General features: G+C 42.9%; 53 protein-coding genes and 1 pseudogene (2 of these 54 running past the window's edge). 38 read left to right on the forward strand and 16 right to left on the reverse strand.

Annotated features, from left to right (window positions below):
- Together rpsG and fusA are read left to right on the forward strand one after the other, a co-directional pair.
- A protein-coding gene (rpsG, locus tag DDV21_RS01880; protein WP_116877509.1) for a 30S ribosomal protein S7 crosses the window boundary here: on the forward strand, positions 1–351 show its 3' portion. Its footprint begins 120 nt before the window's first position; 351 of the gene's 471 nt are visible here — the last part of the coding sequence; its start codon lies off the left edge, out of view; it ends in the stop codon at positions 349–351.
- A gap of 200 nt (positions 352–551) precedes the next feature.
- Positions 552–2,633: an elongation factor G gene (gene fusA, locus DDV21_RS01885; RefSeq protein WP_116877508.1), complete on the forward strand. Its 2,082-nt coding sequence runs from the start codon at positions 552–554 to the stop codon at positions 2,631–2,633.
- 171 nt (positions 2,634–2,804) lie between these two features.
- On the opposite strand, the pseudogene DDV21_RS01890 reads toward fusA, so the two are convergent.
- Positions 2,805–2,924 (reverse strand): annotated as a pseudogene (locus DDV21_RS01890) (IS3 family transposase); the annotation flags it as partial.
- Positions 2,925–3,500: 576 nt separating this feature from the next.
- Between DDV21_RS01890 and gap the strand changes: the two are divergent.
- From gap to DDV21_RS01925, 6 genes are all read left to right on the forward strand, one after another.
- Positions 3,501–4,514: a type I glyceraldehyde-3-phosphate dehydrogenase gene (gene gap, locus DDV21_RS01900; protein WP_116877506.1), complete on the forward strand. Its 1,014-nt coding sequence runs from the start codon at positions 3,501–3,503 to the stop codon at positions 4,512–4,514.
- A gap of 484 nt (positions 4,515–4,998) precedes the next feature.
- On the forward strand, positions 4,999–6,195 hold the full coding sequence (locus DDV21_RS01905) for a phosphoglycerate kinase (RefSeq protein WP_116877505.1): 1,197 nt from the start codon (positions 4,999–5,001) through the stop codon (positions 6,193–6,195).
- A 303-nt stretch (positions 6,196–6,498) separates the two neighbouring features.
- Complete coding sequence (locus tag DDV21_RS01910) at positions 6,499–6,978, forward strand: FUSC family protein (RefSeq protein WP_116877522.1); 480 nt, start codon at positions 6,499–6,501, stop codon at positions 6,976–6,978.
- A 100-nt stretch (positions 6,979–7,078) separates the two neighbouring features.
- Positions 7,079–7,438, forward strand: coding sequence for a MerR family transcriptional regulator (locus DDV21_RS01915; protein WP_116877504.1), 360 nt, complete (start codon positions 7,079–7,081; stop codon positions 7,436–7,438).
- Between the two features lie 51 nt (positions 7,439–7,489).
- Positions 7,490–8,836 (forward strand): type I glutamate--ammonia ligase, encoded by a 1,347-nt coding sequence (glnA, locus tag DDV21_RS01920; RefSeq protein WP_116877503.1) that lies wholly within the window; start codon positions 7,490–7,492, stop codon positions 8,834–8,836.
- Positions 8,837–9,072: 236 nt separating this feature from the next.
- Positions 9,073–9,732, forward strand: coding sequence for a CHAP domain-containing protein (locus DDV21_RS01925; protein WP_116877502.1), 660 nt, complete (start codon positions 9,073–9,075; stop codon positions 9,730–9,732).
- A 131-nt stretch (positions 9,733–9,863) separates the two neighbouring features.
- Here the strand turns inward: DDV21_RS01925 and rnjA are convergent, their stop codons facing one another.
- Together rnjA and DDV21_RS01935 are read right to left on the reverse strand one after the other, a co-directional pair.
- Positions 9,864–11,543 (reverse strand): ribonuclease J1, encoded by a 1,680-nt coding sequence (rnjA, locus tag DDV21_RS01930; RefSeq protein ID WP_116877501.1) that lies wholly within the window; start codon positions 11,541–11,543, stop codon positions 9,864–9,866.
- A 225-nt stretch (positions 11,544–11,768) separates the two neighbouring features.
- Positions 11,769–11,999: a DNA-dependent RNA polymerase subunit epsilon gene (locus DDV21_RS01935; protein WP_116877500.1), complete on the reverse strand. Its 231-nt coding sequence runs from the start codon at positions 11,997–11,999 to the stop codon at positions 11,769–11,771.
- Positions 12,000–12,349: 350 nt separating this feature from the next.
- Here DDV21_RS01935 and tsaB point away from each other — a divergent pair, with 350 nt between their 5' ends.
- From tsaB to DDV21_RS01960, 5 genes are all read left to right on the forward strand, one after another.
- The gene (tsaB, locus tag DDV21_RS01940; RefSeq protein ID WP_116877499.1) at positions 12,350–13,045 is read left to right on the forward strand and encodes a tRNA (adenosine(37)-N6)-threonylcarbamoyltransferase complex dimerization subunit type 1 TsaB; all 696 of its coding nucleotides are present in this window, start codon (positions 12,350–12,352) and stop codon (positions 13,043–13,045) included.
- Positions 13,046–13,471: a ribosomal protein S18-alanine N-acetyltransferase gene (gene rimI / locus DDV21_RS01945; protein ID WP_116877498.1), complete on the forward strand. Its 426-nt coding sequence runs from the start codon at positions 13,046–13,048 to the stop codon at positions 13,469–13,471.
- Positions 13,461–14,474 (forward strand): tRNA (adenosine(37)-N6)-threonylcarbamoyltransferase complex transferase subunit TsaD, encoded by a 1,014-nt coding sequence (tsaD, locus tag DDV21_RS01950; RefSeq protein WP_116877497.1) that lies wholly within the window; start codon positions 13,461–13,463, stop codon positions 14,472–14,474. Before rimI ends, tsaD begins: the two co-directional genes overlap by 11 nt.
- A gap of 228 nt (positions 14,475–14,702) precedes the next feature.
- The gene (locus DDV21_RS01955; RefSeq protein ID WP_116877496.1) at positions 14,703–15,401 is read left to right on the forward strand and encodes an AzlC family ABC transporter permease; all 699 of its coding nucleotides are present in this window, start codon (positions 14,703–14,705) and stop codon (positions 15,399–15,401) included.
- The gene (locus DDV21_RS01960; RefSeq protein WP_116877495.1) at positions 15,391–15,717 is read left to right on the forward strand and encodes an AzlD domain-containing protein; all 327 of its coding nucleotides are present in this window, start codon (positions 15,391–15,393) and stop codon (positions 15,715–15,717) included. Before DDV21_RS01955 ends, DDV21_RS01960 begins: the two co-directional genes overlap by 11 nt.
- Here DDV21_RS01960 and DDV21_RS01965 read toward each other — a convergent pair.
- A complete protein-coding gene (locus DDV21_RS01965; protein ID WP_116877494.1) occupies positions 15,706–16,107 on the reverse strand; it encodes a MarR family winged helix-turn-helix transcriptional regulator in 402 nt (133 codons plus the stop codon). The two genes, DDV21_RS01960 and DDV21_RS01965, sit on opposite strands and share 12 nt — an antisense overlap.
- A gap of 111 nt (positions 16,108–16,218) precedes the next feature.
- Here DDV21_RS01965 and DDV21_RS01970 point away from each other — a divergent pair, with 111 nt between their 5' ends.
- Positions 16,219–17,244, forward strand: a complete 1,026-nt coding sequence (locus DDV21_RS01970) for a threonine aldolase family protein (protein ID WP_116877493.1) — start codon at positions 16,219–16,221, stop codon at positions 17,242–17,244.
- Positions 17,245–17,342: 98 nt separating this feature from the next.
- On the opposite strand, the gene aao is transcribed toward DDV21_RS01970, so the two are convergent.
- Positions 17,343–18,554, reverse strand: a complete 1,212-nt coding sequence (aao, locus tag DDV21_RS01975; RefSeq protein ID WP_116877492.1) for an aminoacetone oxidase — start codon at positions 18,552–18,554, stop codon at positions 17,343–17,345.
- 165 nt (positions 18,555–18,719) lie between these two features.
- Here aao and ilvD point away from each other — a divergent pair, with 165 nt between their 5' ends.
- From ilvD to DDV21_RS01995, 3 genes are all read left to right on the forward strand, one after another.
- The gene (ilvD, locus tag DDV21_RS01980; protein ID WP_116877491.1) at positions 18,720–20,420 is read left to right on the forward strand and encodes a dihydroxy-acid dehydratase; all 1,701 of its coding nucleotides are present in this window, start codon (positions 18,720–18,722) and stop codon (positions 20,418–20,420) included.
- Between the two features lie 1,225 nt (positions 20,421–21,645).
- Positions 21,646–22,839 (forward strand): metallophosphoesterase family protein, encoded by a 1,194-nt coding sequence (locus DDV21_RS01990; protein WP_116877489.1) that lies wholly within the window; start codon positions 21,646–21,648, stop codon positions 22,837–22,839.
- Between the two features lies 1 nt (position 22,840).
- The gene (locus tag DDV21_RS01995) at positions 22,841–26,011 is read left to right on the forward strand and encodes an AAA family ATPase (RefSeq protein ID WP_116877488.1); all 3,171 of its coding nucleotides are present in this window, start codon (positions 22,841–22,843) and stop codon (positions 26,009–26,011) included.
- A 106-nt stretch (positions 26,012–26,117) separates the two neighbouring features.
- Here DDV21_RS01995 and DDV21_RS02000 read toward each other — a convergent pair whose 3' ends face one another.
- Positions 26,118–26,459, reverse strand: a complete 342-nt coding sequence (locus tag DDV21_RS02000; RefSeq protein WP_116877487.1) for a metal-sulfur cluster assembly factor — start codon at positions 26,457–26,459, stop codon at positions 26,118–26,120.
- Positions 26,460–26,611: 152 nt separating this feature from the next.
- On the opposite strand from DDV21_RS02000, the gene DDV21_RS02005 reads away from it, so the two are divergent.
- Complete coding sequence (locus DDV21_RS02005) at positions 26,612–27,127, forward strand: DUF536 domain-containing protein (RefSeq protein WP_116877486.1); 516 nt, start codon at positions 26,612–26,614, stop codon at positions 27,125–27,127.
- An 860-nt stretch (positions 27,128–27,987) separates the two neighbouring features.
- Here the strand turns inward: DDV21_RS02005 and DDV21_RS02015 are convergent.
- A complete protein-coding gene (locus DDV21_RS02015) occupies positions 27,988–28,683 on the reverse strand; it encodes a CPBP family glutamic-type intramembrane protease (RefSeq protein WP_116877484.1) in 696 nt (231 codons plus the stop codon).
- Positions 28,684–29,191: 508 nt separating this feature from the next.
- Here DDV21_RS02015 and DDV21_RS02020 point away from each other — a divergent pair.
- Both DDV21_RS02020 and DDV21_RS02025 read left to right on the forward strand, forming a co-directional pair.
- Positions 29,192–29,845 (forward strand): response regulator transcription factor, encoded by a 654-nt coding sequence (locus tag DDV21_RS02020; RefSeq protein WP_116877483.1) that lies wholly within the window; start codon positions 29,192–29,194, stop codon positions 29,843–29,845.
- Entirely contained in the window at positions 29,845–31,212 is a 1,368-nt protein-coding gene (locus DDV21_RS02025; RefSeq protein WP_116877482.1) for a sensor histidine kinase, read from the forward strand. Before DDV21_RS02020 ends, DDV21_RS02025 begins: the two co-directional genes overlap by 1 nt.
- 60 nt (positions 31,213–31,272) lie before the next feature.
- Here the strand turns inward: DDV21_RS02025 and DDV21_RS02030 are convergent, their stop codons facing one another.
- Complete coding sequence (locus DDV21_RS02030) at positions 31,273–31,572, reverse strand: YbaB/EbfC family nucleoid-associated protein (protein WP_116877481.1); 300 nt, start codon at positions 31,570–31,572, stop codon at positions 31,273–31,275.
- A gap of 285 nt (positions 31,573–31,857) precedes the next feature.
- Positions 31,858–32,784 (reverse strand): aldo/keto reductase, encoded by a 927-nt coding sequence (locus DDV21_RS02035; protein WP_116877479.1) that lies wholly within the window; start codon positions 32,782–32,784, stop codon positions 31,858–31,860.
- A 208-nt stretch (positions 32,785–32,992) separates the two neighbouring features.
- Here DDV21_RS02035 and DDV21_RS02040 point away from each other — a divergent pair, with 208 nt between their 5' ends.
- The 3 genes from DDV21_RS02040 to DDV21_RS02050 all read left to right on the forward strand — a co-directional run bounded on the left by DDV21_RS02040 (position 32,993) and on the right by DDV21_RS02050 (position 35,614).
- Complete coding sequence (locus tag DDV21_RS02040) at positions 32,993–34,111, forward strand: S-(hydroxymethyl)glutathione dehydrogenase/class III alcohol dehydrogenase (protein ID WP_116877478.1); 1,119 nt, start codon at positions 32,993–32,995, stop codon at positions 34,109–34,111.
- Positions 34,112–34,123: 12 nt separating this feature from the next.
- On the forward strand, positions 34,124–34,960 hold the full coding sequence (gene fghA, locus DDV21_RS02045; RefSeq protein ID WP_116877477.1) for an S-formylglutathione hydrolase: 837 nt from the start codon (positions 34,124–34,126) through the stop codon (positions 34,958–34,960).
- Between the two features lie 180 nt (positions 34,961–35,140).
- On the forward strand, positions 35,141–35,614 hold the full coding sequence (locus DDV21_RS02050; RefSeq protein WP_116877476.1) for a MerR family transcriptional regulator: 474 nt from the start codon (positions 35,141–35,143) through the stop codon (positions 35,612–35,614).
- A gap of 406 nt (positions 35,615–36,020) precedes the next feature.
- Here the strand turns inward: DDV21_RS02050 and DDV21_RS02055 are convergent, their stop codons facing one another.
- Positions 36,021–36,653 carry a GntR family transcriptional regulator gene (locus DDV21_RS02055; protein ID WP_116877475.1) on the reverse strand — a complete coding sequence of 211 codons (633 nt, stop codon included), beginning with the start codon at positions 36,651–36,653 and terminating at the stop codon, positions 36,021–36,023.
- A 510-nt stretch (positions 36,654–37,163) separates the two neighbouring features.
- Here DDV21_RS02055 and DDV21_RS02060 point away from each other — a divergent pair.
- The 7 genes from DDV21_RS02060 to DDV21_RS02090 all read left to right on the forward strand — a co-directional run bounded on the left by DDV21_RS02060 (position 37,164) and on the right by DDV21_RS02090 (position 40,252).
- The gene (locus DDV21_RS02060; RefSeq protein WP_116877474.1) at positions 37,164–37,403 is read left to right on the forward strand and encodes a GlsB/YeaQ/YmgE family stress response membrane protein; all 240 of its coding nucleotides are present in this window, start codon (positions 37,164–37,166) and stop codon (positions 37,401–37,403) included.
- 10 nt (positions 37,404–37,413) lie between these two features.
- Positions 37,414–37,989 (forward strand): alkaline shock response membrane anchor protein AmaP, encoded by a 576-nt coding sequence (amaP, locus tag DDV21_RS02065; RefSeq protein ID WP_116877473.1) that lies wholly within the window; start codon positions 37,414–37,416, stop codon positions 37,987–37,989.
- An 8-nt stretch (positions 37,990–37,997) separates the two neighbouring features.
- Positions 37,998–38,186, forward strand: coding sequence for a DUF2273 domain-containing protein (locus DDV21_RS02070; RefSeq protein WP_116877472.1), 189 nt, complete (start codon positions 37,998–38,000; stop codon positions 38,184–38,186).
- 7 nt (positions 38,187–38,193) lie between these two features.
- Entirely contained in the window at positions 38,194–38,700 is a 507-nt protein-coding gene (locus tag DDV21_RS02075) for an Asp23/Gls24 family envelope stress response protein (RefSeq protein ID WP_116877471.1), read from the forward strand.
- Positions 38,701–38,895: 195 nt separating this feature from the next.
- Entirely contained in the window at positions 38,896–39,087 is a 192-nt protein-coding gene (locus tag DDV21_RS02080) for a CsbD family protein (RefSeq protein WP_116877521.1), read from the forward strand.
- A 39-nt stretch (positions 39,088–39,126) separates the two neighbouring features.
- Positions 39,127–39,657, forward strand: coding sequence for an Asp23/Gls24 family envelope stress response protein (locus tag DDV21_RS02085; protein ID WP_116877470.1), 531 nt, complete (start codon positions 39,127–39,129; stop codon positions 39,655–39,657).
- A 232-nt stretch (positions 39,658–39,889) separates the two neighbouring features.
- Complete coding sequence (locus DDV21_RS02090; RefSeq protein WP_116877469.1) at positions 39,890–40,252, forward strand: hypothetical protein; 363 nt, start codon at positions 39,890–39,892, stop codon at positions 40,250–40,252.
- 186 nt (positions 40,253–40,438) lie between these two features.
- Here DDV21_RS02090 and DDV21_RS02095 read toward each other — a convergent pair whose 3' ends face one another.
- Entirely contained in the window at positions 40,439–41,212 is a 774-nt protein-coding gene (locus DDV21_RS02095) for a MurR/RpiR family transcriptional regulator (protein WP_116877468.1), read from the reverse strand.
- Between the two features lie 532 nt (positions 41,213–41,744).
- On the opposite strand from DDV21_RS02095, the gene pfkB reads away from it, so the two are divergent.
- The 4 genes from pfkB (at position 41,745) to DDV21_RS02115 (ending at position 45,971) form a co-directional block, all read left to right on the forward strand.
- Entirely contained in the window at positions 41,745–42,677 is a 933-nt protein-coding gene (gene pfkB / locus DDV21_RS02100; RefSeq protein WP_116877467.1) for a 1-phosphofructokinase, read from the forward strand.
- A 2-nt stretch (positions 42,678–42,679) separates the two neighbouring features.
- A complete protein-coding gene (locus DDV21_RS02105; RefSeq protein WP_116877466.1) occupies positions 42,680–44,086 on the forward strand; it encodes a PTS fructose transporter subunit IIC in 1,407 nt (468 codons plus the stop codon).
- 86 nt (positions 44,087–44,172) lie between these two features.
- On the forward strand, positions 44,173–45,156 hold the full coding sequence (lacD, locus tag DDV21_RS02110) for a tagatose-bisphosphate aldolase (protein WP_116877465.1): 984 nt from the start codon (positions 44,173–44,175) through the stop codon (positions 45,154–45,156).
- 338 nt (positions 45,157–45,494) lie between these two features.
- Positions 45,495–45,971: a hypothetical protein gene (locus DDV21_RS02115; protein ID WP_116877464.1), complete on the forward strand. Its 477-nt coding sequence runs from the start codon at positions 45,495–45,497 to the stop codon at positions 45,969–45,971.
- A gap of 126 nt (positions 45,972–46,097) precedes the next feature.
- On the opposite strand, the gene dinB is transcribed toward DDV21_RS02115, so the two are convergent.
- Positions 46,098–47,207, reverse strand: coding sequence for a DNA polymerase IV (gene dinB / locus DDV21_RS02120; protein WP_116877463.1), 1,110 nt, complete (start codon positions 47,205–47,207; stop codon positions 46,098–46,100).
- A gap of 452 nt (positions 47,208–47,659) precedes the next feature.
- Between dinB and pflB the strand changes: the two genes are divergently transcribed.
- The 3 genes from pflB (at position 47,660) to DDV21_RS02135 (ending at position 51,562) form a co-directional block, all read left to right on the forward strand.
- Entirely contained in the window at positions 47,660–49,987 is a 2,328-nt protein-coding gene (gene pflB / locus DDV21_RS02125) for a formate C-acetyltransferase (protein WP_116877462.1), read from the forward strand.
- A 255-nt stretch (positions 49,988–50,242) separates the two neighbouring features.
- Complete coding sequence (locus DDV21_RS02130; protein ID WP_116877461.1) at positions 50,243–50,680, forward strand: GNAT family N-acetyltransferase; 438 nt, start codon at positions 50,243–50,245, stop codon at positions 50,678–50,680.
- A gap of 192 nt (positions 50,681–50,872) precedes the next feature.
- Positions 50,873–51,562: a DUF975 family protein gene (locus tag DDV21_RS02135; protein ID WP_116877460.1), complete on the forward strand. Its 690-nt coding sequence runs from the start codon at positions 50,873–50,875 to the stop codon at positions 51,560–51,562.
- A 656-nt stretch (positions 51,563–52,218) separates the two neighbouring features.
- Here DDV21_RS02135 and DDV21_RS02140 read toward each other — a convergent pair.
- From DDV21_RS02140 to gla, 4 genes are all read right to left on the reverse strand, one after another.
- A complete protein-coding gene (locus DDV21_RS02140) occupies positions 52,219–52,833 on the reverse strand; it encodes a DUF1269 domain-containing protein (protein WP_116877459.1) in 615 nt (204 codons plus the stop codon).
- A 418-nt stretch (positions 52,834–53,251) separates the two neighbouring features.
- Positions 53,252–54,178, reverse strand: a complete 927-nt coding sequence (locus DDV21_RS02145; RefSeq protein WP_116877458.1) for a serine hydrolase domain-containing protein — start codon at positions 54,176–54,178, stop codon at positions 53,252–53,254.
- The gene (locus DDV21_RS02150; RefSeq protein WP_116877457.1) at positions 54,175–54,930 is read right to left on the reverse strand and encodes a CppA family protein; all 756 of its coding nucleotides are present in this window, start codon (positions 54,928–54,930) and stop codon (positions 54,175–54,177) included. The genes DDV21_RS02145 and DDV21_RS02150 overlap by 4 nt, the downstream gene beginning before the upstream one ends.
- 630 nt (positions 54,931–55,560) lie before the next feature.
- Positions 55,561–56,406 carry an aquaglyceroporin Gla gene (gene gla / locus DDV21_RS02155; RefSeq protein ID WP_116877456.1) on the reverse strand — a complete coding sequence of 282 codons (846 nt, stop codon included), beginning with the start codon at positions 56,404–56,406 and terminating at the stop codon, positions 55,561–55,563.
- A gap of 117 nt (positions 56,407–56,523) precedes the next feature.
- On the opposite strand from gla, the gene DDV21_RS02160 reads away from it, so the two are divergent.
- Positions 56,524–57,076, forward strand: partial view of a Xaa-Pro dipeptidyl-peptidase gene (locus DDV21_RS02160; RefSeq protein WP_116877455.1) — the 5' end (the start) only. The gene runs 1,742 nt beyond the window's last position; 553 of the gene's 2,295 nt are visible here — the first part of the coding sequence; the start codon lies at positions 56,524–56,526; its stop codon lies beyond the right edge, outside the window.

Here is a 57,076-nt window from a genome sequence, read left to right on the forward strand (position 1 = left end):
AGCATTGTTTACGGTGCCTTCGAACAGATTAAGGAAGCAACAGGAAATGATGCGCTGGAAGTTTTTGAAACAGCAATGGAAAATATTATGCCTGTACTTGAAGTCCGTGCCCGCCGTGTCGGAGGTTCTAACTATCAAGTGCCCGTTGAAGTACGTCCGGAACGCCGGACAACATTGGGTCTTCGCTGGCTGGTGACAATTTCCCGCGGACGCGGCGAACACACTATGCAAGACCGTTTGGCAAAAGAAATTATGGATGCGGCTAACAATACAGGAGCATCTGTCAAGAGACGCGAAGATACTCACCGTATGGCTGAAGCCAACCGTGCCTTTGCTCACTTCCGCTGGTAAGATTGAAACATCAGAGTTAAAAAAACAGAGGATAACTGTGCTGCAGGAGAACTTGCTTTTTCTCCGCCCTACTCTAAAAACACTGTGCTTAACTCTTATTTGAACAGCATAAATGACTTAGAACGGGTAGGTCCTGCCTATCCGTTCTTTCTAAATATGGTATAATAACAAAGTAAATAAATTTTATAGGAGAAAACCAAATGGCTCGCGAATTTTCACTTGAAAAAACTCGTAACATCGGTATCATGGCTCACGTCGATGCTGGTAAAACAACAACGACGGAACGTATTCTTTATTATACTGGTAAAATCCACAAAATTGGTGAAACACACGAAGGTGCTTCACAAATGGACTGGATGGAACAGGAACAAGAGCGTGGTATCACAATTACCTCAGCTGCGACAACTGCCCAATGGAACGGTCACCGCGTCAATATCATTGACACCCCAGGGCACGTGGACTTCACTATCGAAGTTCAGCGCTCTCTGCGTGTTTTGGATGGTGCTGTAACGGTGCTGGACTCGCAGTCAGGTGTTGAACCGCAGACTGAAACAGTATGGCGCCAGGCAACTGAATACGGCGTTCCGCGTATCGTATTTGCTAATAAAATGGATAAGATCGGTGCGGACTTCCTTTATTCTGTCAGCACCCTGCATGACCGTCTTCAGGCCAATGCTCATCCTATTCAGCTGCCAATCGGTGCTGAAGATGATTTCCGCGGTATCATTGACCTCATCAAAATGAAGGCCGAAATTTATACGAACGATCTTGGAACTGATATTTTGGAAGAAGATATCCCTGAAGAATATCTTGCTCAGGCTGAAGAATATCGGGAAAAGCTGATCGAAGCGGTCGCTGAAACAGATGAAGATCTGATGCTGAAGTATCTTGAAGGTGAGGACATTACAGAGGATGAGCTGAAAGCTGCTATCCGTAAAGCTACGATTAATGTGGAATTTTATCCGGTACTTTGCGGTTCTGCCTTTAAAAACAAGGGTGTACAGCTGATGCTTGATGCGGTTATCGATTATCTTCCAAGTCCGCTGGATATTCCTGCTATTAAAGGTGTTAATCCAGATACTGATGAAGAAGAAACACGTCCAGCTTCAGATGAAGAACCTTTTGCAGCTCTGGCTTTTAAAATTATGACAGACCCCTTTGTCGGCCGTCTGACCTTCTTCCGTGTCTACTCAGGTATCCTTGAAAGCGGTTCTTATGTATTGAACACAACCAAAGGCAAGCGTGAGCGTATCGGCCGTATCCTGCAGATGCATGCTAACAGCCGCGAAGAGATTCAAACTGTTTATGCCGGTGATATTGCAGCTGCGGTAGGTCTTAAAGAGACAACAACAGGTGATTCACTGACTGATGAAAAAGCTAAGGTTATCCTTGAATCAATTGAAGTACCGGAACCGGTTATCCAATTGATGGTTGAACCTAAATCCAAAGCCGATCAGGATAAAATGGGGATTGCTCTGCAAAAACTAGCTGAAGAAGACCCAACCTTCCGCGTTGAAACAAATCCTGAAACAGGTGAAACTGTCATTTCAGGTATGGGAGAACTGCATCTGGATGTCCTTGTTGACCGGATGAAACGTGAATTTAAAGTTGAGGCAAATGTAGGAGCACCTCAAGTATCTTACCGTGAAACCTTCCGTGCCTCTACTCAGGCTCACGGTTTCTTCAAACGCCAAACTGGTGGTAAAGGTCAATTTGGTGATGTTTGGATTGAGTTTACACCTAATGAGGAAGGCAAAGGCTTTGAATTTGAAAATGCCATTGTCGGTGGTGTTGTGCCGCGTGAATTTATTCCAGCGGTTGAAAAAGGACTTATTGAGTCAATGGCCAATGGTGTCCTTGCGGGCTATCCTATCGTTGATGTTAAGGCTAAACTTTATGATGGTTCATACCACGATGTCGACTCTTCAGAGACAGCCTTCAAGGTTGCGGCTTCACTGGCGCTCAGAGAAGCTGCAAAAACAGCACAGCCTGTTATTCTTGAGCCGATGATGCTTGTAACAATTACAGCACCTGAAGATAACCTCGGGGATGTTATGGGACATGTGACAGCCCGCCGCGGTCGTGTTGATGGTATGGAAGCACACGGTAACAGTCAAATTGTCCGTGCGTACGTCCCTCTTGCTGAAATGTTCGGCTATGCAACTGTGCTGCGGTCAGCGACACAGGGCCGCGGAACCTTTATGATGGTTTTTGACCACTACGAAGATGTTCCTAAAGCGGTTCAGGAAGACATTATTAAGAAAAACGGCGGTCATGAATAATTCAGTGACTGACTGTCTAGGCACCGTTTCGGTGCCTTTTTTGATAGGAAGCTGTTAGTAATCGTGCCTGTCTGCCCAATTTTTAGGACAATAGCTGTTTTTCAGAAAATTTTACTGAGGAGAAAAAGGCAGGAGACAAAATGTACTGGCCCCCAAAAGTTGGACAATTACTTATTGAAAGGATTTAGTTCTGTATTGAACAGGACTGAGTCCTTTTAGTTTTGTCTTAATGCGTTTATGGTTGTAGTAAAAGATGTACTCGGTAATCGCTTGTTCGAGCTCATCCAGTGAGTGGTTTAATCGGTCTCGTTTCAAGTCTGATGTTCGGTATCAGTGATTTGCCTGCTAAAATTGCATACCCTTCGCATTTTAATTCTGGTTTTCGGTTTGATTATAACGATGAATGTGCTCAACGGCTGGGCAGAACAGGAAACTTTCCTTCACCATGCTTTTAGCGTTTTTGTGCCATTTTTTGGGGTTTATCTGGTGGGTGTGGCTTTTTATCATTTATTTGACTCATCAAAAGGTCTCTCAAGTCAGCGAAAAATTAAAGAGCGCAAAAAAAAGCTGAACTAAGTCTGCCTTGATGATCTGCACTGATGAATAAGACGGAACAATGAGGCCTTGAACATTTCAATTAAAGAAGATTTGGCTTAGGGTTCAGCCAAGATAAGGCAGTCCGTGCTTGATAATGTAAAGCCCGGTATAAGCAGGCTGTTGAAAAAATCTTGCAAAAGATATTGAAAAGTTATATAATGGAAATGTTGAAAGGGCCTGTATTTTTTTACAAGTTATTCTTTTCACGATTGGCAGAGAGGCAACTCTCTAATTAATTTTTTTGATTTTCAATAAGGAGGAAATCACTATATGGTAGTTAAAGTTGGTATTAACGGTTTCGGTCGTATCGGACGTCTCGCTTTCCGTCGTATCCAAAACGTAGAAGGTGTTGAAGTGACTCGCATCAACGACCTTACAGATCCAAACATGCTTGCGCATTTGTTGAAATATGACACTACGCAAGGCCGTTTTGATGGTACAGTGGAAGTAAAAGAAGGCGGATTCGAAGTTAATGGTAAATTCGTTAAGGTTTCTGCTGAACGTGATCCAGAAGCAATTGACTGGGCAACTGATGGTGTTGAAATTGTCCTTGAAGCAACAGGTTTCTTTGCTAAGAAAGAAGCTGCAGAAAAACATTTGCATGCTAATGGCGGTGCTAAAAAAGTTGTTATCACTGCGCCAGGTGGAAACGATGTGAAGACAGTCGTTTTCAACACTAACCATGATATCCTTGATGGTACTGAAACAGTTATCTCCGGTGCATCATGTACAACAAACTGTCTTGCACCAATGGCTAAAGCTCTTCACGATAATTTTGGTATTCAAGAAGGTTTGATGACAACAATCCACGCTTACACCGGCGACCAAATGATTCTTGACGGACCTCACCGCGGCGGTGACCTTCGCCGTGCTCGTTCAGGAGCTAACAACATTGTGCCTAACTCAACAGGTGCTGCTAAAGCTATCGGTCTTGTTATTCCTGAATTGAACGGAAAACTTGACGGTGCTGCACAGCGTGTTCCTGTTCCAACTGGTTCTGTTACGGAATTGGTAGCTGTTCTTGACAAGAATGTAACAGCTGAAGAAGTTAACGCAGCTATGAAAGCAGCAGCTAATGAGTCATACGGCTATACTGAAGACCCAATCGTTTCTTCAGACATCGTAGGTATTTCATACGGTTCATTATTTGATGCAACTCAAACAAAAGTTCTTGATGTTGATGGTAAACAATTGGTTAAAGTTGTTTCATGGTATGACAATGAAATGTCTTATACATCACAGCTTGTTCGTACACTTGAGTACTTTGCAAAAATCGCTCAATAATAGACGGACATAATCAAAAAGAGGGGAAACCCTCTTTTTTTATATAAGAACAAAGGGCGATAAAAAAATCCGTATGAAAAGACGGTAAGCCAGCAATCTCTGATTTCGTAGGCGCACCCCTGCCAGAACGACTAGAAAGGTGCGGTCGGCTGTTAAGGCGACAAAGCTTTCAGTCGTTTACGGCTGACGGTAAGCCAGCAATCTCCGATTTCTCAGATGCCCTATAGTTTATGAGGTAAGAAAGCTGCTTTATCGGTCTGCCTTAGCAATGAACTGCTGTATCAAACGTTTAGCCCCTATCTTTTTGACTATGCCAGAAAGATTTTCTTCAACCGCAAACCATAGGCTCCCTCGCTCTCACAGTATTTAGGGTCAGTTCTGTTCGATTCAGTGCCTCTTGCAAAAAGACGCTTTGTTTTGCCTACCGTATTTAGAGAAATTATGATATAATTAGCGTGTAAAAAATTTTTAAGGAGTCTGATAAATGGCGAAATTAACTGTTAAAGATCTTGATTTAAAAGGGAAAAAAGTCCTTGTCCGTGTTGATTTTAACGTCCCTTTGAAAGACGGCGTTATCACTAACGACAATCGTATCTCAGCAGCTCTGCCGACAATTAAATATATTGTTGAACAGGGCGGCCGTGCTGTTCTCTTTTCACATTTGGGCCGTGTGAAAGAAGAGGCTGATAAAGAAGGTAAATCACTCGCTCCCGTAGCAAAAGACCTTTCAGAAAAACTTGGTCAGGAAGTTGTATTCCCAGGAGCAACCCGCGGCGAGAAACTGGAAGCAGCTATCAATGCTCTTGAAGATGGGCAGGTTCTTTTGGTTGAAAACACACGTTTTGAAGATGTTGATGGTAAGAAAGAATCCAAAAATGATCCTGAACTTGGCAAATACTGGGCTTCACTTGGCGATGGTATTTTTGTCAATGATGCCTTTGGGACAGCTCACCGTGCTCATGCCTCAAATGTTGGTATTTCAGCTAATGTCGAACAGGCGGCAGCCGGCTTCCTTTTGGAAAATGAAATTGCTTATATCCAAGAGGCTGTTGAAACCCCAGAACGCCCATTTGTAGCAATCTTAGGCGGTTCTAAGGTATCAGATAAAATCGGTGTCATTGAAAATCTGTTGGCAAAAGCAGACAAGGTGCTTATCGGCGGCGGTATGACTTATACTTTCTACAAAGCACAAGGCATTGAAATTGGTGATTCTTTGGTTGAAGAAGATAAGCTGGATATCGCTAAAGAATTGCTGGAAAAAGCGGAAGGCAAACTGATTCTGCCAGTTGACTCTAAAGAAGCCAATGCTTTTGCTGACTATACTGAAGTAAGAGATACGGAAGGTGAAGCAGTTGATGCCGGTTTCTTAGGGCTTGATATCGGTCCTAAGTCTATTGCTAAATTTGACGAAGAATTAACAGGTGCTAAAACAGTCGTTTGGAATGGTCCTATGGGTGTATTTGAAAACCCTGACTTCCAAGCGGGTACGATTGGTGTCATGGATGCTATTGTTAAACAGCCTGGAGTGAAGTCTATTATCGGCGGCGGAGACTCAGCCGCAGCTGCTATCAATTTAGGCCGTGCCGACAAGTTTTCTTGGATTTCTACCGGCGGCGGAGCTTCTATGGAACTTCTTGAAGGGAAGGTTCTTCCAGGACTCTCAGCACTTACAGAAAAGTAAGATTATCAGAAGATGAAGAGGAGTGGACAGACAGCTATGATTGCAGAGCAGTCGTCTGTCTATCTCTTCCTCTTTTTTTGCACAGCAAAGACGGTTAAGGAAATGAGCGCTGAATCAGAAACCAGCCTTTTCCCTTCCCTTTCTTTGCAGGTTTCTCTTGCTGTATTGTCAGTCTTGAGGATAAGCAGTCTGAAAAAAGGATTATCAAAAGACGTTTTCCATGATAAAATAGGAATAAATGGAAAAGAAGGGGTTATTGTGTTAAAAAAATACAGATTTGACCGGCACAAGTTTAAATTAGGCATGCGAACGCTAAAGACAGGGATTGCTGTTTTTTTGGTTTTGCTGCTTTTCTCCCTCCTTCATTGGGAAGGTATGCAAATCGCTGCTTTGACGGCAGTTTTCAGCCTGCGGGAGGATTTCGATAAAAGTGTCCATTTTGGAACGTCCCGTATTTTAGGCAACTCTATTGGAGGAGTGATGGCCTTGATTTTCTACTTTGTCAGTGACTGGTTTAATAACAGTTTTTGGGTTGTTCCTCTGTTAGTGCCCGTCCTGACAATGCTGACTATTATGTTTAATGTGGCTTTTGATAACAAGGCCGGTGTTATCGGCGGAGTAGCAGCTATGTTGATTATTACGCTGTCCATTCCTCAGGATGAAACAGTTCTCTATGTTTTTACCCGTGTCTTTGAAACATTTTGCGGTGTTTTTATTGCTATTTTAGTTAACGCTGATTTTGATAAGCTGCAGCAGTTTTTTCTTTCACATTTTAAAAAGTAAGTTTTTGAAAACTTGCTTTTTTTATGTTACAAAATATCACATTATAACTTGACAGTTCGTTTTATTAATCTTATAATAGACAGGTGAAGGGAGGTTTACCATGCAAGAAAAAGAACTGAGACGTTCCATGGCAGTTTTTCCCATCGGAACTGTTATGAAACTGACTGATTTGACTGCACGTCAGATTCGTTATTATGAAGATCAGGGTTTGCTTAGACCGGATCGCAGTTCAGGTAACCGCCGTCTTTATTCTTTAAATGATATGGATACGTTGCTTGAGATTAAAGATTTCTTAGATGAAGGTCTTAATATTGCGGCCATAAAAAAAGAATACGCTGATCGTAAGGATAAAGCACTGAAAAAGAAGAAGGCTTTAACTGATGCAGATGTGAGACGTATATTACATGATGAACTGCGCCGTCAGGGCGGCTTTTTCACCCCTTCCCATAATTTTCGTTAAATTTGCACTTAAAAAGTGCCTTAATTTTACTTTTACAAAGGAGACCATTTCATGGCAATCACAGTAGCTGACATCAAACGTGACATTCAAGAACAGAATGTTACCTTTATCCGTTTGATGTTTTCTGATATCTTGGGGACAATGAAAAATGTAGAATTCCCCGCGACTGAAGAGCAAATCGATAAGGTCTTGTCCAACAAAGCGATGTTTGATGGTTCATCAATTGAAGGGTTTGTACGTATTAATGAATCTGATATGTACCTTTATCCCGATCTTGATACGTGGACCGTTTTCCCTTGGGGGGATGAAAACGGCCGTGTCGGTGGTTTTATCTGTGATATCTATACAGCAGAGAATGAACCGTTTACCGGTGATCCCCGCGGCAATTTAAAAAAAGCTCTGCGCCATATGGAAGAACTGGGCTATAAATCCTTTAATTTAGGACCGGAGCCGGAATTTTTCCTTTTCAAAATGGATGAACAGGGAGTGCCTACCCTTGAAGTTAATGACAAGGGAGGGTATTTTGATTTAGCACCGACTGACTTAGCTGATAATACACGCCGTGAGATTGTCAATGTCTTAACTGAAATGGGCTTTGAAGTTGAGGCCAGTCACCATGAGGTAGCTGTCGGCCAGCATGAGATAGATTTCAAATATGCTGATGTTTTAAAAGCCTGCGATAATATTCAGATGTTTAAGCTGGTTGTCAAAACCATTGCCCGCAAACACGGTCTGTATGCGACCTTTATGGCAAAACCTAAATACGGCATTGCTGGTTCAGGGATGCACTGCAATATGTCACTTTTTAATAAAAACGGAGAGAACGCCTTTTATGATACGGCGGATCCCAGAGGCATGGATCTGTCTGAAGATGCCTACTATTTCTTGGGCGGTTTAATGAAACATGCTTACAGCTATACCGCTATCATGAATCCGACTGTTAATTCCTACAAGCGTTTGGTCCCGGGTTATGAAGCTCCGGTGTATATTGCTTGGGCAGGACGCAACCGCTCTCCGCTTATCCGTGTTCCGGCTTCGCGCGGCCTCAGTACTCGGCTTGAGCTGCGCTCTGTTGATCCGACAGCTAATCCATATTTGGCGCTTGCAGTGCTTTTAGAATCAGGTTTAGACGGGATTGTCAATAAGATTGAAGCTCCGGCTCCGGTCGAAACCAATATTTACTCCATGACCGCTGAGGAGCGCAGAGAAGTCGGAATTATTGACTTGCCGTCAACCTTGCATAATGCATTGAAGGCATTGCAGGAAGACGAAGTGATCAAAGCGGCCCTAGGTGAGCATATCTATATTAACTTCCTTGAGGCCAAAAGGATTGAGTGGGCCAGCTACGCGACCTTTGTTTCCCAGTGGGAAGTGGATAACTATTTGGATTTGTATTAGAACTGCTGTCATTTTTTAATAATCTGAGAGCGGGACAACTCGTGATATCTTTGATATCATGAGTTGTCCCGCTTTTTTTCAGCGGCTGATCTATGGGCTATAGGCTGATTTGATAGAGGAAATGACTGTACTTCCGCTGCTCTGTAAATTTGATTTGTTATTTTATTAACTTGAACTTAATTTGTCTGTTACATTTGTCTGCTATACTCAATTTACTATCAACGGAGGTTCAATTGATGAAGTCATTAAGAAAAAATAAGTTATCTCGTTCAGCCCTGCTCTGTTCTTCTATGGTGTTAGCCTTTTTTGCTGCCTCAGCTCCGGTAAATGCTGACAGCCATACGATTCAGGAAGGGGATTCTTTTTTTAGTATTGCCAGCCAGTACGGTATGGATATGTATGAATTGGCTGCCATGAACAATATGACTGTCAATAGTCTTATTCTTCCCGGTCAGCAAATTAACGTTACTAATAATGTTGCAGAATCAAATGCAGCAGCAATTGCTCCTGAAACCACCGAAGCAGATACAGGTGAAATAGAGGCAGAACCTGCAGTGTCCGAAAGTACTTATCCGATCGGCCAGTGCACTTGGGGTGTTAAAGAATTGGCTTCTTGGGCTGGTGACTGGTGGGGCAATGGCGGTGACTGGGCTGCCAGTGCCGCTGAACAAGGCTTTGCCATCGGTACAACACCGGCTGCCGGTGCTATTGTTTGCTGGACAGATGGAGGCTACGGACATGTTGCCTATGTGACGGAAGTTGGTGAAGATGGTCAAATCCAAGTGCTGGAGTCTAACTATAAAGATCAGCAGTGGATTGATAACTACCGCGGCTGGTTCGACCCTAACGACGGTGTGACACCTGGCACGGTATCCTATATTTATCCAGGGGCTTAATGAACTGAGCACAAATGCATTTAGGAGACAATAAAAAATAATACAGCAGGTTGTGGTGACTGCTGTATTATTTTTATTTACAGTTCAAAGATACTCTTTCGAAAACTGGAGAGCATTTGGTTAAAATTAAATCAACGATCCGGTGTCAGCACCATAGGGATAATGATCGGTTCGCGTTCTGTTCTTTCATAGAGGAAAGGACGCAGAGCATTGACGATAGCGCCGTTAACAGATTGGATGCTGGCTTCTTTGTTTTTTAAGGCAATACGGATGGCGTTGAACAGGACTCTCTGACTTTCTCGGATTAAGTCACCCGATTCGCGCATGTAGATAAAACCGCGGCTGAGAATGTCCGGACCGGCCAAAATCATTTGCGTTTTAAAATCAACAGTTGCTACTGCCAAAACGACACCATCTTCAGCAAGATCATGGCGGTCCCGCAGTACAGCTGCACCGATATCGCCGATACCATTGCCATCAACATAGATATCCTGAGCGTTGAAATGGCCGGCCCGTCTGGCAGAATCTTTAGTAAGGGCCAGAACATCCCCATTTTCCATAATGAAAATATTTTCCTTCGGAATACCTGTATCTATAGCCAGCCCAGCATGGACTTTCTGCATGCGGTATTCACCGTGAACCGGCATAAAGTATTTCGGTTTCATCAGCCGCAGCATAAGCTTTTGCTCTTGCTGCCCACCGTGTCCTGAAGTGTGGATGTTGTTGACTTTGCCGTGGATAACTTCAACTCCGGCCTCTTGAATCGTATTGATCAAGCGATTTACACTGGTTGTGTTGCCTGGAATAGGGCTGGAGGAGAAAATGACCGTATCACCGGGCTGCAGCGTCACTTGGCGGTGAGTACCATTGGCGATACGCGCCAGTGCAGCCATTGATTCGCCCTGACTGCCGGTACACATGATCATAATTTCACTGGCGTGATAATTCTTAAGCTCACTTGGCTCGATAAAGGTTCCTTTGGGAACCTTTATGTAGCCGAGTTCAACTCCATTAACAATAGCTTTCTCCATAGAACGGCCGAAAACGGCAATCTTGCGGCCTGTTTTTACGGCAGCATCAGCAGCCTGCTGGAGACGGAAGATATTGGAAGCAAATGAGGCGAAGATAATCCGTCCGTGAATATCTTCGATGATTTTCATGATAGACTGACCGACGACTTTTTCAGAATTGGTGAAGGTTGGAACCTCAGCGTTGGTCGAATCCGACAGCAAACACAGGACACCTTCTTCACCGAGGGCTGCCATACGGTGAAGATCAGCCGGCTCACCAACTGGTGTGAAGTCAAATTTAAAGTCCCCTGTGCAGACAATCTTTCCTTGGGGAGTGTGAACAACAATCCCTAAAGGTTCTGGGATGGAGTGTGTTGTTCGGAAAAAACTCACACTGAGGTGTTTAAAAGTTAATTCGGTATTATGGTTGATTTCATACATTTTAGCATCGCGCAGCAGGCCGTGCTCTTCCAATTTTCCGCGAATCAGAGCTAGAGCCAGAGGCCCAGCATAGATGGGGATATTAGCCTGCTTAAGCAGGAAGGGGATGCCGCCGATGTGGTCTTCGTGTCCGTGTGTGATGACCAAGGCCTTGATTCGGTCAATGTTTTCGACGATATAAGAATAATCAGGAATAACATAGTCTATTCCCAGAAGGTCATCCTCTGGAAATTTAATACCGGCATCAACAATGACAATTTCGTCTTGGTATTCAATACCGTAGGTGTTTTTCCCGATTTCTCCAAGTCCGCCGATGGCATAGACTCCGACTTCTTTGGGTTTTAAATTGATATTTGACATAATAGTTGTTATCTAAGGACGAAAAGCAGTGTACAGCCTTTTTAGTGAGCATGATTGAGAGTATAAATCGCTGATTCTCTATCTGCTTGCTTATTTTCAGCTGTTTTGCTGAACAGACAGAGGCAGGCGAAACATTCCTCTAAAACTGCTTTTACTTGAATTCTTTAGACAGCCTTTATCTGCAGCGCAGTAAGACTGGAATTTAGTCCGTCTTGTGACTCCTTTCTAGAGTTCTGTTAAGGAAAAGACACCTGTTTCTTTTTCGTATTCAAGGTGCTTTTCTGAGAGCAGTTCAATAAATTCAATATTATAATTCGTTTTTTCTTCAACAAGTTTGCGCGCCTTAATCCGCCCTTCAAGCTCTTGTTCTGCATCAATACTGATATACATCGTTTGAGTTTGCTCGCGGCGAGGGCTGCGTTCAGTTGTTTCTTGGTAAAAAACTTTATAAATCATCTATCTTTTTTCCTTTCTGCAAGGTCTAATCCAAACAATAACAAAGCAGTCAAAATAGAAAAAGTTATATTGACTGTCTAACTATTCAATTGTTAAAGTGTAATAGATTTGGGCTTGATTCATTGCAATTAGTAAAATTATATCACATTATTGATTTTTAGTAAAAGTATTAAAACAAAAAGATGCCTGCTCAAACCATTTTCAGCTTAATGAGACAGCCCCAAAACAGTTGGACGGTGTCAGCAGGCATACCTGAACAGCTTTTTGAGAATTTTTCAAACAAATAATCAACATTTTGACAAAACTAGTGTAAAATAGAGAAGCAGTATGATTAGATAGGGGCAGTTACCATGAAAATTTTAGCCTTTGATACATCGAGCCGGACTCAGGCGGTTGCCCTGCTGGACAAGCAGGAACTGTTGGCCGATGTGACGGTCAATGTTAAAAAGAATCACAGTATCAGTCTGATGCCGTCTGTTGATTTTTTATTGAGAACAGCTGATTTAGAACCTCAGCATCTGGATCGAATTGCTGTCGCTCAAGGTCCGGGTTCTTATACAGGTCTGCGTGTTGCAGCGGCAACAGCCAAGACTTTGGCTTATACGCTCAAGATAGGCTTAGTGGGAGTGTCAAGCCTTTATGCTCTTGCTGCCGGTCTTGATTTTCAAGGTCTGGTAATACCGCTTATGGATGCGCGCCGCAATCATGTTTATGTCGGCTATTATAAAAAGGGCCGTCCTGTTCGGCCGGATTGCTATGCGGCCTTAACTGACGTCTTTGAGGCAGCAGCACAAGAGGAAAACGTGCTCTTTGTAGGAGAGGCGGAACGTTTCCAAGAACAGATTGCAGAAGCTTTGCCGCAGGCTCGGATTCTGCCAACCCGTCCATCAGCTTATGAGATCGGGAAATTGGGCAGCACGCTGGATCCTGTTGATACAGGAACTTTTGTTCCGACTTATCTAAAGCGTGTGGAAGCTGAGGAAAAATGGCTGAAAGATCATCAAAAGGAAGCTCAGTTACAAGAAAGCTACATCAAACGAATTTAAATGAAAAAGATTGAGGAGAAGGCAGAAGCTGTTTTTGCCATTTTATCAGATGTATACGGGAGTTCCCCCTGGTCTGAACAGCAGATTGCCGAAGACATGCAGAAAGACTATGTTGACTATTTTTTTGTCCAAAACGAGGAGGACATTATCGGTTTTTTGTCAGTTCAGCATTTGGTGGGGGAGCTTGAAATTACGAATATTGCCGTTTTGCGCCGCTATCAGGGTCAGGGAATAGGATCGCAGCTTCTTTCTTATCTTGATAAGCTCGGTTTTCCGATTTTTCTTGAAGTAAGGGAGTCGAATCGCTTGGCTCGGTCACTTTACCAAAAATTTGGCTTTGAAATTATCGGCAGGCGCAACAATTATTATCATGAACCGCAGGAGAATGCTATTGTAATGAAAAGAGAGGGAAGCAATGAAGGATAGGTATATTTTGGCGGTAGAGACGTCCTGTGATGAAACCAGTGTCGCCGTTTTAAAAAATGAAAGAGAATTACTGTCCAATGTTATCGCCAGTCAGACTGAAAGCCACAGGCGCTTTGGCGGAGTTGTTCCGGAAGTCGCCAGCCGCCATCATGTTGAAGTCATCACGGACTGTTTTGAAGATGCGATGGCAGAAGCTGGTATTCAGGCAGCTGATTTGACTGCTGTTGCTGTAACTTACGGTCCGGGCCTCGTTGGCGCCCTTTTGGTTGGAATGGCTGCAGCCAAAGCCTTTGCCTGGGCCAACAAACTGCCGCTGATTCCGGTTAACCATATGGCGGGACACCTGATGGCTGCAGGCGTTCAAGGAGTGTTAAACTATCCTTTGCTGGCTCTTTTGGTATCGGGCGGGCATACAGAACTGGTCTATGTTACGGAGCCGGGAGAGTACTATATTGTCGGTGAAACACGAGATGACGCTGTCGGCGAAGCTTATGACAAAGTAGGCCGAGTTATGGGTCTTTCTTATCCGGCAGGCAAGGAAATTGACCGACTGGCGCATCAGGGGCAGGATATCTATGATTTTCCGCGCGCGATGATTACAGATGATAATCTGGAATTTTCTTTTTCAGGTCTCAAGTCTGCTTTCATCAACCTTTACCATAACGCTGCACAAAAAGGAGAAAGCTTAAACAAGGCAGATCTGTGTGCTTCTTTTCAGGCGGCTGTACTGGATGTTCTTTTGACAAAAACCAAAAAAGCTCTGCAGGCTTACCCAGTAAAAACCCTTGTTGTTGCAGGCGGTGTTGCGGCCAATCAAGGACTGCGGGACCGGCTGGCTGCTGAAATACAGGATGTTGACCTTCTCATTCCTCCTTTGCGTCTATGCGGGGATAATGCCGGAATGATTGCTCTGGCAGCAGCGGCCGAATATGACAAAGGGCACTTGGCAGGGCTGGAACTTAACGCCAGTCCAAGTCTGTCTTTTGCTCCTTATAAACCGTAGAATGCCTCTTTGCAGCCAAAGACAGCTGCACAAGTATGTATCCTTTCTATGCAAACCTGAGCAAGCAGTTTTCAGTAAAAGTACCGCGAGGGCTTCGATGGATCGCTGTTTCCTTTACCTAAGAATGTACAGAGAATCCATTTTTACTTTAATTTAATCGTAAAAAACACTCTTGCAAAACATGCAGGAGTGTTTTACAATGAACATATTAATGACTTTGGAGAAAAAATGCGGCAAAATGATTTTTATGACGGGGTGAGAGCTTCTTTTCCAACGGCTCTGGGCTATGTCAGTATTGGACTTGCCTGCGGTGTAGTTGGAGCAAGTTCAGGTCTTTCACCTCTTGAAATGGGGCTGATGAGCATTATTGTTTACGGCGGCAGTGCTCAGTTTGTAATGTGTGCGATGCTGCTGGCTCAGGCCTCTGTATTGTCTATTGTACTGACTGTTTTTTTGGTAAATCTCAGACATTTTTTGATGAGTCTCCATGCAACACTTATTTTTAAGGACAGTTCCCTTCTGCAAAATATCGCTATTGGCAGTCTGATAACAGATGAGAGCTATGGAGTGCTGCTGGGTGCATACAGTCATCATAAACACATTACAGTACCGTGGATGTATGGGAACAATCTGACCGGTTATCTGACATGGGTTTTAGCAGTGTTTTTTAGCAGTATACTTGGACGCTATATTCCAAATCCCGATGTTTTTGGCCTGGATTTTGCTTTGATTGCAATGTTTGTTGCTATTTTTGCTGCTCAGCTGGAAGCGATACTGATGAGTGAGAAGCTTAAGAAAATACTCTGTATTTTACTGACTGTAACTGTGGCTTACCTGACTTTTAGTTTATTTATTTCTGAATCGCTGTCGGTTTTGCTGGCGACCTTAAGCGGCTGCATGGTGGGGGTGTTCTTAGATGAGAGCTGACACTTATGTTTTAATCGTTATCCTTTTAAGCGGCTTGGTGACCTGGCTGCCTCGGATTGCTCCCTTTATTTTGACAAAATATAAGGAACTTCCTCAATTTTTGATTCGCTTTTTAAATTACCTGCCTGTTTCTATCATTTTTGCTCTTACCTTATCTAGTGTTTTGACTGAAAGGACAGGCTCTTTCCCCGCTGTCAAATGGCTGGAAGCTGCGGCGGTTCTGCCGACATTTTGGGCTGCTGTACGTTATAAAAATATTTTATTATCAGTTTTAGTCGGTGTCCTCTGTATGGCTTGTCTGCGGTTAATATTTTAGCTTGGACAGCAGGCGGGCGAGCTCTTTTTGTTCGCTAGATGACAAATCTGCAAGGAGATAATCAGATTGCTGCTGCTCATAATCATGGAGCTGCGGGTAGATAGCCGCAGCTTTTTGTGTGGGAAAGATTCGCTTGATTTTTTGGTTGTGTGCATCGTCTCGAAGTTCAAAATAACCCCGTTCGGCTAATTTTTGAATGGTACGAAAAGCAGTTGTCCGGTCAATTTGAATGGCTTCTGCTAATTCTGCCATGAACATACCAGGTTTTTCGCAAATGCGGATAATATAGATAAAAAGGTTATTATTAAGTCCCAATTGTTTAAAATGCTGGTTAGAGTCAGTTTGGATAGCTCGGGTAACGGCACCGATAGTGCGGATAACAGTAAACATAAATCCTCCTTGAAATAACTAAGAATAGTTTAACAAAAAAATGTTGTATTTACAACAAAATATGCTATAATAAAAGCATAAATTATTGTAAATGCAACAAAAAGGAGAGTTATGTTACACTTTAAAAATGACTACAATGAAGGAATACATCCGGACCTTTTGGAAGCTTTGGCAAAAACAAATACTGAGAACCTTCCTGGTTATGGAAGAGACCGTTACTGTGAAAGAGCTGCAGACAAAATAAAAAAGGCAGCTGACTGTCCTCAGGCTCAGATAGAGTTTTTAACAGGCGGAACTCAGACCAATCAAATAGCTATAGCCAGTCTGCTGCAGCCTTATCAAGGAGTCCTTGCAGCAGAGACTGGCCATATTGCTACCCATGAAGGAGGTGCTGTTGAATATACTGGGCACAAAGTACTCACACTTCCCAGTCATCAAGGAAAAATACGTATTCAGGATGTTCGCAGCTATCTGGAGACTTTTTTTGCGGATGAGAATCATGAACATATGGTTTTTCCAGGAATGATTTATATTTCCCATCCTACTGAGTACGGCACACTTTACAGTAAGGCAGAATTAGAAGCCCTCTCAGCAATTTGTCAAAATTATCAGCTTTCACTTTTTCTGGATGGTGCCCGTCTCGGATACGCTTTAGCGGCTAAGGATACCGACCTTGATTTAGCAGCTATAGCTCAATTAACCGATGTCTTTTATATAGGCGGAACAAAAATGGGGGCTCTGGCAGGTGAGGCGCTCGTCTTTACGAAAAATAACAGGCCTGCTCATTTTACAACAATTGTCAAGCAGCATGGCGCTTTATTGGCTAAAGGCAGACTGCTTGGACTGCAGTTCGACCGCTTTTTTACGGATGATTTATATATAGAAATCGGCTGTCAGGCACTCGCCCTGTCTGAGCAATTAAAAGCTATCCTTAAAGAAAAAGGCTATCGTTTTTATTTAGAATCACCTACAAATCAGCAGTTTATTATTATTCATAATGATAAACTGACAGAGCTGAGTAAGGAATTAACTTATTCCTTTTGGGAAAAATACGATGCTGATCACATGGTGATCCGCTTAGCAACCAGCTGGTCCACTACTCAGGAAGATATAGACCGGCTAAAAGCCATCTTATAGCAGACTCGGGACAGCGGACAGACTGGAGCAACAGCGGATAACTGCCGTAATCTTATGTTCTTTATAAACTGACCGTTGTTAAAGATCTAGCTGTATTTTCATTCATTCGCTAAGCTTTGGTCAGTATCTGTGCAAACGGGGGTTTGACTGCCGGCTACCCAGCCAGTGCAAAGGGCTGCTGTAATGTTAAATCCTCCGGTATGGGCATTAATATCCAGAACTTCGCCGGCAAAATAAAGGCCGGCCGTTTTTTTGCTTTCCAGTGTTTTAGGATTGATTTCTTTTAAGGAAACACCGCCTTTAGTGACAAAAGATTTAGCCAGAGACATCTTAGCGGTCGTTTTTATCGGGAACTGTTTAATGGTATGTATGAGCTCTTGTATGTGTTTAGGACTGAGCTGCTTGATTTTTTGGGGGAAGGGCTGTGCTAAAAAATCAGCCAACCGTTCTGGCAGCAATATTTTTAAGGTGTTTTTCACAGTCTTGTGGCGGTGGTCCTCAAAAAAGCCTGAAAGCTCTGCCGGTTCCATTTGCGGTAAGAAATCCAGTAAAAGGGTTTCTCCGCCTTTGATAAAGCTGGACATGCGCAAAGCAGCAGGGCCGGATAAGCCAAAATGCGTAAAGAGAAGATCGTGAGTAATACTGTGTCTCTGATAGGACAGTTTGATGTCGGTCAGTGAGATGCCCTGCAGATGTTTGTGAGGAAAGTCAGTCAGCAGCGGACTTTCAGCTGCTTCAAGGTCAGTTATTTTCAAGTTGAAATGCCTGGCAATTTCATAGCCAAAACCAGTTGAGCCAGTAGAGGGATATGATTTTCCGCCTGTAGTCACAATAAGTTTTTGGCAAACCATTTTCTTCCCAGTATTTGTTTTGATATGAAAAAGACCAGCAGCTTTCTTGACAGAAACAACTTCACAATTGGTTTGGACATGGCCACCCAGCTCACTTATTTTATCAGCCAGACAAGTAATAATAGTCTGTGATTTATCGGTAACAGGGAACATGCGTCCATGATCCTCTTCCTTTAATTTCACATGATTATCTTCAAAGAAACGAATAATGTCCTGATTGTCAAATTGGGAAAAAACGCTGTATAGGAAGCGCCCGTTTCCGGGAATGCTGTCCAGTATGTCATCGAGACTGCCGCTGTTGGTGACATTACAGCGGCCGCCTCCGGTTCCGGCTAATTTTTTGCCCAGTCTTTTATTTTTTTCAAGCAGCAGCGTTTTTTGACCGAAAAAAGCTGAGGAGACAGCAGCCATCATACCAGCCGGCCCGCCTCCGATAATAATAGTATCATAATGTATCATGCTTTTATTCTAGCACAAAGCGTTTATCTTTAACAGAGAGCGTTTTTGACAGAATTATCAAAAAATTTAGAATAATGGTTTATTTGATACTGACTTTAATTAAGGAAAGTGGTAAAATGATAACAAGAACTAAGGAATATACCCTTTTTAGGAGGAAAGGTTTAAATGACTGACAAAGAGACGATGAAAGACTTAAGACACCGCAGCAATGTCTATGACAGTATGGTGAAATCTCCTAACCGTGCGATGCTGCGGGCTACCGGAATGACAGACGAAAACTTTGAACAGCCGATTGTCGGCGTTATTTCAACTTGGGCAGAAAACACTCCCTGCAATATCCATCTTCATGATTTCGGCAAGGTTGTTAAAGAGGGTGTCAAAGATGCCGGCGCCTGGCCTGTCCAGTACGGAACGATTACCGTTGCGGACGGCATTGCTATGGGAACGCAGGGGATGCGTTTTTCGCTGACATCACGTGATATTATTGCAGATTCTATAGAAGCGGCGATGGGAGGACATAATGTAGATGCTTTCGTTGCTATCGGCGGCTGTGATAAAAATATGCCGGGCTCTGTGATTGCTATGGCCAACATGGATATTCCTGCCATTTTTGCCTACGGCGGGACGATTGCGCCAGGGAACCTTGATGGCAAGGATATCGACTTGGTTTCGGTTTTTGAAGGGATCGGGAAATGGAACCATGGTGACATGACTGCTGAAGAGGTGCGTGCTATTGAATGCAATGCCTGCCCTGGTCCCGGCGGCTGCGGCGGTATGTATACAGCCAATACCATGGCAACAGCTATTGAGGTTTTGGGTCTGAGTTTGCCGGGCTCTTCGTCACATCCGGCAGAATCACCTGAGAAAAAAGCTGATATTGAAGAAGCCGGCCGTGCCGTTGTCAATATGCTGAAGATGGGGCTTAAACCGTCTGATATTTTAACTCGCGAAGCTTTCGAAGATGCCATCACAGTGACTATGATTCTAGGCGGATCGACTAATGCCACTCTCCATTTGCTGGCTATCGCTCATGCTGCCAATGTTGATTTGTCTCTTGAAGATTTTAATGATTTTCAGGAGCGTGTTCCTCACTTGGCTGACTTAAAACCTTCCGGCAAGTATGTGTTCCAAGATCTTTATGAAGTCGGCGGGGTTCCGGCTGTGATGAAATACCTTTTGGCCAATGGTTTCCTGCATGGTGACCGCATAACCTGTACCGGTAAGACTGTTGCCGAAAATCTGGCTGAATTTGCAGATTTAACACCGGGACAAAAGGTGATTATGCCGCTGGAAAATCCAAAACGCGCAGATGGGCCGCTTATCATTCTTAAAGGGAATCTGGCTCCGGACGGCGCAGTTGCTAAGGTTTCAGGTGTTAAGGTGAGAAATCATACCGGTCCGGCTAAGGTCTTTGATTCAGAAGAAGCGGCTATTGATGCTGTCTTAAAGGATGAAATCGTTGACGGTGATGTTGTTGTCGTTCGCTATGTGGGTCCTAAGGGCGGTCCCGGTATGCCTGAAATGCTGTCCCTGTCTTCCATGATTGTTGGGAAGGGGCAAGGGGATAAGGTCGCCTTAATTACAGACGGTCGCTTTTCAGGCGGAACTTATGGACTGGTTGTCGGTCATATTGCTCCGGAAGCGCAGGACGGCGGTCCGATTGCCTATTTACGTACAGGCGACATGGTTACTGTCGATCAGGATACAAAGGAAATCAGTATGGCAGTCTCCGATGAAGAGCTCGAACGCCGCAAGTCAGAGACAGTGATTCCGCCATTATACTCGCGCGGTGTCCTCGGCAAATATGCCCATACGGTATCATCAGCAGCTAAGGGTGCTGTTACAGACTTTTGGAATAAAGGATAGAGTCTATATAATGAGACGATAAACGTAAAAGAAGCAGGGTCTACTTCCATGATAGGTGTTATCAAGCAGTTATGGAGGCCTGCTTCTTTTCTTTTTAGGAATTAATATTTTTGCTAAAAAATAATATGCGGCTGCTGGTGCCAGACTTACTAAAAATCTGCTGTAGGTCTAAATAAAGCGAAATAGCTGAAAAAACCATAGCGGGAAAAGACTGTTTGCGGCTGCAGCGAATGAGGAGCAGGACAGAAACCTAAATGACAGACTGACACAGCCTGCCCCTGTAATTTCATTAAATAAATGATTAGCCTGATAAAAAAGATTGACGAAACTGAACATGGCCTAAATGCTGTGAGAAAAAGAGACGCAATCGTAGGAAGTGCAAGCTGACGTACGAGTGTGGCTGCTCTGTGAGTATAGCCTTCCCTTGAGTCTTTAGTGACTCGGCGGCCAGTCTCCTGTTTTCCCTTTGCGTTTTTCACGGCCTTTGTATCTTGTTTGAAATGAGCACGGCCTAAGAGCTGTGCAAAAAAGAGACGCAATCGTAGGAAGTGCAAGCTGACGTACGAGTGTGGGTGCTCTGTGAGTACAGCCTGTCCTAGAGCCTTGCGGCTCTTCGCCCAGTCTCCTATTTTTGCTTTGCTTTTTAGACGGCCTTTGTATCTTATTTGAACTGAACACGGCCTAAAATCCTAATGAAAAAGATGGCTGTCATCGTGATGTAAGCAGATTGCTAAACAACCCTAGCTGTAGCCGTCTGAAGGCTTTGTCGTCTTGACAGCCGCCCGCACCCTTCTAGCCGTCTTGGAAGAGGTGCGTCTGCGAAATCACAGATTTCGGACTTACCGTCATTTTCATACGGATTTCTTAACGGCCTTTGTATCTTGTTGAACTGAACACGGCCTAAGAGCTGTGCAAAAAGGACAGTCTGTCCTAGAACCCTATGGTTCTTCGTCCAGCCTCCTATTTTTGCTTTGCTCTTTACACGGCCTTTGTATCTTGTTGAACTGAACACGGCCTAAAATCTTAGTGAAAAAGATGTCTGCCAGCGTGATGCGGCATATTGCCCCCCTAGCCGTAGACGTCTGAAAGCTTTGCAGTCTTAACAGCCTGCCGCAGCTTTCTAGCCGTCCTGGCAGAGGTGCGCCTACGAAATCAAAGATTTCTGGCTTACCGTCTTTTCCTACAGATTTTTAAACGGCCTTTGTATCTTATGTAAGGAGAGAGTGTGAGATTATTGCATACAGGCGACTGGCATATCGGCCGTCAGCTGAATAATAACGGTATCAATTTATTAGAAGATCAAAAATTTATTTTCCATGAAATGGTCAAATTAGCTCAGAAAGAGCAGGTTGACGGTGTGCTTATTGCTGGTGATTTATATGACAGAGGCCTGCCTTCTGTAGATGCGGTTCAGGTCTTCAACCAGATTATTAATGAGTTCCTTTTTGAAGCCGGTCTGCCTGTTTATGCAATTAGCGGCAACCATGACAGCAGCCGCAGATTGTCTTTTGGGCAGGAATTTTTCAGACGGCAGCAGTTCTTTTTAGCGACTGACTTAAAGGACGCTTTTGAACCGATCGAAACAGCTGATACACAGATATTTTTGCTTCCTTTTATTGATCCGATTGATGCCAGAATTTATTATAAAGATGAGGAGCCGGAAAGTCTCAAAGATATTCATCAGGCTGTCAGCCGGATTGTCAAAGATATGACAGCAAGATTCAATCCCCAAAAAGCCCATCTGCTGGTAACACATTTTGCTGTAGCCAAGAGCGGGGATGAGGCTGCCCTCCGTTCGCAGATGTTATCTGAAACACTTCGTACGGTGGGCGGTTTGACCAGTTTAAACAGCAGCATATTCGCTGATTTTGACTATGTGGCTTTGGGGCATATCCACACGCACCATGCCAGCCCGTCAGAAAATGTTGTCTACAGCGGCAGCCCGCTTATTTTTAACAAGGATGAGGCGAAAAGAAAGGACCGGAAAGGGGTTTATATTATTGATATCAGTCCCGATGCTGTCAGTAAAAAATTTGTTGAGTTACCGGTTTACCGTGATTTTCTTGTTTTAGAAGAACATTTTGACCGCTTAACAGCTAAAGAATTTTATGAGGCCTATCCCCGTCAAAAAGCCCGCTTTGCCTTTGATATCCTGACTAAAAGCAGACAAGAGCTCGAAGGTATCAATGTCCGAGCAAAATTAGAAGACATTTACGGCTCTGAAATTATTGATATCAGCATTCACAGCAGGGAGGAATCTAGCAGGATCACACAGTCTCAGAAAAGGCAGGAAAGACTGACGGCCAGCGAAGAGGAAATTATTGAATCGTTTTATAAAGAAATGACAGACGGAGAAGCAATGACAGCCTATCAAAAGGATGCCGTTACTGATATACTGAGCCAATTGAAAGAGAAGTAGAATGAAACCAGTAAAATTAGAAATGATAAATTTCGGTCCTTACCGCCATGAGACAATTGATTTCACCAAATTCGAGGAAGCGTCTTTATTCTTGATCAGCGGCCGGACAGGTTCTGGGAAGTCCAGCATTTTTGATGCCATGCTTTACGCACTCTACAATGTCAGCAGCAGTGATCGTGAAATTGGTGAACTGCGGTCAACTTTTGCTGATTTAAAAGACAGCAGAACACAGGTTATCTTTCATTTTGAACATCAGGATAAATTGTACCGTGTTCAAAGAACTTTGGAGCTTAAGCCCAAGAAAGGTATTGACAGGGGGAAAGGAATCGGCACGAAAGAAGCCAGTTTAGTCCTTTTGGACAGTATTGACGGTCGGGAGCTCTTTCATCTGGCCAGTCAAAATCTTAAGACCACAAAGAGTGTAGAAGAGCTGCTGCAGCTGACTGCAGAGCAGTTTAAACAAATTATTCTTCTGCCTCAGTATCAGTTCAGTCAATTTCTCAAATCAGATGTTGAAGCTAAAAGAGAGATTTTGCGTCAGATTTTCGGCACTCAGATTTTTAGAGATTTTGAAGAAGCGCTGGCTGACAGAAACAAGCTGCTAAAGCAGGAACAAAAAGCTCTGGATGATGATTTAGATAAGCAATTTCAAAATAAATCGGTCTGGAACCAAGCCGAAATGGAGTCTTTTGCCCAAGCCGGAGAAAAGGAGCGTTGGCAGCTGGCTAAAGCCTATCTCAAAAAATATCGGGATGAACAGCATACCCTGGCTTTTCACGTAAAAGAGGCAGAAAAGCAAAAAAACAAGGCCTTTGAAAACTGGTCCGAAGGACAGCAGCAAGCCCAATATTTTGATGATTTAAAAGCAAAAGAGGCAAAGTATGAAAGTGATATTTTGTCCAAGGAAGACAGTCATCGCAAAGATCAGCTCTTACTTGAGCGTTTAGAATTTGCTGATGGTCTTAAGGGGACTTATAAAAGTTTTACAGAAGCAGGGAGAAAAGCAGTTCAGCTGGAACAGGCTGTCTCTGACTTAAATAAGAAAGCAGCAAAGAAGGCAGCCGAACAGGCATCGTATCAGAAAAAACTGGATACCTTAAAACAAGAAAGAGAGACTCAGGAGAAAAACTATCAGAGTCTGCCTGAAGTCCGCCAGCGTTTAGACGCGGCTCAGCGTCTGCAAAACGATCAGGAACAAGTACAGCATTCGCAAAAACAGCTGCATGCTTTAAAAGAAAAAAGAGAGGTTTTAAGCCGGCAGGAAAACCAAAACAGACAGAAGCTTAAAGCAGCCGAACAAGAAAAAGAAAGGCTGAAGGAACGATTAAATGCCCTTTCTGAAGCTAAATTCAAAGCCGGACTGATTAAGCATAGCTTAGACCGCCATGTCGAAAAGCAGAACGAACTGTTGCAAGAGCAGCATGAGTTAGAGCAGAAACTCTCTCAAGCGCGTGAGTATCTGTCAGCTGCAGAAACCGAACTGTCTCAGCTGCAGGCAGCAAGCCGCAGTAAAAAGAAAGACCAGCTGAAGCTCATGATTGCTAAACTTCAGGCTGAACTAGCAGAAGGAGAAGCCTGTCCGGTATGCGGTTCCTTAGAGCACCCCACTCATCAAACACTAGAAGCTGATGAAAAGGGCTTAAAGAAATTGCTGGAGGAAACTGAGCATCTTGACAGCCTGATAAAAACAGCTGACCGGAAAGTTCAGGCTTTAAACAGCACTTTAAAGGATACCGGCAGCAGAAGAACAGCTGTTATTGAGGAACAGGGGCAAATAGCTGAGACAGTCGCAAACGCCTACCGCGAGTTGCAGAAAGCAGTATCCGTAAGTCTGGACTCTCTTGATTTTCAAGAAAGCTATTCAAAAGAAACCGGGCAAGCCATTTTGAGGGCTGTTGAGGCTGAGCAAAAGAACTGCGCAGAACAAAGGGATGCACAGGAAGCAGCAGCTGCTGAACTGGAAGCGGCGATTCAGGAAAATTTGGCAGAACAGCAGTCAGCAGCACAGGAGCAGTCTGTTGAGAATGACCGGTTACAGCAGGCAGAACAGGATATCGTTAAGCTTGAGGAAAGTTATGCGGATTTGAGACATGCAGCCTATTATCAGGAATTAGAAGAGACGATCAAAACAGCCTATGAGGCCTTTATGAGCTCGTTAGAGGCAACAGAAACGGCACTTCATCAGACAGCAACAGCTGTATCCGCTCTGGAGGGCAGCCTGGCAGCTGAGCAGAACAGCCTTGCGGTCAATAATCAAGAACTGGCAGAGCAGGAACGGATACTCAATGAAGCTTTAGCACAAGATCGTGCCTTAACCCATGATATCAGCCAGCTGGCAGATTGGCTTGCTGAACTTGATCATCACCGTATTTCAACAATAAGTGACAGAATCAGCAGGTTTGAGGAACAAAAACAAGCCTTATCTCAAGAAATTCAAGCACTAAAAGAAAGACTTGAAGGGAAAACTTATCCAGACTTAGACATTTTGAAAACACAAAAAGAGGAGGCGGACAAAAATCACCTGAATTTAGTTGAAAAACAAGGCGGTCTGGGCAAGCAGCTTCAGATGATGTCTGAAACCATTAAGACGATTGAGGACAGGCAAAATCAAGCAGAACAGAACAGACAGGCTGTACAAGATTTGGAATATTTGAACAAACTGGTTCAAGGTCAGGGGAAAAACCGTATACGGCTGGAAACTTACGTGATTCAGGCACATTTGGAACAAATCCTTGATTATGCCAACAATCATTATATCGGGCTGCTGAGCAGCCAGCAGTTTGAGTTTCTGATTTCAGAGAAAACAAGCGGCAATGCCCAGTCTGGACTGAACATCAATATTTATGATAAAACGAATAACAAAGAGCTGCCGGCCAGCTCGCTGTCTGGCGGTGAAACCTTTATCGCTTCTCTAGCTATTGCTCTGTCCATGTCAGAAGTTGTTCAAAACACAAGCAACGGCGCTCTGATAGAGACGCTCTTTATCGATGAAGGGTTTGGCTCGCTCGATGAGGAAACACTGGATAAGGCTGTTGCTGTACTGGAGACTATCGGAGAAAACCGTATGGTAGGTGTAATCAGCCATGTCAAGGAAATGAAAGAGACAATTGAACAGCAGCTGCTTATTGAAAAAAGAATTGATGGCAGTTCCTCTGTCACACACCGCGTATAGATCGAAATGTTTAGCAGTATCTAAAAAATCCTGCCGTTTAATGGGCAGGATTTTTGATGTTTCGCATTTTCAGTGTTAGGCTGGGTCTTTTGAGGCAGGCAGCAGCTTACCTGGGACTGATTCCCAGAGCGATACGGCCGTAGCGGCTGATACGGGTAATCTTCCAGACAGGCGACCAGGTAATTTCAACAGCGACACTGTTGATTTCGTCAATTTGGCACAGCTTTTCGACAATCTCTGCCGGCATAGTATCTTCACAGCCGCAGTTCGTGTCGGTAAAAGTCATTAAAAAGCGGCAGTGCCCCGCTTCATCTAAGTCGATAGCGTAAATAAGGCCGAGATTGTAGATATCAAGTTCAATTTCCGGGTCATAGACCGTTTCCAGTTTTTCAATTAGTTTGTCACCGATAGCAGCAGCACGGTCATTAACCTTAATATCATCACGCATAATAATCACCTTCACCTTAAATCTTTAGCTACAATTATGACATAAAATACTCTTTTTTTCAATGCCGGAAAAGCATGAAAACTAAGGAAATTGACAGAAAAGGCCTATTATGTTACTATTTTATAAGACTATTCAGGGAAAAAGAGGATATTATGGCAATTGAAAAGACAGTTAGCGAGCTAGCTGAAATCTTGGGTGTCAGCCGTCAGGCCGTTAATAACCGTGTCAAGAATCTTCCTGCGGAAGATGTTGAAAAGAATGAAAAAGGGGTTACGGTTGTTAATCGCAGCGGTTTAATTAAACTGGAAGAGATTTACAAAAAAACGATTTTTGAAGATGAGCCCATCGATGAGGAAACGAAACAGCGTGAACTGCTGGAGATTTTGGTAGATGAGAAGAATACAGAAATCACCCGCATGTATGAGCAGCTAAAGGCTAAAGACGCGCAGATTGCTGCCAAAGATGAGCAGCTTCGTATCAAAGATGTTCAGATTGCTGAAAAAGATAAGCAAATAGATCAGCAGCAGCAATTGACACTGGCTGCGATGGAAGACAGCAAACAGCTGCAGATAGAGCTAGATGAAGCGAAGGCAGAGGTTGAAGAAATTCAGACCAAACAAGAAGCAGCTAAAAAAGGTTTTTTTGCCCGGCTTTTTGGCGGGAATTGATCAAGGCCCAACATCAGGGCCTTTTTTGAAGAAGGAAAGCTGGGGCAATTGGGGGATGATGCTGCTTTTGATTTAGAGTTCAAACACAGGTAAGGGCGTCAGCCCTATCATACAGGTTCCAGCTGTAGAATTGACTGATTATCAAGAAACGGCCGGCTTTAGCAGTTATGTTTATACAGAAGTTCCCTCCGCAGAGTGTCAGTAATGATTTAACCGGAATCCGCTTTCTTTTAGGACTAAGTATAAAGAAAAAAACAGTTCTCAGACTGTTTTTTTTAGATAAAACTGTCAGGATTGCTAATGCTCCTGCAGCTGTAAAAAGAAAAGATTTCAGGCTGAAGATAAAGTCTATTTTGGCCGATTGACTTCAGTCTTTTAAGCTTACAGATTTGGGCTTCCTTAAAACTTTTCTCACTAAAATAGAATAAGTTTCCCTCTGAAAACCGCCTCCCAAAAAACCAGCCCCAGATAAAATCTTTGATGGCATTTTTTTGCAGCAATACCAAAACTCAGCCAAGGGCTTTATGCCATTTTTCGCGCCCAGATAATGACGGCTAGCGTTATAAATGTAAAACTGAATAAATCAAGAAAAAGAGAAAAGTTTGTTGATTTAAGGTCTGTTTTAGAAAAAATATAGGAAAACATTCGGCAGCTCCTTTTCCGATCAGCAACAGAAGGGTTTCGACTGCGGACTCAAGCAAAAAATCAAAATTACGTTTGAATAAATGATAGCATACGTTTTTCTCCTAGCAAGATATATTAAAAGGCAAAAGGAAAACGTCTACTAGATTAGAAAACGATGAAATTCACATTCTGCTTTCCCTTTAATGTCTGGAATTTTTTGATTATGCGGGGTATTCCTAATTAAAATAAAATAAGAGTGACAAGCCAATAATATCTGCGATGCTGTGAGCAAGAAAGAAAGGCAGAAGGTTAGGCTTTTTCATTTTTTTATAGAGAAGGAAAAAGACAGTTCCCAGCAAGAATCCCAGACCAATAGATGTTGTCATTCCTTGATAAGTGTGAAAACTAAAGCGAATGAATAGCGAAAAGAGGAACGACCATTTTACATAGTTAGGTTTGACTGCCAAACATATTCCTAAAAAGAAAATTTCTTCATAAAAACCATTCATAAGCGAGTAGAGTAGCAGCGACAGATCGACATGTCCAAAAATATCAAAAACACTGGGAACCGCTGGATTAAAAAAAGACCAAGTCAGAACAGTGAAAAAGTCCATTGTTAACGCTGCCAGAGCAAATATAGCTAAAGCTTGTAAGGGAACCCAAAAAGTTAACTTGATCTGTTTTGTCCAAAGAGAAAAATCAAAATTTCGCCACAACAGATACATAAAGGCAAAAAAAAGCCAAATCAGCTGAACAGCTAAAGCCTGATAATTTTGCAGAGACGAAAAAGTAACATTTTCCTGAATGGCTTTTAAATCATTGCCTGTTACCAGATATTGAAAGATGGATCTGTAAATAGCAAAACCGAACATAATTCCTGTCAGCGCTAATAAATCGAACCATTTTAAATGTTTCAGCTTTTCCTTTTGCATAAAACGACTCCTCACATAAGATATAAAGGCCGTTAAGAACGCAAAAGGAAAATAGGCGGTAAGTCCGAAATCTATGATTTCGCAGACGCACCCCTGCCAGGACGACTAGAAGGGTGCGGTCGGCTGTTAAGACGACAAAGCCTTCAGACGTCTACGGCTGGCTAAGCCCTGTGACAAAACCTCAAATGATAGGTCCCCTCACTCTCCCAGTTTCAGGTTCGGGCTGCCTGTGCATTGCTGCAGCGTTTAGGCCGTGTTTAGTTTAATTTTTTAAGCTTAAGACTTGACTTTATTGTCTGGCTTCTTTAGCTTACATTCATTCTAACAGTTCTTTCTATTGTCACAGTGTCGCCTGTCTGTTTTTTTTCTGTTTTTTTAAACAGCAATAATTGGTATTTCGTTTAAAGACCGGTCCTTAGGCTGACTAGTCTGTTTCTTATGCGCTCCGGCCCCCTTGCCGAAAGGGCGGACTTATGTTTATAATAAAAGAGAGAGCAGGGAGGTTTTTATGGTAAAAATATTAGTTGTGGAAGATGATCCTGTTATTAATCAGGTAGTCAGTGAATTTTTGAAGGAGCACCATTATCAGGTTGAGTCAGTCTTTGATGGAAAAGCAGCTTTAAACTGTTTTTATAAGGAGAGCTTTGATTTGATTATCCTTGACATCATGATTCCTCATGTTAGCGGTCTAGAAGTGTTGAAGGAGATACGGCAGAGCTCGGCAGTGCCGGTCATGATGCTGACAGCAATGGCAGACGAAGCCACTCAGCTGCTCAGTTTTAACCATTTAATCAGCGATTATGTGGTTAAGCCTTTTTCGCCTTTGATTTTAATGAAACGCATTGAAAATATCCTGCGGGGAAAATCGGATGCTGCCTCCATCATAATTGATGACATTACGATTTATCCTGAAGAAGGAGCAGTCTATCTTCTTAATGAAGCTGTCAGCCTGACTAAAAAAGAATATGAAATCCTTTTATTTTTAGCCATGAGGCGCGGGAAGATTGTCAGCCGTGATCTTTTGATGAACAGTATTTGGGGCTACAGTGAACTGGACAGCCGGGTTTTAGACAATCACGTCAAAAATCTGCGAAAAAAACTGCCTTCCCTGCCCCTAAAAACCGTTATCGGCCGCGGTTACCAGATTGAGAAGGTGTCATAATGGGAATTGTCCGTAAAAATTTTCTCATTGTCAGTTTAATGATTAGCCTGACCTTTCTTTTTCTGCTGGCGTTTCTTTACTTTGTCATGCCTATTTACTATAATGAAGCTAAAAAACAAGAACTTAGGCAGGATTTTGTCAGTACTGTCAGACAGGTAGATGGTCTCTCGAAAGATGATATCATTAAAAAAATGGCTGTCCAGGACCGTAAGCAGGTTAATATTTTATATGTTTTATTCGACAGTTCTGGGGAAGTCATCTACCCTAACTTATCGGATGAAACTGTCAGTGACCAGGATCAAGACTATATTGAAGAAACAAATTATGATGAGATAGGAGCCTGGACCAAAGCCATAACCTCGGAAGAAGGGGAAAAATATACTGTTCAGGCTGAGTATGGTTTCAATTCGCTGTCCGCCGTCAGTCAGCTCTTGGTGACTTTTTACCCTTTTGTTATTCTGCTTGTTATCTCTTTGGCCGGTTTGGTGGCTTATGTTTACAGCCGTCTGTCCAACCAAAGGATAAGAGCGATTTCACAGACAGCCAGACAAATGCAAAGTTTGGATAAAAACCTTTCCTGCCAAATAAAGGGTCATGATGAAATCGCAGCTTTAGCCGAGGATGTTAACCATCTTTACGCAAAATTACTGACCAGCATTGAAGAATTAAAGGCAGAAAATGAAAGAACAATTGAGCGTGAGCGGCAAAAATCGGAATTTCTGCGGATGAGTTCACATGAATTAAAGACACCTTTGGCCAGCCTCTTAGGCTTAGTTGAGGGCATGCTTTACAATGTCGGCGATTTTAAGAACCATGATAAATATTTACAAAAATGTCGCAGCATTTTGCAGGAACAGTCACAGCTGGTTCAGGCTGTATTAGAGGCGACCAATCTCGATTTGACGATGTCTTCCGCACATGAGGCATTTTCCTTGACAGAAGAACTCAGGCAGCATTTGGATACCTACCACGTTTTAGCCGAAATCAAGGCTTATCAGTTTATAACTGACTTAGATCCTGTTACAGTAACAGCCAATCCTGTTTATCTTTTAAAAGCCATAAAGAACCTTTTAGACAATGCTTTTCGTTATACCAAAGAAGGGGGAACCATTCAGCTTAGACTGACCAGGCAGCAGCTGGTGATAGAAAATGAGGCAGATTATCTGTTAAAAGAAAATGAACTGGAGCAGATTTTTCAGCCTTTTTACCGCCCCGATTTCAGCCGAAGCCGAAAAGACGGCGGTACCGGCATCGGTCTCTTTTTAGTTCAGCAAATTCTGGATAAGCATGGCATGGCTTATAAATTTGAGCGGACGGCAGACAAAACCATGCGCTTCACAATTGACTTGTCACAAAAGATGCTCTGATTCTATTATGCAGAATCAGAGCTTTTCGTTATTTATACTGCAGCATGCTGCTTTTACCCCCTAAAAAGGGAGCTTACCGGCAAACTGCCCCATTGTTTTCTGACTGGCCTCTTCAACCTGTTTAAGTGCATCGTTGATAGCCTGGCTGGTCATATCCGCAAGCGTTTCAATATCTTCAGGGTCAACAACTGCTTCTTTGTAGTCAATTGAAACCAGTTTTTTATCTCCAGTAAAGGTGACGACCACAAGTTCCTGAGCAGATTTGCCCACAAAAGTAGTCTTGGCTAATTCAGCCTGCTTAGCTTCCATCTGCTTTTGCAGTTTTTGCGCTTGCTTCATCATATTTTGCATGTTCATCATAATGTTTTTGTGATTCCTTTCATAACGGGCTTTGAGCCTTATTTTATTTGGTTGGCGGGGGCTAAAACTCTCGCGGCAGACAACCCTGCCTATCAAGGGACTTGCCTGCCTGTCACCGCTGATAACCCTGCTTACAGCCGCAGTACTGCGGAGCCCGTTTCTTATTATATCATTTTTGGTCTTCAGTTCAAAACTGGATGAAGATAACAGCAGTAAAAAGAGAATGAGACAAAAATCGATAATTCGGAGAAATACGATTTTGCCGTCCCATTCTCTTTTTAGCAGTTATGGCAGGAATTTTCCGGAAGCAAGATAGAGCTGGTACCATTCATGGTGGGTGAGCTCAACATCGCTGGCTGAGCAGATATCTATGAGGTGATGCGGATTCATGGTGCCGGTTATAGCCTGCATTTTAGCTGGGTGGCGAAGAATCCAGGCAATTGCGATAGCTGCTTTGGAAACCTGATATTTATCAGCCAACTCCTGCAGAGCCTTGTTGAGTTCCGGATATTTCGGACTGTCGATGAAGCTGCCTTCAAACATGCCGTACTGGAGAGGCGACCAAGCCTGAATAGTAATATCATGCAGCCGGCAGTAATCCAGTGTGCCGTTGTCACGATCGATGGACATATCAGTCGTCTTGTTATTGATATACAAAGTTTGGTCGATCAGCTGGGACTGTTCCAATGATAACTGAAGCTGATTGAAAATTAATGGCTGCTTGACATATTTTTTAAGCAATTCGATTTGCATGACTGGAACATTGCTGACACCAAAATAGCGCACTTTTCCAGATTTTTCAAGCTGATCGAATGCTTCGGCAACCTGCTCCGGTTCAAAAATTAAATCGGGACGGTGAAGAAGGACTGAGTCAAGATGGTCGGTCTTTAAACGGCGCAGACTGTCATCGACACGTGCCAGAATATTCTCCTTGCTCCAATCAAATTCATTGCGGTCAAATTCCAGACCTACCTTAGACTGAATAAAGATCTCTTCACGGCTGAGTCCGGTTTGACCAAACGCTTCCCCAAAGCGGGATTCGGCTTCGCCATGTCCGTAGACCGTAGCGTGATCGAAAAAAGTAACACCATATTCAGCTGCTGTTTCAATTATTTTGGCCGCTTCTGAAACGGATAAGGCAGGCATACGCATACAGCCAAGCACAATTGCCGCCGCTTTCTGCGGCCCCTGAGAAACCTTAATTGTTTTCATCTTCTACCTCCATATGTTTGATACCCTTATTATAACCCTTAGACTAGGTCTAAAGTCAACCCAAAAAGTATGGACAAAAATAAACTCACCATGCAGCAGCAAAAAAGTTAAATCATTGACTTAGAGTAAGTCTAATATGTTAAGATAAGCTAAGAGCCAAGTTGTTAGCTTGAGCTGATAAAGTAAAAAAGGTAAAGGGGGATCTGTTATGGATTTTATTAAAACACGGGCAGCTGTTGCCTGGGCACCAAATAAACCGCTTAAAATTGAAGAATTAGATCTTATGATGCCGCAAAAAGGCGAGGTTATGGTCCGTATCACGGCAACAGGTGTCTGCCACACTGATGCCTATACATTGTCAGGGAAAGACTCTGAAGGTGTTTTTCCCTGTGTGCTTGGCCATGAAGGCGCTGGGATTGTAGAAGCAGTTGGAGAAGGGGTCACAGAATTTCAAGTTGGGGATCATGTTATTCCGCTTTATACAGCCGAATGCGGAAAATGTAAATTCTGTCTGTCGGGCAAAACCAACTTATGTTCTGCAGTCCGTGAAACACAAGGACACGGAGTTATGCCTGATGGCACAGTCCGTTTCTTCAAAGACGGGCAGCCCATCTACCACTACATGGGAACATCAACCTTTGCTGAACATACAGTTGTCTCAGAATATTCACTGGTCAAAATTCAGGAAGATGCACCGCTTGAGGAAGTCTGTCTGCTTGGCTGCGGTGTGACAACCGGTATGGGTGCTGTTTTGAACACGGCCAAAGTTGAAGAAGGTGCAACAGTTGCTATCTTTGGTCTCGGAGGGATTGGTTTGGCTGCTATTATCGGATCCCGAATGGCAAAAGCCGGCCGCATCATCGCTATTGATCTTAATCCGGACAAATTTGAAAAAGCTAAAAAGCTTGGAGCGACAGATTTTGTCAATCCTAATGATTACAACAAACCTATCCAAGATGTTATTATTGAAATAACTGACGGCGGTGTGGATTACTCCTTTGAATGTATCGGCAATGTTGATGTGATGCGTGCAGCCTTGGAATGCTGCCATAAAGGCTGGGGTGAGAGCATTATTATCGGTGTTGCTCCGGCAGGTGCTGAAATTCATACACGTCCCTTCCAATTGGTGACAGGACGTGTATGGCGCGGTTCAGCTTTTGGAGGTGTCAAAGGGAAGACACAATTGCCAGGCATTGTTCGGCAGTATATGGACGGAGAATTCAGTCTTAGTGATTTTATTACTCATACAATGCCGTTAGAACAAATTAATAGAGCTTTTGATCTGATGCATGAAGGTCAATCTATTCGTACTGTTATCCATTACTGAGAAGAGGTTGATATGAAACGATTATCAAAAAACAGAATCTTTGGTGGCTGGCATGAACGCTACAGTCATCAGTCAACAAGCACTCAAACTGAGATGGTCTTTGCTATCTACTTGCCGCCACAGATTGGGGAAGGGCAAAAAGTACCAGTTCTTTACTTCCTATCAGGTTTGACCTGTACCGATGAGAATTTTTCAACCAAGGCAGGGGCACAGCAGTATGCCGCCAAATACGGTCTTGCTCTGGTGATACCGGATACATCGCCGCGCGGCAAGGAGGTTGCAGATGACGAAGCTTATGATTTGGGACAAGGAGCTGGTTTTTATCTCAATGCTTCGCAAGCACCTTGGGCGGAGCATTACCGTATGTATGATTATATTGTAGACGAATTGCCTAAGCTGATTGAAGCGCATTTCCCGGTGACAGAGGAGCGCTCCATTTTCGGACACAGTATGGGCGGGCACGGCGCTCTTCAGATTGCTTTAAAAAATCCCAACCGCTATGCTTCTGTCTCAGCTTTTGCACCTATTGTCAATCCGATAGATGTCCCGTGGGGTAAAAAAGCGTTTACAGCTTATCTTGGCGAAGATAAGACTGCTTGGGCTGCTTATGACAGTGTCCAATTGCTGGGACATGCCCAAAATGTCTGCCCTGTTTTAATTGATCAGGGATTGTCAGATAGTTTTTATCCTGAACAGCTGCAGCCTGAAATTTTTGAGGAGAAGGCCGAAAAGAAAGGTATCCCAATCTGCTTGAATCTGCGTGAAGGTTATGATCACAGCTATTATTTCATTGCTAGTTTTGTTGAGCAGCATATTGTTTTTCATGCTAAATATTTGGGACTTCTGTAAAGAGATAATCGGCCCTGACTTTGATTTAGCTAGGATCTAAATATCATATCAGGCAAAAAATGAATGTGGCTTAAAAGCTGCAGGAGTGCGCTAATGAAATCGGAGATTTCAGACTTACGGCCTATTTTTGCTTTGTTCTTTTCACGGCCTTTGTAACTTAATAAAAGAAAGGACTATTCTATGACGACAATCAAGCAGGTTTCTGAGGAGCTTGGTCTGTCACCGCATTCTATTCGCTTTTATGAAAAAGAAGGAATGGTTACAATCCCACGTAATGCCCATGGTATCAGAGATTTCGATGTGAGCAGCATTGATCGTTTGAAAGCTATTGCGCATTACCGCCGTGTGGGAATGTCTTTGCGGGATATTCAAGCTATTTTAGCGGAATTTCATAACCATGCCCTATCAACAAAACTTTTAGAAAAAACACAAATTAAATTGGAAAAGCAGATTGAGGAGCTTAAGGAAACGAACGCTTATCTAACCGAAAAGATAAAAATTCACAGGCGTTTAGCCGAATTAGAGGCGCGAGGATATGATGAAAATAGGCGAACGGCAGCTTATTATGAGATGAGGCTGCAGGACACAGAAGAGGCAGAAAATCTTGATAGGCAGGTGCGGAAGCAAGGAAAAATCCGCAAGAAAAATAGCTAACAAGATGAATTTTAATGACAGACAGCTCCCTGATAATTGAGAAGTATCAGCAAAAAAGGCTTCTTTCATTTTATAACAGTCTCTGCTGAATATATAGTGTCTATCCGATAATCAAGTTCAAAAAACAAACAGAAGAAAAAGCGGAACAAAATCAAAAATTTCAGAGAAATTCGATTTTGTTCCGCTTTTTTGTATCCTGTCTGTACGGCTTTATCAAAAGAATGACTGCGGTAAACTGTCATTCTAGATCAGGCTTCAGTTTATGGTGGCTTGAAACCGTTACGTTAATAGTGTGTATGAAAAGAGTGGGGGTTGATATGGAGTACTTGTGCTTTTTCGTCCTTTCGGGCACCGGTCAACTTTATCAATGACTTAAGAACTGCAGGCTGCGGCTTTATTGCCTCAGCTATTTCTTTAAATGAAAAACATCAGCCATTCTGTTATAGCTGGCTTCCTCGCCAATAAAATAAATCAGATCATCTTTCTGCAATTTTTGGTAGGGACTGGGAGCTAAGAGAAGCTCATTGTTTCTTTCAATAGCCACAAGGACTGCTCCTGTTTTATGCCATATCTGCGCCTCCTGAATCTGCATACCGATGAGTTCTGAATCGGCAGTCAGTCTCAATCCGTAAGGATCAAGAGGGTATTTTTTGGTAACCAGTTTGGTTTGCTCTAAATAAACAGAGACTAAGCCCTTAAGCTCTAAGAGGCTTTTTTCTTGTTCATCAATTTTTTTAAGAATTCGTTCCTTCTGGGTTTCGGCATCATTTGTACTGTCGAACTCTTCGACAAATTCTATTGCCTTTTCCTTGGATAAGACGACAGCTCCGCTGCCGTGTTTCAGTGAGACAATATGCAGATCGGCCAGAATATTCAAAGCACGTCTGGTTGTTTCCGGAGAAACGCTAAAAGTAGAAGCCAAAGTGGAGCGGGATTTGATTTTTTCTCCGACAGGGTATTCACCGATAGCAATTTTTTTAGCTACTTCAACGGCAATTTTTTGAAATTTTGCCGTTTTTACAATTTTTCGATTAGGCATAATTCCTCCTGTATTAAAAAATGGCTGAAACCGAGCAAGGGGTTAACTGTTTCAGCCTGAGAGATCTTTTATAGCGGCTGAAACGGAACGGATCATTATTTTCAGTGCTGACTGCGGCCTAATCCTGCTTTTGGCTCAAATAGGCCAGCACCGTTTGGTGCCTCAGGTTTCTTTTGAGAAGTCCAGCTAAGCTCTTGATCAGTCTGGTCAAAAATTTTTAAAAGCCCTTTCTGAAATCATAGGGGGGCAAAATGCGGGCGTTCCAGATTTGTTTTGTTTAAAGTTTTAAATTATTTTTTTACATTTAATACTATAGCATATCAGGGGTTCTTAGACAACATAATATGAAAAAAATGTTGTTACTGAGTAAAAACACTTGACAAGGAAGAATAAGTATAATATAATGACAATATACTTTTTAAAAAAAGTTGTCACTAAAAAATGAGGCAGCATTCTTCTATAAAAGAAGTGTCTTTTTTTGAACTTAGTTATTATAAGGAGGAAATTTTTATGTTATGGTCAATTATTATCGGTGCTTTAATCGGTGTTGCGGCAGGAGCCCTTACTAAAGAAGGCGGCTCGATGGGCTGGATTGCTAATATCGCTGCGGGTCTGATTGGTTCAGCAGTCGGTCAGGCACTGTTTGGGACATGGGGCCCCAGCTTAGCCGGTATGGCTCTTATCCCTTCAATTTTAGGGGCAGTTATTGTCGTTGTTGTGGTATCATTTTTCCTAAATCGTGCGAGATAGGAGCTGCCAGATGAATAAAGCAGCAAAAACAGTTTTTATTTTGCTTGGTCTGCTTCTTTTTCTTCTATTAGGTGCTGGGGCTGCCAATCATGTCAGTATAGCCTCACTTCCTGATGAGATGGAAGGGATTGGGCGTTTCTTTAGGGTAGGTTCTGCTGCAGAAAGTGCTCTATCTCCCTATTTATTTTGGTTAGCTCTTATCTTTATGGGACTCATTTTGACTTTTATACTGATTATTGCTTTTTATCCAAGAACCTATACGGAAATCGAGCTGGCAGATGACCAGCCAGGAAAGCTAAATCTGAAAAAATCAGCTTTAGAAAGTTACGTACGGGCTATTGTTGAAGCAGAAGGGATAATGAAATCTCCTGCAGTATCAGCTAAGCTATATAAAAATAGCTTTAAAATCAGGATTTCAGGTAAGATTATTCCGCGTATTAATATCACAGAGAAGTTAGAACATCTAAAACAGGAAATCCGTACAGGATTGGATACTTTCTTCGGTATACAAAAGAAAATTAATTATCGGATTGAAGTCAGCCACATTGACAACAAGAGGCAGACAGCAGTTAATCGTGTAGAATAGGAGGACATATGGATTTGATACAACTCTTTAAACAGTACCGCTATCCTATTGCTGGCGGCCTGCTGGGACTGATACTTGCTCTTTTATTGGTAAGTTACGGTTTCTTGAAAACACTCATTATCCTAATTTTCATATCGGCAGGTATCTATGGTTCTGCCTACTTGAAAAAGACTGGGATACTAGATCATTTGAAATAGGAGAAGTATGATAGCAGGAATGAGATCTGACAGTTCAGGCAATACAATTAAAGGTGAACTGACATACGCCGATAAAGTGATTGAAAAAATAGTTGGTTTAGCGCTGGGATCAGTTGACGGTCTGCTTGCAGCCGACGGCGGCTTTTTAGCCAATGTCAAAGATAGGCTGCTGAATACAGATACTACAACAGACGGTATCCAGGTTGAGGTTGGTCAAAAACAGGTCGCAGTAGATTTAGCTATTATTGTCCAATACCAAAAACATGTTCCGACTGTTTTTCAGCATATTAAAACGGCTGTCGCAAAAGAAATCAAAGGAATGACCGGATTAGAAGTTGTGGAAGTCAATGTCAGTGTTGCTGATATTAAGACTCGGGAGCAGCATGAAGCTGACAAAGTCAGTCTGCAGGACCGCTTGACAGACACTGCCCAAACAACCGGAACATTTGTCGCAGAACAGTACCATAAGCTGGCAAAAGACACTAAATTAAGAGAGCGGGACAACAATCGGTAAATCGTCATAAGCTGACGATTTCGGTTTTGCCGTCCCGCCTCCGCACAGTTGTTTAGAAAGACCGCTGCCCCTTGCGCAGCAAGGGATAAGACCTTCTGATCAGCCGCTGTGTAAACTCATATGTTTAAAAAAGTAAAATGAGACAGGATTCTTGTCCTGGCCTCACAAGTGATACAGAAAGATGAAACTAAAACTATGGAAAAAGAAAAATACGATGCAAAAGTTAAACAAGCAAAGGGTTCTCTGCGGGAAGCAGCCGGCCGTCTGACAGGCGACAGGAAAAGGGAAGCCAAAGGAACAGCAGAGAAACTTTCAGGCAAGATTAAAGAAAAAGCAGCAGATGCTAAAGAAGCTGTCAAAAATGCATCAAATAAGGAAAGCCTATAAAAGGTTTAACAGCAAGAAAGAAATCAAAGGGGTGATTTTATGACAGAAACAGCAGTTACTGATCACACTATCCGGCAAACACATCAATCGTCAGATTTAAAAGGTGACATTATTTACAGTGATAAGGTCATTGAAAAAATTATTGGGAAATCGTTAAAAACCGTTTCAGGGCTTTTAGCTTTCAGCGGTGGGTTTTTCTCTGACTTAAAAAACAAGGTTGTAAACAGCGACGACATCACAGAAGGTGTGGATGTAGAAGTAGGGACTAAGCAAGTCGCTACCCATTTACGAATCGTTGTTGAATATGGCAGAGATATCCCAAAAATTGTTGAGCAAATTAAAAAGGTCGTTCAGCAGGAAGTGGCCAAGATGACACATTTAGATGTTATAGAAGTCAATGTAGAAGTCATCGATACCAGAACCTTGGACGAGTTTGAAGCAGCTTCAGTTACTGTTCAGGACCGAGTGACAGAAGCCGGAAAAACGACCGGCAGGTTTATTGAAGAGCAGGCTGTGAAAACAAAGCAAAACTTGTCAGAAAGCGCTGAGGAACCTGAGCCTTCTCACTAGCAGGGCAGTCTATAGTCTGTTCTTCTTGCCAGAGTTTTAAATCATATTTAATTCCAGCCAGATGAACGAAAAACAGATAAGAGAAAATAGGTTGATATGAAAACAAAGACTGCTAAAAAGAGCTTATTGATAAGCTTATTTCAACTCATAACAGTAGTCTTGCCCGCCCTCCGAGTTATTCGGGAGCTGATAAGAGACTATTATAAACCTACGAAAAATTAAAGGGGACAATATGGCAAAAAAATCACATAAAAAAGGTATGACCTTCTTTCAGGGAGTGTTAACTGCAGCTACTATAGCAGGTATTGCTTACAGTATAACCTCCAAAGAAGATCGACAGGCTTTATTTAATAAAGGCAAAAAATTATGGAAAAATATCCTGCCTGCTGATCAAGCACAATCAGAGACATCAGCTGGATCACATTCTGCACAGGAAGTTCTTGCGGGGATTGCGGCTTCTGCCGGCAGGGCTGTTAATGAAGTCTATGAAAAAGTGGGAAACAAGGATAAACAGAACCATTCTGCTGCCTTTGTTAACAATCAGTCAGATGATGATAAAGATGAGGGTGTATCAAGCGAGGATGCGAATCGGTAAAAGCCAAACATAAAAAAGAGGTCGGGGACAAATGTACTGTCCCTCCAAAAAGTTAGATAGAAAATCTAACAATTGGGGGGCAGTTCACCAGCCCAGCCTCTTATTTTTTGTCGGAACTGGTCTGTCAAGAAGCTGTAAGTCAGCATCGTTATATATTCAGCACTTAATCGTTTGTTGCTTCCGGCTTTACCTCAGGGAATCAGTCTGTTTCTGATTTTTTAAACTGGCTGCATAAGCATCCAGAACAATACGGGACAGAATGGCTAAAGGAAGACGTGAATGAACTTCAAAATCGGGGAAATAGGAGAGTTCGGACTTAAAACCAAAGAGCTGATAATCGGTGAGTTGTGCTAAAGAACCGGAAGGGTTGGCACTTATTAAAATAGATGTTATGTGGCTGCGCTGGCAGTTTTTAGCTGCATCTACAAGTGCGGCTGTTTCACCATTGAGTGAAATAAAAATAACCAAGTCTTCGGCTGTCAGCCGCTTGCTGACGGGTCGAATAATATTCGGATCTGTATGCAGTTCGCAGTATTTATGGCTTAACTGAAATTTAATCAGCATTTCCGAACCAGTCATTTCTGAAAAACCGCGAGCAAAAATCATAATTCTATGAGCCGTTTTGATAGCAGCAATCGCCTGTTCCAGCACATCTGCATCAATCATATTTAAAGTACGGATGACCTCCTGATAGTTTTTGATAATAGACTGTTTGGTATCAGCGGTCATGTGCTGATTATTGATGATATGGAGACTGTCTCGGCTGTTATTTTGAATTTCATGCTTAAAAGCTGAAAACCCTGCATAGCCTTTTTTCTTTAATGTTCGGGTAACAGAAGCGTTTGAGACACTCAATCGTTCACTTAATTCGGAAATGGTCAAATCAATCATTTGGTTGAAATGTTCATTAATATAATTCCAAATATACTCTTCAGTATCTGTCAGTCGATGTTGGTTCATAGTTCCTTCCTGAAAATCTGTTCACTATTACAGCGAAAGCTGAAAACGCATTCAATTTTAAAGTGTTAAGATAACTATACAAGATAAAATAGTGAATTGCAAGGCAGCAGCAAAGAAAACAGCCTGAAAATCTAATAAAAATGAAAAAGGCAGTATCATCAGTTATGGCGTTAACTAAATACTGGAGATGTCTGGGTGGCAGCGCCCTTTATGGTCTGGGGCTCGATCCTATATGACTGAAGGCTTTGTCGTCTTAACAGCCTATAGACAGATCTAAAGGATGGTTTAAAAACTAATCCTTAATTTTGTCGGTGTTTATGCACAAGACGCAGTAGCCTAGCGTCATTTTAGCCGCTTTTTCAAAGCTCTAAAATGTCTGCTAGACTTTGCGGGGGCGAGACATCGAACGTTATGGTCTGGGGTTCTGTCTCGCTCCCTAGTCATCTTGGCAGGGGTGCGTCTGCGAAATCAAAGATTTCGGACTTACCGCCTTTCATGCGGTTTTTATGGGTGCTGTGTTTTAGGAGGGGTAATGGGAATTTATACTTGTACAATGAATCCGGCAATTGATTTGTTTATCGAAACAGAGGATATGCAGGCATCAAAAGTTAACCGTACGGTATCGAATGAAATTCAAGCTAATGGGAAAGGTGTCAATGTTTCTTTGATTATGAAGCAGCTCGGCTTAGACAGCACAGCTTTAGGTTTTTCAGGGGGCTTTACAGGCCGTTATATCAGTGACTACTTAACTGAACAGAGGATAGCTAATCATTTTGTCGAAATAGCTGGTCTGACACGGATCAATGTTTTTACTAAGGTCAATGCCAGCAACCAAGAGTTTAAACTAGTCAATCAAGGCCCGACGGTCAGTTTGGAAGCTCAGGAATTGCTCCTTAATCAGGTGAAAAATCTAACCGAAAATGACTATTTGATCATTTCCGGCAGTCTGCCGAGGGGAGTGGACCCATCGATACTGGCAGCTATTGCGAAAATTTGTCAGGAAAAAGGTGTACAGGCTGTTTTTGATGTCAGTCATGCTGTCGTTTTGGACTGCCTTCAGTATCAGCCCTATCTTTTAAAACCGAATGAGGAAGAAATAGCAGAGTGGTTCGGCTTAGAGAAGCTGTCAAAAGAGCAGGCTCTATTGTATGCGAAAAAACTGATTCAACTGGGGGCAAAAAATATTTTGCTTTCTCTGGGAGCTGATGGGGCTATGTATATTGCAAAAGACTTATCTGCATGGAGCTGCAACGCTCCGGCAGGCAAAGTCGTAAATACTGCCTGTTCAGGAGACACTTTGCTGGGAAGTTTTTTAACAGGATTAATAAAAAAGCAGGATACAGCGGCTAACTTAGCACAAAGCGTTGCTGCAGGCTCATCAACTGCTTTTAGAAGCGGGCTTACTGATTTCAGTGATGTTAATGCTCTTCAAAGGCAAATTCAGGTCAAAAAAATGGAGGTTTAGAAATGTTAACATATAAACTTATTGCCGCGACAGGCTGTCCGACGGGTATTGCCCATACCTTTATGGCTCAGGAGGCTCTGGAAAAGGCAGCTAAACAGAAAGGTGTCAGTATAAAAGTAGAAACACACGGTCAAATCGGGGTTGAAAATGAATTAACGGCAGCAGAGATTGCTGCTGCAGATGCTGTTATTATTGCAGCGGATAAAGATGTTCAGGCTGAACGTTTCACGGGAAAACGTGTCATTTCTGTACCAGTGGCTGAGGGCATTAGAAATGCCGACCAGCTGATAGCGGACGCTTTAGCAGGAAAGGGCACTATTCAAGGCGGTGAAGCAGCAGCAAGGGCCGAAGAGCAAAATACTGCAACAGGCAAGGAAAGCATCGGCCACCAAATTTATAAACATTTAATGAACGGGGTATCACGTATGCTGCCCTTTGTCGTTGCCGGGGGTGTGCTGGTCGCCGTTTCCTTCTTGTTTGGAATTTATTCTTACGATCCGGAAAGCAGCCAGTACAATTGGTTTGCCGCTTTGCTCAATACAGATATTGGCGGCGTGGCTATGAATATGATGACTCCTGTTCTGGCAGCTTTTATTGCTGAATCTATTGCTAAGCGTTCCGGCTTTGTTGCTGGTATGGTCGGCGGTCTTATGGCCGTTAACGGCGGTTCAGGTTTCTTAGGCGGAATTATTGCCGGATTTGTTGCAGGTTATATCGTATTAGCCTTAGGAAAAGCTTTTGCATTTCTGCCTAAATCTTTGGATGGGCTGAAGGCAATCTTTCTTTATCCGGTTTTTGGGGTACTGTTTACCGGATTAATAATGGCTTTGATCAATGCACCTATGGCTTGGGTCAATGAAAGTCTTATGGCATGGCTGGCAGCATTTGAAAATGCTAATCCGCTGATATTAGGTATCATTATCGGCTGTATGTCAGCTTTTGATATGGGCGGACCGGTTAATAAAGCAGCTTATGTCACCGGAACAGCTTTACTTGCTCAGGGGAATACGACTTTTATGGCCGGTGTTTCGGCAGCCTGTATTGCTCCCCCTTTAATTACCTTCGTAGCAACAACAGTATTTAGAAAGTATTACAGTGAAGAAGACAGAAATGCGGGAATTGCCAATCTGATTCTAGGTTCCACTCATATTACAGAAGGGGCTATTCCTTTTGCTGCTAAAGATCCGCTCCGTATACTGCCGACTTTTATGCTGGGTTCATCGATTGCAGCGGTTCTGACCTATATGTGGAAGGTTCGAGTTCCAGCTCCGCACGGCGGCTTTCTCGTTCTGCCTGTGGTTACCCATGCCTTTTTGTGGGTGCTGGCTATTGGAATCGGATCGATTGTTGCTGGGATAATCATGGGCTTGATTGAAAAAAGCAAGGCAGATAAAGCAGCATCTGTCTAAAGTTAAAACTGCCTGTTTTTTATAGTGGCTTCCTGATTTTGCCACTCCCTTTAAGTTCAGGCAGATAGTATAAACAGGAGGAATTTATGGCTGTTAAAGAAGAAAAGAAACGCCGTCTGACTCAACTCAGTGATAGTAAGGGACTGATTTCTGCTCTGGCTTTTGATCAGCGCGGAGCCTTAAAAAAGATGATACAAAAATATCAGACCAAAGAAGTCAGTCCGCTCCAGATAACAGAACTAAAGAGTCTGGTTTCAGAAGAATTAACAGGCGCTGTATCAGCGATTTTACTGGATCCAGAATATGGTTTACCAGCAGCAAAAGCGCGTGCAGCAGCGGCTGGCTTGCTTTTAGCCTATGAGCAAACAGGCTACGGCGACACTGTAAGCCGTCTGCCTACCTGCCTTTCTAGTTGGTCGGTTAAACGCTTGAAAGAAGCTGGTGCTGCTGCAGTTAAATTTTTGCTTTACTACGATGCGGACGGCGATACTGCTGTTAATCAGCAGAAACAGGCCTATATTGAGCGTATAGGGGCAGAATGCCAAGCTGAGCAGCTGCCGTTCTTTCTGGAAATTCTGAGCTATGATGAAAAAATTTCTGACAAAGCAAGTCCGGAATTTGCTAAGCTCAAACCACAAAAAGTAAACGGAGCCATGGCTGTTTTTTCAAATCAGCGTTTCAATGTTGATATTCTTAAGGTTGAAGTGCCGCTCAATATGGACTATGTTGAGGGGTTTACATCTGGTCGTCTGGTAGTCTACAGCCGTCAAGAAGCTGTTCAGGCCTTCCGCGACCAAGAAGCTGCCGCTTCGCTTCCTTATATTTATCTAAGTGCCGGGGTATCTGCCCGCCGTTTCCAAGAAACACTGATTTTTGCTTATGAATCCGGAGCAAAATTTAGTGGTGTTCTGTGCGGCCGTGCCAGCTGGGGCGATGTGGTGCCGATCTATATAGAATCCGGGAAAGAAGCTGCCCGCCAGTGGCTGCAGAGCCAAGGCCGCAAAAATATTGACACTTTAAATACTGTCCTGCAGCAGACAGCCATTCCTTGGAAGGAAAAATGGACTTGAGAGCTGCTAGCCCCATCATATAAACTTTCTCGCGCCTTTTCATCTTTAGATTCGGCTTAAATCAATTGCCGGAGGCTTTTACCCCGCCTCTGAACAGTCGGTTAGAAATTTGTTTGCTAAAAGCTAAGTAAAGCGGGTCTAAGCTGAGTTCCTTTTCATTCAGGCTCAAATTCTTACTCGTTAAGCTTTAATAAATTGCACCTGTATTGCTTTAAAGACTGGGTTACTCCTTATAAAAAAGCCTTTTGCCGCCTAAAAATTTATTGGATTCGCTGTTTTCAGAATAACGATTTTATGGTAGAATATATTATTAAATATAATATTTTTTGGAGGCTTATATGATTTCATATGAAAAGGTTCGCCAAACTCTGCGGACACTGAATATTACAGTGCTTGTACTGGAATTTATTTCTGTTTTACTGGGGATTTTGAGCTTTATCGGGATTTTTACCCTTAGGGCTAATCTCGAGAATGAGGAAGTGACTTCTGCTTATACGGCAGAGCAGCTGGAAGCCTTAAGAGCCAGCATCACACCTTTCGCTATTTTTATTTCTGTGGTAACCTTTGTTATCAGTGTCGCTATCATTGTTCTTGTTTTTAGGAACTTATCTAAACAGAAAGATGGCGAGGAAATCAGCTATATTCCTTATTTCTTGGGAATGGGAGTAACTGTCTTTAACATTATTTACAGTTTTACCAGCGGTTTTAATATTTGGGGACTCCTTATTCAGGGAATTTTCCTTGCCTTATATGTTTATGCCTTTGTGGAAGCTCGGACGCTCAATGAAGGAAACACAACCGGCGATGCTTCATAATAGAAAAAATCATCCTAGGTTCTTAGGATGATTTTTTCTATAAGCTAGAAAGCATATGAGGAAAGCTGCTGGCAGAATAAAATTAACTTAACCGATAAGGGGTAGATATATTCATAAAGCGGCAGTTTAGAAGTTTTCAGACCTTAGATCTAAAAGCAATTCTGTTTTACCGGAAGTAAGCCCAGTCACAGTCACCCCTAAAAGCCGGATACCTGCAGAAGACTCTTCAAGACTGTTAAAAATTTCCTGTGCCTTGCCCTCAATTACCTCAAATTCAGCGGTGGGCTGTTCCAAAGTGGTGCGCTTGGTCAGTGTGGAAAAATCAGCGTAACGAACTTTGAGGACAATAATTCTGCCCACCTTTTTATTCTGTACCAGAGCATTAGCAACGCGTCTGGCATTTTTGGAAATTTCAGCCTTGATATCATTTTCCGCATACAAGAGTTTACCGTAAGTCCGTTCGCTGCCAACTGATTTCCGAATGCGATCGGGTTTTACGGGAGAATTGCTGATACCTCTTGCTTTTCGGTACAAATCATAACCAAAGCGGCCAAAGTGGTCGATCAGCGTCATTTCAGGAACTTTCAGCAGGTCCTCCCCCTTGTAAACGCCTAATTGATGCAGTTTTTTGACGGACTGCCTGCCAACTCCGTAAAATTTTTCAATTGGCAGCTGCGCTAAAAATTCCTGTGCCTGCTCTGGCATTATCAGGGTTAAACCGTGCGGTTTGTCAAAGTCAGAAGCCAGTTTAGCCAAAAATTTATTGTAAGAAACACCAGCAGAGCAGGTTAGATGGTGTTCATCCCAAATATCCTTTTGGATCAGTCTGGCGATTTTGACGGCGGATTTTATCCCTAACTTGTTGATGGTAACATCCAGATAAGCTTCATCAATTGAAAGCGGTTCGACTAAATCAGTATAGCGTTTAAAAATGTCTCGCAGCTGCCGTCCGATTTTTCGGTATTTACTGTAATTGCCCGAAATAAAGATAGCCTGCGGGCAGCGCTCATAAGCTTCTTTAGAAGACATAGCAGAGTGAATCCCAAATTTTCTGGCCTGATAATTGCAGGTGGAGACCACCCCGCGGCCTCCGGTCTGTCTGGGATCCGCGCCGATAATGACAGGCTTTCCCTGTAAGTCAGGATTATCCCGCTCTTCCACCGCAGCAAAAAAAGCATCCATATCAATATGGATAATTTTTCGCGATTGGTCATTAATCAGCGGAAAAATCAGCATAAATCCTCCATCACGATACAAAGCCCGTATAAAAATCCGTATGAAAATGACGGTAAGCCAGACATCACCGATTTCGCAGGCAGCACCTCTATCAAGACGGCAAAGGTGTTTAAGCCGTGTTCAGTTCAAGCAAGATACAAGGGCTGTTTGGGAAACGACTGTAAACACAAGGCCGACAGGCCCACAGATAAACAGACAAAATTTTAAATCAGGTTTCGTTTTGTTCGTATTTTAGGCCGTTATCAAGTGCTTTTTTATTATTATACTCTTTCTTCCTTTTTTCTGCCCACATAAAACATTTATACTACAGTTGGACTGAAATAGGAGAACTGTAGTATAAAAGAAAATGAATAGAAATAAGCATTTTGCTTTGGAAAACGTTTACTATATGGTAAACTATACTTGTAATTGTAACAGTAGGCTTATGTTACTAGATTAAGGAGAGAAATCTTATGGCAACTGTAAAAACAAACACAGATGTTTTTGAAAAAGCTTGGGACGGTTTCAAAGGCACTGACTGGAAAGAGAAAGCTAGTGTTTCTCGCTTTGTGCAGGCGAACTACACACCTTATGACGGAGATGAGAGCTTCTTGGCTGGTCCGACAGAACGCTCGCTCCACATCAAAAAGATTGTAGATGAAACCAAAGCAGGTTATGAAGCAGAAGGTCGTTTCCCAATGGATACCCGCCCAACATCAATTGCAGATATTGATGCTGGTTATATCGACAAGGACAATGAAGTTATTTTCGGTATTCAAAACGATGAGCTGTTCAAACTGAACTTCATGCCAAAAGGCGGTATCCGCATGGCAGAAACTGCTCTGAAAGAGCATGGCTATGAACCTGATCCAGCGGTACATGAAATCTTTACGAAATATGTTACAACTGTAAACGATGGTATTTTCCGTGCTTACACTTCTAACATTCGCCGTGCCCGTCACGCTCACACTGTGACAGGTTTGCCTGACGCTTATTCGCGCGGCCGTATTATCGGTGTTTATGCCCGTCTTGCTTTGTACGGTGCTGACTACCTGATGCAGGAAAAAGTCAATGACTGGAATGCTATCACTGAAATTGATGAAGAATCAATCCGTCTGCGTGAAGAAGTTAATCTGCAGTATCAGGCACTTGGCGAAGTGGTGAAACTCGGTGATTTGTATGGTGTAGATGTACGCCGTCCTGCTTACGATACTAAAGAAGCTATCCAATGGACTAATATTGCTTTCATGGCTGTATGCCGTGTTATCAATGGTGCAGCAACATCTCTCGGACGTGTGCCGATTGTACTTGATGTCTATGCAGAACGCGACCTTGCCCGCGGAACTTATACTGAAAGTGAAATCCAAGAATTCGTTGATGATTTCGTTATGAAACTCCGTACAGTGAAATTCGCTCGTACTAAAGCTTACGACGAACTTTATTCAGGGGACCCAACTTTCATCACAACTTCTATGGCTGGTATGGGTGCAGACGGACGCCACCGTGTCACTAAAATGGACTACCGTTTCTTGAATACGCTCGACAATATCGGCAACTCACCAGAACCAAACCTGACTGTTCTTTGGACAGACAAACTGCCTTACGCTTTCCGCCGCTACTGTATGTCAATGTCACACAAACACTCTTCTATCCAATATGAAGGTGTGACAACAATGGCTAAAGACGGTTACGGTGAAATGTCATGTATTTCATGCTGTGTATCACCGCTCGACCCAGAAAATGAAGAACAACGCCATAATATCCAGTACTTCGGTGCCCGCGTTAACGTTCTTAAAGCTCTCTTAACCGGACTCAACGGTGGTTACGATGATGTTCACAAAGACTATAAGGTCTTTGATATCGATCCTGTTACAGATGATGTGCTTGATTTTGATACTGTTAAAGCTAACTTTGAAAAATCACTGGACTGGTTGACAGATACTTACGTAGATGCACTGAATATCATTCACTACATGACTGATAAGTACAACTATGAAGCTGTTCAAATGGCCTTCCTGCCAACACGTCAGCGTGCTAATATGGGATTTGGTATCTGCGGCTTTGCCAATACAGTTGATACTCTGTCAGCAATTAAATACGCAACGGTTAAACCAATCCGTGATGAAGACGGCTATATCTACGACTATGAAACAACCGGCGATTATCCGCGTTGGGGTGAAGATGACCCTCGTTCAAATGAATTGGCAGAATGGCTGATTGAAGCTTACACAACTCGTCTGCGCAGCCACAAACTGTATAAAGACGCAGAAGCGACTGTCTCTCTTTTGACAATCACATCAAATGTTGCTTACTCTAAGCAAACTGGTAACTCACCGGTTCACAAAGGTGTTTACTTGAATGAAGACGGTTCAGTGAACTTGTCTAAACTTGAGTTCTTCTCACCAGGTGCTAATCCGTCTAACAAAGCTCGCGGCGGCTGGCTGCAAAACCTGAATTCTCTGGCTAGTCTGGACTTCTCATATGCAGCAGACGGTATTTCGCTCACCACTCAAGTTTCTCCGCGTGCTCTTGGTAAAACACGTGATGAACAAGTGGATAACTTGGTCACTATTCTTGACGGTTACTTTGAAAACGGCGGACAGCATGTTAACTTGAACGTTATGGACCTTAAAGATGTCTATGACAAGATTATGAGCGGTGAAGATGTTATTGTTCGTATCTCCGGTTACTGTGTCAACACTAAATATTTGACTCCGGAACAAAAAACTGAACTGACGCAGCGTGTCTTCCACGAAGTGCTTTCAATGGATGATGCCGCTGAAGCTGTATCAGGAAACTAAAGAGTAAGAAGAGTGCGGGGGGAATCGCGATTTTGAAAGAATTGCTTTTCCCGCTCTTCTATCTCTAAGTCGGATTCGGATAGGCGGCTGTAACTTGTACGGCAGAGGAAGAATACCATCCGCAATTCAAATAAGCGAAGCTGAGATGCAGTGTCTCAGCTTCGCTTTTTGCTTGCCTGAGAAGCCTCGAAAGACAGCAACTGTGCCATTTCTGTCTGCTTGGTTTATTAGTGGAGTTTCTGTTATAATAAACTTATGAAAATTAAACAAACCAGAGATACTCTTTCACAAACTTATCATGACGCTGTCCGCATTCGACAGCTTGTTTTTGTACAGGGACAGGGGGTGCCGCGCAGTATTGAAATTGATAAAGATGAGGCCTATTGTTTACATTTTGTTCTTTATGACGATGCTGGTGAAGCTGCAGCTACCTGCCGTATTTTGCCCAGTGAAGACCTTGCTCAGGCAGTTTTGCAGCGTATGGCAGTGCTGCCCGCTTATCGCGGACAGAATTTGGGACAGCAACTGTTAGAACATGTTTTAAGCTTTTGTCAGCAGCAGCGTTTCCGCAAACTGTCTCTTCATGCCCAACTTACAGCAGAAGGTTTTTACAGTAAGATGGGCTTTAACACGGTCGGGAGCGTTTTTGAAGAGGCCGGGATTCGTCATATTACAATGGAAATGGCGCTGTAATCAGATTTAGAAACGTCCTTAGCTTCGGAGAAACTGACTTTAGAGTTCATTTTTTAACTATTTTGCCCTGCTTTTTGTTGGTTCTAAGCTTGGTCTTTTTTTGTATAGCCAAAGACCTTTTTGAAAAGGGGTGACTTTTTTTAGAAAAAATGCTAGACTAATGAAATACTAAAAATTTTGAAGGAGAATGACATGAAAACACGAAAAGAATTGAAGGACGAAGCAAAAGCAGCTCTGTCGGGCAACTGGGGCTGGGCTGCTGCGCTTTCTATCATTCCTTATCTGCTTCTTATGCTTACATTTTTTATGATAATAAGTTTGCTTGGTCTTTTTTCTTATGCCGGCGGCAGCAATGAATCTACAGAATTGATTGGCGTTTCATTTTTTCTTATAATAGCTGTTTATATCTTGTTTTTATTGGCGTTTTTTGGGATATCCGTCAGTATTTCCTCCAGCTTTTTGGATTTGGTTCGCGGTAAGAAGGATGAACTGATGTCTGCTGCAACCTATGGTTTTAGACAGGGGCGCTATGGCAAATTCTTTGCTAATTCTTTGATGGTAGCAATTTTCATTTATCTATGGTCGCTTCTGTTTACTATTCCCGGTCTTATTAAAACCTACAGCTATGCTTTAAGTACCTATATTGTCAAAGATGACTTAGAACAAGGCAGGCCAATGAGCGCCACTTCAGCTATTACCAAAAGCCGTCAGCTGATGGATGGCCACAAGTGGGACCTTTTTGTTTTAGAGTTAAGCTTTTTAGGCTGGCAGATTTTAGCCTCTTTAACGCTGGGGATCGGTTATATTTGGCTAACTCCCTATATATCAGCTACCTATGCTGCTTTTTATGATGATTTGGTTCAGAATCAGCAGCCAGCCTAACCTAACCGTCAAGAGAGATAAAATGGGAACCTAGTTTTCGCTGAATGACTGACTTTGATGACCAAGTACGGTGCCACAGATATCAAACAGGAGTGAGGGAAAAGTAATTCTTCCTCACTCTCTAGTTCTTAGGCTATGACCCGCAAGCGTAATCAAAAAAGATATTTTAAGTAAAATAGTTAATTTAAAAGGCTTGAGACAGTTCTGTCCCAAGCCTTTTTGAGCATTAAAAAACAAAAATGACGGTAAGTCCGAAATCTTCGATTTCGATGACGCACCTCTGCCAAGATGACTAGAAGGGTGCGGTCGGCTGTTAAGACGACAAAGCCTTCAGACATCTACGGCTGGCGGTAAGTCCGAAATCTTCGATTTCGATGACGCCTCCCTGTCAAGGTGACTAGAAGGGTGCGGTAAAAGTTTTAACTTTTAAATCGATTCTAGCCTTTTTCAGGATGAAGTGGCTAGTGACATTTTAGTCGCTTTTTCGAAGCTTTAAAATGCCTACTAGGCCTTGCGGGGGTGGTACAACGAACTTTTTATCCTTGACAAAAGTTCTATCCCACTCCTAAACGTCTACGGCTGAAGGCAAGTCAGGAAGGGGAAAATCTCAAAAACTTTATTTCCCTCACTTCCACAGTCTTTGCTTTTTTGAAAAATTATTTTTTACCCCTTAAACGCTTGAAAGTCGCTTTTAGGCTGTCTGCGATATCGCTTCCCTGTTCTTTGAGATGTTCTAATCGTCTTTGGTTCATGACCTTTTGGACATTCTCATAAAGTTCATCCTGTATTTTTCCTGCCAGCTCAACTTCATGGGCAACAGCAAGGGCATCCCAGCGCATAATACTGGTTTTATAGGCAGATAAGTAAGTATCAAGAACAGCTTCGTCTTCTTCATGTGCCAGCAGTATCAAAGCTGTGTCACCATCCAGCAGTTTTGTTGTCACTTCTTCAATAAGATTATTATTTGAACTGTCTGCCATGCTGCCGCTGGCAGCTCCGGCCAGACTGCCAATGCCATAACCGATAATAACCCCGATAGGTCCGCTTAATATACCGACTAAACCGCCGACCAGACCGCCGATAGCTGCATAATCGCGGCTGGTGTCGTTAAAATCAATGGAATCTTTTAGAAGCACCTGATTAGCTTCTTTTTTGACGACAGCCAGCTGAGCAATTTGTGTCTTATCGTCAGGCCGTATATGTTTGAGTTCGGAGAAGGACTGATAGGCTTCGCTTTCTGTTTCAAAAATGGCCATAATAATATTTGACATCACTTTCCTCCTTCAATAAGATACAAAGGCCGTTAAGAAATCCGCAGGAAAATAGGGAAGGACAAGTGATGTACTGCATCGCGCTGAACTTCATCTTTTTCACTAGGATTTTAGGGCGTGTTCAATTCATCAAGATACAAAGCTCGTTTAAAAGAACAAAGCAAAAATAAGGAGACTGGACGAGGAGCAGCAAGGTTCTGGGGCAGGTATACTCACAGATCAGCCACACTCGTCATCTACTTGTGCTTCGTACATTGCGCTTTTTTGCCTAACTCCCAAACTATGCTCAATTTGGGTCAATCAAATCAGTCAGGTTTTATGCAAGTCTATTATATCATTTTCAAATTAATTTGAAAGCGTTTTTATATAGAAACCCTTTTGAAGATACGGGAACTGCTCTGCTTAAAAAGCAAAGCGGTCACTTAAAACTGCTTATCATGCTTTCTTTAATTTTGCGCCGTTCTTTTTTCCATAAACTGCGGGCATCGCCTTCGTAAGTGCGGTTGGTCAGGAAAATCGCTGCCTGCTGCCCACTGCGGTTTACCATAATAAAGGGCCCCGTGTACCCTGTATGGTCAAGCCAGTCACCTTCTAAATTCCAAGCAAGTGAGCGCGGTTTTTCCAGACTGCCGTAATTATGCCAAAGTTCAGCAGCAAAGTCATCTTGCAGGTAGTGTTCTAAAAAGATTTCTAAATCTATGAGCGTTGAAAAAAGTCCAGCTGAACCGGCGTGTCTGCCTAAGATTTTTGCTTTAGGATCGTGAACCTGCCCGTCGTTGACTCCTTTTTGCGTTGGAACAGCATTTTTCACGGGGCCAAAGCTTGTTTGTTTCATTTTAAAAGGGCTAAATACTTCTTTTTGAAAAATATGCGCCAAGGATTGGCTGTAAATCTTTTCAAGCATAAAGCCCAGCAGCAGGAAGTTGATGTCAGTATATTTGAATCTCTTATCAGCCGTCAGAGCAATACGGTTGACTGCTTCTTGCAGTTCCTGAGCTTTCATTTGGTTCCGGTTAGGGATATATGGGTCAATTCCGCTGGTATGAGTCAGAAGCTGTCGGATAGACAGAGAGGCATCATGAAAGTCCGGATAATAGGCCTGTAAAGCGTCATCCAATTTAAAGCTCCCTTTGTTCAGCAAAAAGATACAAACTGTGCCAGTACCGACGACCTTGGAGACCGAAGCTAAATCATAGATTAAGCCGGGCTTGACTGGCTTGGCTCCGTCAATTGTTCCGATATAGTATTCCTGCCAGGCTCCTTGTTGGTAAACTGCCAGACTGGCTCCATGATAGAGTCCGTCCTTGATTTGGCTGTTTATCGTTTTTAGAAATATTTCTGTCATTTGCTGAACCAAACTTCAATCTGACTGGGGTCAGAGACAACTAATAGTTTTTCTTTTTTATCGAGATAAACCGTTTGTCCTCGGTTTTCAAGCTGCTTTTTTAACTTAGCTAAATCATAGTCTGGCCTTACTGCGATTTCCAGATATTCTATGTCCCATGTTTTACTGGGATCGATATCCAAGTCAGCCCCCTTTGCTGCTGTAAAGGCTATCTTCAAAGGGAAAGACTCGAGGAGCTGATCATGGTAAAAGGCCTGCGAAAGACTGGGGTCAGCCACGTTTAAAATAAGCTGTTCAAAGTGAAAGGCTGTCAGTCCCTGAAAATCAGGATTTTTGTCCAAAAAAGCGGGAGGTGCGCTTTCCTTTAAATCTGCTAAAGAATCTTCAGCATGCAGCAGAAAAAGGTCTCCTTGCGGCGATAAAGCCTCGAAGGCATAACCGTTTTTGCCTTTATATATTTTGTTCGCAGCAGCACCGCCAGCCAATAAGTCAGCGATATCTGAAGCTTTTTCAGCTTTAATAACTATTTTGCCGAGCTTTTTTCTTCCTCTGACTGCACGGGTATCGGGAGCAGGTGATTCTTCAATAATCAAAGTTTGATCCTGCTTATTCCAGGCGGAAAAAAAAGCTACTGTATTTTCTTCGCCAAGCAGCCGCAAGCCCAGTGTCTGCTGGTAAAAGGCGATATTTTGGTCACGGTTGTCAACACGCAGGGCAATTGTCTTAAAAGTCATAGGGGTAGATAAAGTCATTCGGTTTTCTCACGCTCCTTTCTTTTAGTTTAGCCAATTTTAGCTTATTTGACAAGAAATTATCTGCTTTCAGAGAAAATTAAACATTTTTGGAGGTTATAGCCCATACAGTCTAAAAATTCGGAAAAGAGGAAAGCGGATGTGGGACATCGGCGCTTGCAAGTGTGGATGCTCTGTGAGCAGACACCGCCCCTCAAGCCTTTAATGGCTAAAGGGAGTACTTTTATTTTGCTATGAGCTTTTTAAACCTTTATATTTTAATGGAACTGAATACGGGCTAAGAGCTGTGCAAAAAAGGGTCTACACAACCCAGAGCTGACTGAAATATCAGCTAGACGTAGCCGTCGGAAAGCAGCCAAAAATCCTAGCCACCCAAAATCCTTGCTTGTACTATAAATAAGATGCAGCAGCCTAGCGTTATTGCTTTGCGGGGGCGAGGCATCGAACCTTACGGCCTGAGGCTTTGTCGTCTTAACAGCCGACCGCACCCTTCTAGTCATCTTGACAGGGGTGCGTCAGCGAAATCACAGATTTCGGACTTACCGCCATTTTTCTTTTGTGTTTTTTCGGTTTGAGTATCAAAAAAGGCTGAAGAAAAATCGTGCTATCGACCTTTCTTCAGTCCAGTTTTTAGTTATAAAGCAGTTTGTAGAGGGCAACAGCTGTGATTGCTGCTAAAATTGGGGCTATGACCGGCACCCAAGCGTACCACCACTTAGAATCACCTTTGTGCTCACCAAGAACTGATGTTGGCAGCAAAGCGTGCAGGATACGCGGTCCCAAGTCACGCGCAGGGTTGAGTCCGGGGCCTGTCGGTCCTCCAAGACTGGTTACCAGGGCCATAACCAAGAAACCGAGACCGATATGAGCAACAGCCAGACTTCCTGTTGTATAAGGAGCTACCTGATTAGCTGCTGCAGTTGCCTCATAGCCATAATCAGTCAGCTGCGAAATCAGCTCGGCACCAAAGTAATTTTTGGTCATTGCCATTGCCCCTAAGAAAAGGACAAAAGAACCGAAAAATTCATTGATGAAGCCGTTAATCCAAGCTGCTTTGCGTGTCTTTTCTGTTCCGCCGTCAACAGCTGAAATCGTTGAAAATGATCCCAAGATAGCATTAGGATTTTCAGTCTGCAGATAATAAGGGTGATGTGTGGCTACAACAACAGCCTGACCAGCCATTGCTCCGAGGAGCTGCGCCAAGATATAAGGGGCAACGTGCTCCCAAGGGAAGTAGTCAGAAAGAGCCAGTCCCAAAGTAAACGCAGGGTTAATGTGATTGCCTGATACATTGCCAAACATAAGCGCAGGGATCATAACCCCCATACCGTACCCGATAGCAATAGTCAGCCAGCCGCTGGCATGTCCTTTTGTTCCTTTTAATTCAACATTAGCAACAGCTCCGTTCCCAAGAATAATAAGAATTGCTGTGCCTAAAAATTCTGTGATATATTTCACAGTCCATGCAACATCCATTTTTTTTAATTTCCTCCAAAAAGTTATATTATTTAGACAAGTACCATTTTATCAAGTATAATAAACAATGTAAAGTTATTTGAGAGAAATAAAAACGTTTACTTGAAGGGATTCCCTATGAAATATAACCAGTATTCTTATTTGCCTGTTTCTGAGAAGCAGATGCTCTCAGAACTGAATAACTTAAATTTTAAACTTTCAAAACGAAATTCAGACAAGGATAATTTGGAAATCTTTATTCGTCATACCCTGTTTCATTACGACGATAAAGAGTATGCTCTGGCAAATCTGATTGCTGATTTTGAAACAGACCTGATGACTTTCTTTCGTTCAGATCTTGCTTTATCAGCTGAGATTTTTGACATGGTTGCTCTGCAGCTTCTGGGATTTACCCCCCATTTTGATTTTACGGATACTGCAGCTTTTGTCCGCGAGGTCGGTTTACCGGTCCGCTATCAGGGCGATCAGATCATTCCGTCTCTCTATCGCCTTTTGCTTTGCCGAATGAAAAAAGGAATGACTTTGCTTGATGATCTTATCAGTAAGGGACTGCTGCCTTTGAGTAACAGCTACCATTTTTTTAATGGGAAAAGTTTGGCGACTTTTGATACCTGCAGGCTTATCCGTGAAGTGGTCTATGTTGAAACGCCTTTAGATACTGACAAGGATG

It is taken from the genome of Streptococcus chenjunshii (assembly GCF_003086355.1).
In the GTDB taxonomy this organism is placed as follows: Bacteria; Bacillota; Bacilli; order Lactobacillales; family Streptococcaceae; genus Streptococcus; species Streptococcus chenjunshii.

Excerpts from the sequence above, each read along its gene's own strand:
- rimI (WP_116877498.1), top strand. The coding sequence starts at position 13,046 with ATGAAAAAGATTGAGGAGAAGGCAGAAGCTGTTTTTGCCATTTTATCA.
- DDV21_RS02070 (WP_116877472.1), top strand. The coding sequence starts at position 37,998 with ATGGATTTGATACAACTCTTTAAACAGTACCGCTATCCTATTGCTGGC.
- DDV21_RS01910 (WP_116877522.1), top strand. The coding sequence starts at position 6,499 with ATGCGAACGCTAAAGACAGGGATTGCTGTTTTTTTGGTTTTGCTGCTT.
- pflB (WP_116877462.1), top strand. The coding sequence starts at position 47,660 with ATGGCAACTGTAAAAACAAACACAGATGTTTTTGAAAAAGCTTGGGAC.
- ilvD (WP_116877491.1), top strand. The coding sequence starts at position 18,720 with ATGACTGACAAAGAGACGATGAAAGACTTAAGACACCGCAGCAATGTC.
- DDV21_RS01925 (WP_116877502.1), top strand. The coding sequence starts at position 9,073 with ATGAAGTCATTAAGAAAAAATAAGTTATCTCGTTCAGCCCTGCTCTGT.
- DDV21_RS02020 (WP_116877483.1), top strand. The coding sequence starts at position 29,192 with ATGGTAAAAATATTAGTTGTGGAAGATGATCCTGTTATTAATCAGGTA.
- glnA (WP_116877503.1), top strand. The coding sequence starts at position 7,490 with ATGGCAATCACAGTAGCTGACATCAAACGTGACATTCAAGAACAGAAT.
- gap (WP_116877506.1), top strand. The coding sequence starts at position 3,501 with ATGGTAGTTAAAGTTGGTATTAACGGTTTCGGTCGTATCGGACGTCTC.
- DDV21_RS02000 (WP_116877487.1), bottom strand. The coding sequence starts at position 26,459 with ATGCGTGATGATATTAAGGTTAATGACCGTGCTGCTGCTATCGGTGAC.
- DDV21_RS02050 (WP_116877476.1), top strand. The coding sequence starts at position 35,141 with ATGACGACAATCAAGCAGGTTTCTGAGGAGCTTGGTCTGTCACCGCAT.
- DDV21_RS02040 (WP_116877478.1), top strand. The coding sequence starts at position 32,993 with ATGGATTTTATTAAAACACGGGCAGCTGTTGCCTGGGCACCAAATAAA.
- DDV21_RS01915 (WP_116877504.1), top strand. The coding sequence starts at position 7,079 with ATGCAAGAAAAAGAACTGAGACGTTCCATGGCAGTTTTTCCCATCGGA.
- DDV21_RS02090 (WP_116877469.1), top strand. The coding sequence starts at position 39,890 with ATGGCAAAAAAATCACATAAAAAAGGTATGACCTTCTTTCAGGGAGTG.
- DDV21_RS02145 (WP_116877458.1), bottom strand. The coding sequence starts at position 54,178 with ATGACAGAAATATTTCTAAAAACGATAAACAGCCAAATCAAGGACGGA.
- amaP (WP_116877473.1), top strand. The coding sequence starts at position 37,414 with ATGAATAAAGCAGCAAAAACAGTTTTTATTTTGCTTGGTCTGCTTCTT.
- DDV21_RS02105 (WP_116877466.1), top strand. The coding sequence starts at position 42,680 with ATGTTAACATATAAACTTATTGCCGCGACAGGCTGTCCGACGGGTATT.
- DDV21_RS02115 (WP_116877464.1), top strand. The coding sequence starts at position 45,495 with ATGATTTCATATGAAAAGGTTCGCCAAACTCTGCGGACACTGAATATT.
- fusA (WP_116877508.1), top strand. The coding sequence starts at position 552 with ATGGCTCGCGAATTTTCACTTGAAAAAACTCGTAACATCGGTATCATG.
- DDV21_RS01955 (WP_116877496.1), top strand. The coding sequence starts at position 14,703 with ATGCGGCAAAATGATTTTTATGACGGGGTGAGAGCTTCTTTTCCAACG.
- DDV21_RS01995 (WP_116877488.1), top strand. The coding sequence starts at position 22,841 with ATGAAACCAGTAAAATTAGAAATGATAAATTTCGGTCCTTACCGCCAT.
- DDV21_RS01960 (WP_116877495.1), top strand. The coding sequence starts at position 15,391 with ATGAGAGCTGACACTTATGTTTTAATCGTTATCCTTTTAAGCGGCTTG.
- DDV21_RS02130 (WP_116877461.1), top strand. The coding sequence starts at position 50,243 with ATGAAAATTAAACAAACCAGAGATACTCTTTCACAAACTTATCATGAC.
- tsaD (WP_116877497.1), top strand. The coding sequence starts at position 13,461 with ATGAAGGATAGGTATATTTTGGCGGTAGAGACGTCCTGTGATGAAACC.
- DDV21_RS01970 (WP_116877493.1), top strand. The coding sequence starts at position 16,219 with ATGTTACACTTTAAAAATGACTACAATGAAGGAATACATCCGGACCTT.
- DDV21_RS02035 (WP_116877479.1), bottom strand. The coding sequence starts at position 32,784 with ATGAAAACAATTAAGGTTTCTCAGGGGCCGCAGAAAGCGGCGGCAATT.
- dinB (WP_116877463.1), bottom strand. The coding sequence starts at position 47,207 with ATGCTGATTTTTCCGCTGATTAATGACCAATCGCGAAAAATTATCCAT.
- DDV21_RS02080 (WP_116877521.1), top strand. The coding sequence starts at position 38,896 with ATGGAAAAAGAAAAATACGATGCAAAAGTTAAACAAGCAAAGGGTTCT.
- DDV21_RS01905 (WP_116877505.1), top strand. The coding sequence starts at position 4,999 with ATGGCGAAATTAACTGTTAAAGATCTTGATTTAAAAGGGAAAAAAGTC.
- fghA (WP_116877477.1), top strand. The coding sequence starts at position 34,124 with ATGAAACGATTATCAAAAAACAGAATCTTTGGTGGCTGGCATGAACGC.
- DDV21_RS02055 (WP_116877475.1), bottom strand. The coding sequence starts at position 36,653 with ATGCCTAATCGAAAAATTGTAAAAACGGCAAAATTTCAAAAAATTGCC.
- DDV21_RS02030 (WP_116877481.1), bottom strand. The coding sequence starts at position 31,572 with ATGATGAACATGCAAAATATGATGAAGCAAGCGCAAAAACTGCAAAAG.
- aao (WP_116877492.1), bottom strand. The coding sequence starts at position 18,554 with ATGATACATTATGATACTATTATTATCGGAGGCGGGCCGGCTGGTATG.
- DDV21_RS02085 (WP_116877470.1), top strand. The coding sequence starts at position 39,127 with ATGACAGAAACAGCAGTTACTGATCACACTATCCGGCAAACACATCAA.
- DDV21_RS02075 (WP_116877471.1), top strand. The coding sequence starts at position 38,194 with ATGATAGCAGGAATGAGATCTGACAGTTCAGGCAATACAATTAAAGGT.
- DDV21_RS02015 (WP_116877484.1), bottom strand. The coding sequence starts at position 28,683 with ATGCAAAAGGAAAAGCTGAAACATTTAAAATGGTTCGATTTATTAGCG.
- pfkB (WP_116877467.1), top strand. The coding sequence starts at position 41,745 with ATGGGAATTTATACTTGTACAATGAATCCGGCAATTGATTTGTTTATC.
- DDV21_RS02025 (WP_116877482.1), top strand. The coding sequence starts at position 29,845 with ATGGGAATTGTCCGTAAAAATTTTCTCATTGTCAGTTTAATGATTAGC.
- DDV21_RS02060 (WP_116877474.1), top strand. The coding sequence starts at position 37,164 with ATGTTATGGTCAATTATTATCGGTGCTTTAATCGGTGTTGCGGCAGGA.
- tsaB (WP_116877499.1), top strand. The coding sequence starts at position 12,350 with ATGAAAATTTTAGCCTTTGATACATCGAGCCGGACTCAGGCGGTTGCC.
- DDV21_RS01935 (WP_116877500.1), bottom strand. The coding sequence starts at position 11,999 with ATGATTTATAAAGTTTTTTACCAAGAAACAACTGAACGCAGCCCTCGC.
- lacD (WP_116877465.1), top strand. The coding sequence starts at position 44,173 with ATGGCTGTTAAAGAAGAAAAGAAACGCCGTCTGACTCAACTCAGTGAT.
- DDV21_RS02095 (WP_116877468.1), bottom strand. The coding sequence starts at position 41,212 with ATGAACCAACATCGACTGACAGATACTGAAGAGTATATTTGGAATTAT.
- DDV21_RS02005 (WP_116877486.1), top strand. The coding sequence starts at position 26,612 with ATGGCAATTGAAAAGACAGTTAGCGAGCTAGCTGAAATCTTGGGTGTC.
- DDV21_RS02135 (WP_116877460.1), top strand. The coding sequence starts at position 50,873 with ATGAAAACACGAAAAGAATTGAAGGACGAAGCAAAAGCAGCTCTGTCG.
- rnjA (WP_116877501.1), bottom strand. The coding sequence starts at position 11,543 with ATGTCAAATATCAATTTAAAACCCAAAGAAGTCGGAGTCTATGCCATC.
- DDV21_RS01965 (WP_116877494.1), bottom strand. The coding sequence starts at position 16,107 with ATGTTTACTGTTATCCGCACTATCGGTGCCGTTACCCGAGCTATCCAA.
- DDV21_RS02150 (WP_116877457.1), bottom strand. The coding sequence starts at position 54,930 with ATGACTTTATCTACCCCTATGACTTTTAAGACAATTGCCCTGCGTGTT.
- DDV21_RS02140 (WP_116877459.1), bottom strand. The coding sequence starts at position 52,833 with ATGTCAAATATTATTATGGCCATTTTTGAAACAGAAAGCGAAGCCTAT.
- gla (WP_116877456.1), bottom strand. The coding sequence starts at position 56,406 with ATGGATGTTGCATGGACTGTGAAATATATCACAGAATTTTTAGGCACA.